The 57671-nt window shown below is 38.8% G+C and carries 58 protein-coding genes, 1 pseudogene and 3 riboswitches (2 of these 62 only partly in view); of the genes and pseudogenes, 43 read left to right on the top strand and 16 right to left on the bottom strand.

What is annotated here, in order from left to right:
* Window positions 1–962, bottom strand: partial view of a B12-binding domain-containing radical SAM protein gene (locus ACFX4E_RS07650; protein ID WP_050689442.1) — the 5' portion only. 808 nt of this gene lie to the left of the window's left edge; only the first 962 of its 1770 coding nucleotides appear in the window; it begins with the start codon at window positions 960–962; the stop codon falls past the left edge of the window.
* Window positions 963–1155: 193 nt separating this feature from the next.
* On the opposite strand from ACFX4E_RS07650, the gene ACFX4E_RS07645 reads away from it, so the two are divergent.
* The 8 genes from ACFX4E_RS07645 to ACFX4E_RS07610 all read left to right on the top strand — a co-directional run bounded on the left by ACFX4E_RS07645 (window position 1156) and on the right by ACFX4E_RS07610 (window position 10660).
* Window positions 1156–1875 (top strand): FadR/GntR family transcriptional regulator, encoded by a 720-nt coding sequence (locus tag ACFX4E_RS07645; RefSeq protein ID WP_013082207.1) that lies wholly within the window; start codon window positions 1156–1158, stop codon window positions 1873–1875.
* A 138-nt stretch (window positions 1876–2013) separates the two neighbouring features.
* Window positions 2014–3534: a nicotinate phosphoribosyltransferase gene (locus ACFX4E_RS07640; protein ID WP_028407879.1), complete on the top strand. Its 1521-nt coding sequence runs from the start codon at window positions 2014–2016 to the stop codon at window positions 3532–3534.
* 35 nt (window positions 3535–3569) lie between these two features.
* Entirely contained in the window at window positions 3570–4400 is an 831-nt protein-coding gene (nadE, locus tag ACFX4E_RS07635) for an ammonia-dependent NAD(+) synthetase (protein WP_013082209.1), read from the top strand.
* A 283-nt stretch (window positions 4401–4683) separates the two neighbouring features.
* The gene (locus ACFX4E_RS07630) at window positions 4684–5403 is read left to right on the top strand and encodes a (Fe-S)-binding protein (RefSeq protein ID WP_028407881.1); all 720 of its coding nucleotides are present in this window, start codon (window positions 4684–4686) and stop codon (window positions 5401–5403) included.
* 17 nt (window positions 5404–5420) lie between these two features.
* Window positions 5421–6860 carry a LutB/LldF family L-lactate oxidation iron-sulfur protein gene (locus tag ACFX4E_RS07625; protein WP_028407882.1) on the top strand — a complete coding sequence of 480 codons (1440 nt, stop codon included), beginning with the start codon at window positions 5421–5423 and terminating at the stop codon, window positions 6858–6860.
* Window positions 6838–7551 carry a LutC/YkgG family protein gene (locus tag ACFX4E_RS07620; RefSeq protein ID WP_377257914.1) on the top strand — a complete coding sequence of 238 codons (714 nt, stop codon included), beginning with the start codon at window positions 6838–6840 and terminating at the stop codon, window positions 7549–7551. Before ACFX4E_RS07625 ends, ACFX4E_RS07620 begins: the two co-directional genes overlap by 23 nt.
* 429 nt (window positions 7552–7980) lie before the next feature.
* Entirely contained in the window at window positions 7981–10137 is a 2157-nt protein-coding gene (locus tag ACFX4E_RS07615) for a PAS domain S-box protein (protein ID WP_255257919.1), read from the top strand.
* A gap of 19 nt (window positions 10138–10156) precedes the next feature.
* Entirely contained in the window at window positions 10157–10660 is a 504-nt protein-coding gene (locus ACFX4E_RS07610; RefSeq protein WP_060746707.1) for a methylated-DNA--[protein]-cysteine S-methyltransferase, read from the top strand.
* Here ACFX4E_RS07610 and ACFX4E_RS07605 read toward each other — a convergent pair whose 3' ends face one another.
* The 4 genes from ACFX4E_RS07605 to ACFX4E_RS07590 all read right to left on the bottom strand — a co-directional run bounded on the left by ACFX4E_RS07605 (window position 10661) and on the right by ACFX4E_RS07590 (window position 14387).
* Complete coding sequence (locus ACFX4E_RS07605) at window positions 10661–10825, bottom strand: hypothetical protein (RefSeq protein WP_013055953.1); 165 nt, start codon at window positions 10823–10825, stop codon at window positions 10661–10663.
* Window positions 10826–10960: 135 nt separating this feature from the next.
* The gene (mtnA, locus tag ACFX4E_RS07600) at window positions 10961–12019 is read right to left on the bottom strand and encodes an S-methyl-5-thioribose-1-phosphate isomerase (protein ID WP_221840259.1); all 1059 of its coding nucleotides are present in this window, start codon (window positions 12017–12019) and stop codon (window positions 10961–10963) included.
* 35 nt (window positions 12020–12054) lie between these two features.
* Window positions 12055–13227 (bottom strand): S-methyl-5-thioribose kinase, encoded by a 1173-nt coding sequence (gene mtnK, locus ACFX4E_RS07595; protein WP_377257911.1) that lies wholly within the window; start codon window positions 13225–13227, stop codon window positions 12055–12057.
* Between the two features lie 135 nt (window positions 13228–13362).
* A riboswitch (SAM riboswitch) is annotated at window positions 13363–13513 on the bottom strand.
* 91 nt (window positions 13514–13604) lie between these two features.
* Window positions 13605–14387: a carbon-nitrogen family hydrolase gene (locus tag ACFX4E_RS07590; protein WP_013055956.1), complete on the bottom strand. Its 783-nt coding sequence runs from the start codon at window positions 14385–14387 to the stop codon at window positions 13605–13607.
* Between the two features lie 112 nt (window positions 14388–14499).
* Here ACFX4E_RS07590 and ACFX4E_RS07585 point away from each other — a divergent pair, with 112 nt between their 5' ends.
* The 11 genes from ACFX4E_RS07585 (at window position 14500) to ACFX4E_RS07535 (ending at window position 25022) form a co-directional block, all read left to right on the top strand.
* A complete protein-coding gene (locus ACFX4E_RS07585) occupies window positions 14500–15672 on the top strand; it encodes a pyridoxal phosphate-dependent aminotransferase (RefSeq protein ID WP_098779205.1) in 1173 nt (390 codons plus the stop codon).
* Between the two features lie 130 nt (window positions 15673–15802).
* Window positions 15803–15909, top strand: a riboswitch (SAM riboswitch).
* 79 nt (window positions 15910–15988) lie between these two features.
* Entirely contained in the window at window positions 15989–17233 is a 1245-nt protein-coding gene (mtnW, locus tag ACFX4E_RS07580; RefSeq protein ID WP_060746711.1) for a 2,3-diketo-5-methylthiopentyl-1-phosphate enolase, read from the top strand.
* Entirely contained in the window at window positions 17230–17895 is a 666-nt protein-coding gene (locus ACFX4E_RS07575) for a 2-hydroxy-3-keto-5-methylthiopentenyl-1-phosphate phosphatase (protein ID WP_028407890.1), read from the top strand. Before mtnW ends, ACFX4E_RS07575 begins: the two co-directional genes overlap by 4 nt.
* The gene (locus ACFX4E_RS07570) at window positions 17892–18530 is read left to right on the top strand and encodes a methylthioribulose 1-phosphate dehydratase (protein ID WP_028407891.1); all 639 of its coding nucleotides are present in this window, start codon (window positions 17892–17894) and stop codon (window positions 18528–18530) included. Before ACFX4E_RS07575 ends, ACFX4E_RS07570 begins: the two co-directional genes overlap by 4 nt.
* A 15-nt stretch (window positions 18531–18545) precedes the next feature.
* Window positions 18546–19061, top strand: coding sequence for a 1,2-dihydroxy-3-keto-5-methylthiopentene dioxygenase (locus tag ACFX4E_RS07565; protein ID WP_013082223.1), 516 nt, complete (start codon window positions 18546–18548; stop codon window positions 19059–19061).
* 122 nt (window positions 19062–19183) lie between these two features.
* Window positions 19184–20260, top strand: a complete 1077-nt coding sequence (locus tag ACFX4E_RS07560; RefSeq protein WP_060746714.1) for a sugar ABC transporter substrate-binding protein — start codon at window positions 19184–19186, stop codon at window positions 20258–20260.
* Between the two features lie 16 nt (window positions 20261–20276).
* Window positions 20277–21782, top strand: coding sequence for a sugar ABC transporter ATP-binding protein (locus ACFX4E_RS07555; RefSeq protein WP_377257908.1), 1506 nt, complete (start codon window positions 20277–20279; stop codon window positions 21780–21782).
* Window positions 21779–22813: an ABC transporter permease gene (locus ACFX4E_RS07550; RefSeq protein WP_028407894.1), complete on the top strand. Its 1035-nt coding sequence runs from the start codon at window positions 21779–21781 to the stop codon at window positions 22811–22813. Before ACFX4E_RS07555 ends, ACFX4E_RS07550 begins: the two co-directional genes overlap by 4 nt.
* An 86-nt stretch (window positions 22814–22899) precedes the next feature.
* Entirely contained in the window at window positions 22900–24240 is a 1341-nt protein-coding gene (locus ACFX4E_RS07545) for a CoA-disulfide reductase (RefSeq protein ID WP_377257905.1), read from the top strand.
* Between the two features lie 127 nt (window positions 24241–24367).
* On the top strand, window positions 24368–24505 hold the full coding sequence (locus ACFX4E_RS07540; RefSeq protein ID WP_377258381.1) for a hypothetical protein: 138 nt from the start codon (window positions 24368–24370) through the stop codon (window positions 24503–24505).
* A gap of 277 nt (window positions 24506–24782) precedes the next feature.
* Window positions 24783–25022: an aspartyl-phosphate phosphatase Spo0E family protein gene (locus tag ACFX4E_RS07535; protein WP_013082228.1), complete on the top strand. Its 240-nt coding sequence runs from the start codon at window positions 24783–24785 to the stop codon at window positions 25020–25022.
* Between the two features lie 64 nt (window positions 25023–25086).
* Here ACFX4E_RS07535 and ACFX4E_RS07530 read toward each other — a convergent pair whose 3' ends face one another.
* On the bottom strand, window positions 25087–25818 hold the full coding sequence (locus ACFX4E_RS07530; RefSeq protein ID WP_016763389.1) for a ZIP family metal transporter: 732 nt from the start codon (window positions 25816–25818) through the stop codon (window positions 25087–25089).
* A 156-nt stretch (window positions 25819–25974) separates the two neighbouring features.
* Complete coding sequence (locus ACFX4E_RS07525) at window positions 25975–26742, bottom strand: DUF4931 domain-containing protein (RefSeq protein WP_028414160.1); 768 nt, start codon at window positions 26740–26742, stop codon at window positions 25975–25977.
* A gap of 199 nt (window positions 26743–26941) precedes the next feature.
* Between ACFX4E_RS07525 and ACFX4E_RS07520 the strand changes: the two genes are divergently transcribed.
* Together ACFX4E_RS07520 and ACFX4E_RS07515 are read left to right on the top strand one after the other, a co-directional pair.
* Entirely contained in the window at window positions 26942–27412 is a 471-nt protein-coding gene (locus ACFX4E_RS07520) for a MarR family winged helix-turn-helix transcriptional regulator (protein ID WP_153251898.1), read from the top strand.
* 170 nt (window positions 27413–27582) lie between these two features.
* Window positions 27583–29277, top strand: coding sequence for a M3 family oligoendopeptidase (locus ACFX4E_RS07515; RefSeq protein WP_377258365.1), 1695 nt, complete (start codon window positions 27583–27585; stop codon window positions 29275–29277).
* An 80-nt stretch (window positions 29278–29357) separates the two neighbouring features.
* Here the strand turns inward: ACFX4E_RS07515 and ACFX4E_RS07510 are convergent, their stop codons facing one another.
* Window positions 29358–29492: a hypothetical protein gene (locus ACFX4E_RS07510; RefSeq protein WP_377257902.1), complete on the bottom strand. Its 135-nt coding sequence runs from the start codon at window positions 29490–29492 to the stop codon at window positions 29358–29360.
* Window positions 29493–29624: 132 nt separating this feature from the next.
* Window positions 29625–31208 carry a PAS domain S-box protein gene (locus tag ACFX4E_RS07505; RefSeq protein ID WP_377257899.1) on the bottom strand — a complete coding sequence of 528 codons (1584 nt, stop codon included), beginning with the start codon at window positions 31206–31208 and terminating at the stop codon, window positions 29625–29627.
* Window positions 31209–31548: 340 nt separating this feature from the next.
* Here ACFX4E_RS07505 and ACFX4E_RS07500 point away from each other — a divergent pair, with 340 nt between their 5' ends.
* On the top strand, window positions 31549–31815 hold the full coding sequence (locus tag ACFX4E_RS07500; RefSeq protein ID WP_013055972.1) for a hypothetical protein: 267 nt from the start codon (window positions 31549–31551) through the stop codon (window positions 31813–31815).
* Between the two features lie 50 nt (window positions 31816–31865).
* On the opposite strand, the gene ACFX4E_RS07495 is transcribed toward ACFX4E_RS07500, so the two are convergent.
* Window positions 31866–33980 carry an ATP-dependent Clp protease ATP-binding subunit gene (locus ACFX4E_RS07495; RefSeq protein ID WP_377257896.1) on the bottom strand — a complete coding sequence of 705 codons (2115 nt, stop codon included), beginning with the start codon at window positions 33978–33980 and terminating at the stop codon, window positions 31866–31868.
* A gap of 419 nt (window positions 33981–34399) precedes the next feature.
* Here ACFX4E_RS07495 and nhaC point away from each other — a divergent pair, with 419 nt between their 5' ends.
* The 3 genes from nhaC to ACFX4E_RS07480 all read left to right on the top strand — a co-directional run bounded on the left by nhaC (window position 34400) and on the right by ACFX4E_RS07480 (window position 37168).
* Window positions 34400–35782: a Na+/H+ antiporter NhaC gene (nhaC, locus tag ACFX4E_RS07490; RefSeq protein WP_050689424.1), complete on the top strand. Its 1383-nt coding sequence runs from the start codon at window positions 34400–34402 to the stop codon at window positions 35780–35782.
* 291 nt (window positions 35783–36073) lie between these two features.
* Window positions 36074–36955, top strand: coding sequence for an alpha/beta hydrolase family protein (locus ACFX4E_RS07485; RefSeq protein WP_014461062.1), 882 nt, complete (start codon window positions 36074–36076; stop codon window positions 36953–36955).
* Window positions 36956–37042: 87 nt separating this feature from the next.
* Window positions 37043–37168, top strand: a complete 126-nt coding sequence (locus ACFX4E_RS07480) for a DUF6254 family protein (protein ID WP_013082238.1) — start codon at window positions 37043–37045, stop codon at window positions 37166–37168.
* A 65-nt stretch (window positions 37169–37233) separates the two neighbouring features.
* On the opposite strand, the gene ACFX4E_RS07475 is transcribed toward ACFX4E_RS07480, so the two are convergent.
* Entirely contained in the window at window positions 37234–37953 is a 720-nt protein-coding gene (locus tag ACFX4E_RS07475; protein WP_377257893.1) for a 3-ketoacyl-ACP reductase, read from the bottom strand.
* Window positions 37954–38160: 207 nt separating this feature from the next.
* On the opposite strand from ACFX4E_RS07475, the gene ACFX4E_RS07470 reads away from it, so the two are divergent.
* From ACFX4E_RS07470 to ACFX4E_RS07430, 9 genes are all read left to right on the top strand, one after another.
* The gene (locus ACFX4E_RS07470) at window positions 38161–39768 is read left to right on the top strand and encodes a spore germination protein (protein ID WP_377257890.1); all 1608 of its coding nucleotides are present in this window, start codon (window positions 38161–38163) and stop codon (window positions 39766–39768) included.
* Window positions 39769–39792: 24 nt separating this feature from the next.
* On the top strand, window positions 39793–40992 hold the full coding sequence (locus ACFX4E_RS07465) for a Ger(x)C family spore germination protein (protein WP_377257887.1): 1200 nt from the start codon (window positions 39793–39795) through the stop codon (window positions 40990–40992).
* A gap of 11 nt (window positions 40993–41003) precedes the next feature.
* Window positions 41004–41240 carry a hypothetical protein gene (locus tag ACFX4E_RS07460; RefSeq protein ID WP_013055980.1) on the top strand — a complete coding sequence of 79 codons (237 nt, stop codon included), beginning with the start codon at window positions 41004–41006 and terminating at the stop codon, window positions 41238–41240.
* A gap of 26 nt (window positions 41241–41266) precedes the next feature.
* On the top strand, window positions 41267–42388 hold the full coding sequence (locus tag ACFX4E_RS07455) for a GerAB/ArcD/ProY family transporter (protein WP_377257884.1): 1122 nt from the start codon (window positions 41267–41269) through the stop codon (window positions 42386–42388).
* Window positions 42389–42458: 70 nt separating this feature from the next.
* Window positions 42459–42502, top strand: a riboswitch (PreQ1 riboswitch).
* A 230-nt stretch (window positions 42503–42732) separates the two neighbouring features.
* Complete coding sequence (queC, locus tag ACFX4E_RS07450) at window positions 42733–43398, top strand: 7-cyano-7-deazaguanine synthase QueC (RefSeq protein ID WP_377257881.1); 666 nt, start codon at window positions 42733–42735, stop codon at window positions 43396–43398.
* Complete coding sequence (gene queD, locus ACFX4E_RS07445; RefSeq protein WP_013055983.1) at window positions 43398–43838, top strand: 6-carboxytetrahydropterin synthase QueD; 441 nt, start codon at window positions 43398–43400, stop codon at window positions 43836–43838. Before queC ends, queD begins: the two co-directional genes overlap by 1 nt.
* Window positions 43831–44562, top strand: coding sequence for a 7-carboxy-7-deazaguanine synthase QueE (gene queE / locus ACFX4E_RS07440; RefSeq protein WP_081085294.1), 732 nt, complete (start codon window positions 43831–43833; stop codon window positions 44560–44562). Before queD ends, queE begins: the two co-directional genes overlap by 8 nt.
* A 98-nt stretch (window positions 44563–44660) precedes the next feature.
* Window positions 44661–45158 carry a preQ(1) synthase gene (queF, locus tag ACFX4E_RS07435; protein WP_013082243.1) on the top strand — a complete coding sequence of 166 codons (498 nt, stop codon included), beginning with the start codon at window positions 44661–44663 and terminating at the stop codon, window positions 45156–45158.
* 68 nt (window positions 45159–45226) lie between these two features.
* On the top strand, window positions 45227–45928 hold the full coding sequence (locus ACFX4E_RS07430) for an NAD(P)H-binding protein (protein WP_013055986.1): 702 nt from the start codon (window positions 45227–45229) through the stop codon (window positions 45926–45928).
* 33 nt (window positions 45929–45961) lie between these two features.
* On the opposite strand, the gene ACFX4E_RS07425 is transcribed toward ACFX4E_RS07430, so the two are convergent.
* Together ACFX4E_RS07425 and ACFX4E_RS07420 are read right to left on the bottom strand one after the other, a co-directional pair.
* Window positions 45962–46195 (bottom strand): hypothetical protein, encoded by a 234-nt coding sequence (locus ACFX4E_RS07425; protein WP_028407907.1) that lies wholly within the window; start codon window positions 46193–46195, stop codon window positions 45962–45964.
* Window positions 46196–46511: 316 nt separating this feature from the next.
* A complete protein-coding gene (locus ACFX4E_RS07420) occupies window positions 46512–46697 on the bottom strand; it encodes a YkvS family protein (protein WP_013082245.1) in 186 nt (61 codons plus the stop codon).
* A gap of 307 nt (window positions 46698–47004) precedes the next feature.
* Between ACFX4E_RS07420 and ACFX4E_RS07415 the strand changes: the two genes are divergently transcribed.
* The 4 genes from ACFX4E_RS07415 to ACFX4E_RS07400 all read left to right on the top strand — a co-directional run bounded on the left by ACFX4E_RS07415 (window position 47005) and on the right by ACFX4E_RS07400 (window position 49574).
* Window positions 47005–47850 (top strand): patatin-like phospholipase family protein, encoded by an 846-nt coding sequence (locus tag ACFX4E_RS07415; RefSeq protein ID WP_013055989.1) that lies wholly within the window; start codon window positions 47005–47007, stop codon window positions 47848–47850.
* A 17-nt stretch (window positions 47851–47867) separates the two neighbouring features.
* Window positions 47868–48062 (top strand): hypothetical protein, encoded by a 195-nt coding sequence (locus tag ACFX4E_RS07410; RefSeq protein WP_013055990.1) that lies wholly within the window; start codon window positions 47868–47870, stop codon window positions 48060–48062.
* A 147-nt stretch (window positions 48063–48209) separates the two neighbouring features.
* Window positions 48210–48536 (top strand): hypothetical protein, encoded by a 327-nt coding sequence (locus ACFX4E_RS07405; RefSeq protein ID WP_013082248.1) that lies wholly within the window; start codon window positions 48210–48212, stop codon window positions 48534–48536.
* Between the two features lie 312 nt (window positions 48537–48848).
* Window positions 48849–49574, top strand: a complete 726-nt coding sequence (locus tag ACFX4E_RS07400) for a cell wall hydrolase (protein ID WP_050689417.1) — start codon at window positions 48849–48851, stop codon at window positions 49572–49574.
* 24 nt (window positions 49575–49598) lie between these two features.
* Here ACFX4E_RS07400 and ACFX4E_RS07395 read toward each other — a convergent pair whose 3' ends face one another.
* Window positions 49599–49958, bottom strand: coding sequence for a YueI family protein (locus ACFX4E_RS07395; RefSeq protein WP_028407910.1), 360 nt, complete (start codon window positions 49956–49958; stop codon window positions 49599–49601).
* Between the two features lie 675 nt (window positions 49959–50633).
* On the opposite strand from ACFX4E_RS07395, the gene ACFX4E_RS07390 reads away from it, so the two are divergent.
* From ACFX4E_RS07390 to ACFX4E_RS07370, 5 genes are all read left to right on the top strand, one after another.
* Window positions 50634–50921: a hypothetical protein gene (locus tag ACFX4E_RS07390; RefSeq protein WP_013055995.1), complete on the top strand. Its 288-nt coding sequence runs from the start codon at window positions 50634–50636 to the stop codon at window positions 50919–50921.
* Window positions 50922–51151: 230 nt separating this feature from the next.
* The gene (locus ACFX4E_RS07385; RefSeq protein ID WP_013055996.1) at window positions 51152–52450 is read left to right on the top strand and encodes an NCS2 family permease; all 1299 of its coding nucleotides are present in this window, start codon (window positions 51152–51154) and stop codon (window positions 52448–52450) included.
* Between the two features lie 175 nt (window positions 52451–52625).
* The gene (locus tag ACFX4E_RS07380) at window positions 52626–53000 is read left to right on the top strand and encodes a cbb3-type cytochrome c oxidase subunit I (protein WP_050689415.1); all 375 of its coding nucleotides are present in this window, start codon (window positions 52626–52628) and stop codon (window positions 52998–53000) included.
* Between the two features lie 204 nt (window positions 53001–53204).
* On the top strand, window positions 53205–53468 hold the full coding sequence (locus ACFX4E_RS07375; protein ID WP_013055998.1) for a hypothetical protein: 264 nt from the start codon (window positions 53205–53207) through the stop codon (window positions 53466–53468).
* A gap of 48 nt (window positions 53469–53516) precedes the next feature.
* Window positions 53517–53723: a hypothetical protein gene (locus ACFX4E_RS07370; RefSeq protein WP_013055999.1), complete on the top strand. Its 207-nt coding sequence runs from the start codon at window positions 53517–53519 to the stop codon at window positions 53721–53723.
* Between the two features lie 57 nt (window positions 53724–53780).
* On the opposite strand, the pseudogene ACFX4E_RS07365 reads toward ACFX4E_RS07370, so the two are convergent.
* Together ACFX4E_RS07365 and metH are read right to left on the bottom strand one after the other, a co-directional pair.
* A pseudogene (locus ACFX4E_RS07365) lies at window positions 53781–54578 on the bottom strand (HAD family hydrolase).
* Between the two features lie 378 nt (window positions 54579–54956).
* On the bottom strand, window positions 54957–57671 hold the 3' portion of the coding sequence (gene metH / locus ACFX4E_RS07360; RefSeq protein WP_377257875.1) for a methionine synthase. The gene runs 729 nt beyond the window's last position; only the last 2715 of its 3444 coding nucleotides appear in the window; its start codon lies beyond the right edge, outside the window; the stop codon is at window positions 54957–54959.

The raw sequence follows: 57671 nt of genomic DNA, 5'->3' as shown, positions 1-57671 counted from the left end.
TCGATCTTTCCGCCTTCTTTTACCATTGTTACGGTACGCGTTAATTTTTTAAAGTTTTGTTTGCGTTTGACTAGTTCATTGACAGCATCATTTGTAGATTGAACGCCAATTTCAAAGCGGAATAATCCTTTTGGCGCATGATCGTTTAAGAACTGAATAACTTCTGGGCGCATAATATCGGCAGTAATTTCAAATTGAAATACGGTGCCTTCACGGTGTTCATCAATTAAAAATTGGAACATTTCCATGGCGTAGCTGCGGCTGATGTTGAACGTGCGGTCTACGAACTTAATTGTGCGGGCTCCGTTATCCATTAAATAGCGAATATCCTCTTTTACCTTTTCTCTATCGAAATAACGAACGCCTACTTCAATAGAAGAGAGACAGAACTGACAGCTAAACGGACAGCCGCGGCTCGTTTCAATATACACAACGCGTTTTGAAAGTTCTTGGCGGTCTTCTTCAAAACGGAAAGGAGAAGGCATTTCGCGCAGATCAATTTTATTGCGCTGCGGGTTTACAACTGGTTTTCCTTCTTTTCGGAAAGCCACGCCGCTTACGTTTTCAAACTGACGCTCTCCGTGAAGTTCGTCCAACAGCTGCTTAAATGTTTCTTCGCCTTCACCGATCGCGATAAAGTCAGCTTCAGGAATACGCTCTAGCCAGTGAGTTACATCATAGGTTACTTCTGGTCCACCGAATATAATGATGAGCTCGGGATTGATCTTTTTAAGCATTTGTGCCACTTTAATCGTTTCTTCAATATTCCAAATGTAACAGCTGAAACCAATAATATCTGGGTTGCGTTTATATAAATCCGTGACAATGTTCATAGCAGGATCTTTAATCGTATATTCGGCCATATCCACTTTATAGTCAGGCTCTGCATAGGCTTTTAAACATCGAAGGGCTAAAGAAGTATGGATATACTTCGCATTCAATGTACTGACAACAATGTTCATTCAAAAAGCTCCTTTTAACTCGTAATATGAAATCAATTTACTATTTTAGCACACTTGAGAAATAAAGTATAAATACCTTGCCACTTTTGTTGTGGAGGGGAAAGGATTTCGGTAAAATGTAACAGAAACGTAAAAGAAGAAAGAGTCTCGGTTAATGTAAACCTTGGTGAACGAAAAAAATGAGGTGGAAAACGTGGAATATAAGCGAATTAAGCCAAAAAAAATATACGAAGAAGTAGCTGAAACGCTTCTTGAGAATATAAAAGAAGGCAGTTTAAAGCCTGGTGACCGTTTGGATTCAGTGCAGCAGCTGGCGGAAAACTTTCAGGTAGGGCGCTCAGCTATTCGTGAAGCTCTTAGCGCTTTGCGGGCGATGGGGCTGCTCGAGATGAAACAGGGAGAAGGCACATTTGTACGCGAATTTAACTCCGATATGCTGTCTTTGCCTGTAACTAGCGCTGTATTAATGAATAAAAATGATATTGAGCATTTGCTTGAAGTGAGAAAAGTATTAGAAATTGGGGCTGTTCGTGCTGCAGCTCAAAAGCGAACGGATGCGGATCTCAAGCAGCTGTCTGATAGTCTGGAACAAATGAAAGGAGCGTTTGGCAATGAAGAGCTGGGAGAGAAAGCAGATTTTGCTTTTCATTTAGCCATTGCCAAAGCCTCGCAAAACCCTCTTTTAGTGAAGCTTATGAATAACGTATCAGAAATGATGATTGAAACGATGAAGGAGACAAGACGCATCTGGCTTTATGCAGAAGAAAAAACGGCTGAACGAATTTATAAAGAGCATCAGCAAATTTATGAAGCTATTCTTTCTCAGCATGCAGAAGACGCTCAGCATTTTATGATGAGTCATCTTGATAATGTTGAACACGTATTAATGAAATACATACCGGAAGAAAAATAATGCCATTTCAGGTAGAAAAGTGTGCACCAAATAACAGAAAAACTAAAATTCAAGCACCTTCCGATAATTTATGCTTGCTCTATTGTGAAAAGATTTACATAATAGAAACTAGGATTGTCAAATGGAGGGTTACAAAGTATGAAAAAGCAATATAGAGATGATAGTTTAGCTTTGCATACAGATCTATATGAACTGAATATGGCGCATACGTATTTTAAAGACCACATTCATAAACGTCGTTCTGTATTTGAAGCTTACTTTCGTCGTATGCCGTTTGAAAGCGGTTATGCGGTGTTTGCCGGCTTAGAAAGAGTAATTGATTTTATTGCTAATTTCAGATTTAGCGAAACGGATTTAGATTATTTATATGAAGAATTGCATTATGAAGCGGAGTTTATTGACTATTTAAAGCAAGTTCGATTTAGCGGTAATATTCGTTCGGTCGTAGAAGGCGAAATGATTTTTGCTAATGAACCGATGCTGCAAATTGACGCTCCTTTAGCAGAAGCGCAGCTTATTGAAACGCCGCTTTTAAATATTTTAAATTTCCATCCGCTGATTGCGACAAAAGCATCGCGTATTCGCTTGGCGGCGGGAGAAGATAATTTATACGAGCATACGGGTACAAACCAACTTATGGAATTTGGCTCAAGAAGAGCACATGAGCTGGACGCTGCTTTTTACGGAGCAAGAGCTGCTTATATCGGAGGCTTTGACGCAACGAGTAATGTCAGAGCGGGAAAAGTATTTGGAATTCCTGTATCCGGCACTCACGCTCATGCGCTTGTTCAAGTCTATCGTGACGAATATAGTGCGTTTAAAAAGTATGCGGAATCACACCGTAACTGTATCTTTTTAGTAGACACATATAATACGTTAAAATCAGGTATTCCCAATGCTATTAAAGTAGCAAATGAAATGGGAGATCGCATTAATTTTATCGGTATTCGATTAGATAGCGGAAGACTTCCATATCTTTCTCAAGAGGCAAGAAAAATGCTTGATGAAGCTGGCTATCATGATGTGAAAATTTTTGCTTCGAATGATCTCGATGAGTACAGCATTCTAGATTTGAAAGCGCAAGGTGCCAAAATTGATGGATGGGGAGTTGGAACAAAGCTCATGACGTCCTTTGATCAGCCTGCGCTAGGAGCGGTGTACAAGCTGGTTTCGATTGAAGATGATCATGGAAACATGGTGGATACGATTAAACTGTCAGAAAATCCAGAGAAAATTTCCACTCCTGGTTTAAAAGAAGTATACCGAATTGTAAACCAAGTGAACCACAAATGGGAAGGCGATTATATTACGATGCAAGACGAAGTGCCGAACGAAGAGCAGCACTTAAAAATGTTTCATCCGATTCATACGCACGTCAGCAAGTTTGTCACGAACTTTAACGCACGTAAAATTCACCAGCCAATCTTTGCGCAGGGAAAGCTTGTGTACGAGCAGCCTACAATTGAAGAAATGAGAGCCTACTGCTTACAAAACTTAAAGCATCTATGGGATGACTACAAAGTCATTACAAAATCGAACGAAGATGTATTCCGTCCTACAGAGTATCCGGTAGACTTGAGTACAAACTGCTGGGATAACAAAATGCAAAATATTGAAGAGACTAGAAGCAAGTTACTATCTGATACCGTACTTGTGTAGATTCCGTCAGCTAGTAATGAGAGGAGAGTTTTTTTATGAAAGAGCTACAAAAGCAAATTATTGAAGAAATGCACGTCCAAAAAGAAATTAATCCCGTGGAAGAAATTCGCCGCAGCGTTGATTTTCTGAAATCCTACATGAACAAATATCCTTTTTTACGTTCGTTTGTACTAGGTATTTCCGGCGGCCAAGATTCTACGTTAACTGGAAAGCTGGCGCAGCTAGCGGTTAATGAGTTGAACGAAGAGGCCGGAGAAGAGCGCTATCAGTTTATTGCTGTTCGTCTTCCATACGGTGTGCAAGCAGATGAAGCAGACTGTCAAGATGCACTTGCTTTTATTCAACCAACAAAATCTATTTCTATTAACGTAAAACCAGCAGTAGATGCGATGCTTTCTGCTGTTGAAGAAGCGGCAGATGATAAAGTTTCCGACTTCAACAAAGGAAATGTAAAAGCACGTGAACGAATGATTGCGCAATATACGGTAGCGGGCATGTACAGTGGAGTCGTACTCGGAACGGATCACTCTGCTGAAGCTGTTACAGGATTTTATACAAAATTCGGTGACGGAGGAGCTGACTTAGTACCTATCTTCCGTCTGAACAAGCGACAAGGAAAACAAATGCTAAAAGAATTAGGCTGTCCCGAGCATCTATATATGAAAAAACCAACGGCTGATTTGGAAGAAGATCGTCCACAGCTTCCGGATGAAGAAGCGCTTGGCGTAACGTATGAGCAAATCGACGATTATTTAGAAGGCAAAGATGTAGGTGAACATGCAAGTAACGTCATTGAAGGTCACTTCTTAAAAACGCAGCATAAACGCCAATTGCCAATCACAGTATTTGATGATTTTTGGAAATAAATAAGTAAGAAGCTAAGACAAACGTAGTTTTTAGTTGAAGGAAGATCTGACCGGTGAAGATTCTTGATAGAGAATCTTCACCGGTCGGATTTTTTTAATGACATGGCAAACGTAGGTTTCACGTATCTCAATTTCTTATTTTCTATGAAAAAGATAGCAAACAAAGAAAGGTATTTTTGAAAAACTAGTGAAATTAGAAAAACATAGGAGTATAATAGCATTAAGTCATCTGATGACCTGTTAACTAAAAGAAGTAAAATGATCAGCTTGGAGGGAGCAAATGATGAAAGTATCTTTATTTGCCACATGTTTGATTGATATGTTTCAAACAAATGTAGGAAAAGCGACGGTAGAATTGTTAGAACGATTAGGATGCGAAGTGGATTTTCCAAAGAGTCAAGTTTGCTGCGGACAGCCTGCATATAACAGCGGTTATGTAAAAGAATCAAAAGAAGCGATGAAAAACATGATAAAAGCGTTTCAGCATGCAGAGTACGTTGTATCTCCGTCTGGCTCGTGTGTGACAATGTTCAAAGAGTATCCCCATCTTTTTGAAAGTGATGCTGCATGGCATGAATCTGCCGTGAAGCTTGCTGATAAAACGTATGAGCTAACGGATTTTATTGTAAACGTTTTAAAAGTGGAAGATGTAGGCGCCAGCTTAAATGGTAAAGCCACTTATCATTCTTCTTGTCATATGACGCGTTTGCTAAACGTAAAAAAAGAACCTTTTACACTATTAAACAATGTAAAGGGGCTTGAAATGGAAAACCTTGAAAACAGTCATAACTGCTGCGGATTCGGCGGAACGTTTTCGGTTAAAATGGGGCAAATCTCTGAACAAATGGTCGATGAAAAAGTGGGCTGTATAGCTAAGACAAACGCAGAGTACTTAATTGGAGCCGACTGCGGCTGTCTTATGAATATTGGAGGAAGAATTGAACGAAAAGGACAGCCTGTAAAAGTGATGCATATCGCTGAAGTATTAAATAGCAGAATGTAAAGAAGGGAGAATGCCGAATGTCTATGAAAATAGGAAACGACCAGTTTAAAAAACGTGTTGATGATGGAGTCAATAATGCGTTTATGCGCTTTGCGGTTTCAGGTGCTCAAGAGCGCTTAAGAAGCCGTAGATTAGATGCGGCAGAAGAGTTAGGAAACTGGGAAGAATGGCGAGCGCTTGGTGAAGAAATTCGTCAGCATACGCTTGAAAACTTAGATTACTATTTAGAACAGCTGACAGATAATGTAGCTAAACGCGGAGGCCACGTTTTTTTCGCTCAAACAGCTGAAGAAGCGAATGAGTACATAAAAAATGTAGCGAAGCAAAAGCAGGCAAAGAAAGTGGTTAAATCCAAGTCAATGGTTACAGAAGAAATTCATATGAACGCTGCTTTAGAAGAACTAGGCTGTGAAGTTATTGAAACGGACTTAGGAGAATATATCCTGCAAGTAGATGATCACGATCCGCCTTCTCATATCGTAGCTCCTGCACTTCATAAAAATAAAGAACAAATTAGAGATGTATTTCAGGAAAAGCTTTCGTATAAAAAAACAGAAAAACCTGAAGAACTAGCTCTTCATGCCCGGGAAATGCTGAGAAAAGAATTTTTATCAGCAGATATTGGCATCACGGGATGTAATTTTGCGATTGCAGAATCTGGATCTATTTCACTTGTAACCAATGAAGGAAATGCAAGGTTAACAACTGCCCTTCCTAAAACGCAAATTACGGTTATGGGAATGGAAAGAATTGTGCCAACGTTTGAAGAGTTTGAAGTGTTGGTAAGCCTGTTAACTAGAAGTGCAGTAGGTCAGCGGCTCACAAGTTACGTAACAGCGCTTACAGGGCCTAGACTTCCAGGGGAAGTAGACGGACCGGAAGAATTTCACCTAGTGATTGTAGATAACGGGCGATCTGCGATTTTAGGAACTGAGTTTCAATCTGTTTTACAGTGTATTCGCTGTGCGGCATGTGTGAATGTATGTCCCGTGTATCGCCATATTGGAGGGCATTCATATGGATCTATTTATTCAGGTCCGATTGGAGCTGTATTATCTCCTTTGCTTGGAGGCTATGAAGACTACAAAGAGCTTCCCTATGCATCAACGCTATGCGCAGCCTGTACAGATGCCTGTCCGGTCAAAATTCCGCTGCATGAGCTATTACACAAGCATCGTCAGCGAATTGTCGAAAAAGAAGGAAAAGCACCTATTTCGGAAAAGCTGGCGATGAAAGCATTTGGCTTGGGAGCAGCTTCTTCTTCTCTATATACAGTGGGCGCTAAAGTAGCACCGGCAGCTCTTACGCCTTTTATGTCAGGAAGCAGTATTTCCAAAGGACCTGGTCCATTAAAAGCGTGGACGGAAAGCAGAGAGTTTCCCGCACCTACAAAAGAGCGCTTACGAGATTGGTTTGATAAAAGGAGTGATGATGATGAACGGAAGCATTCAAAATAGAAACAGTTTTTTAGACAATATTGCTGCTAATCTTAAGAGAAGCAGGCGAACAGGCGGCGTAGTAAAGCCACAATGGAAGCACGCTCCTCAGCATGAGGTCTACCGCAGCTATTCGCCGGATCAATTAAAGAAAGAGCTTGAAAACCATTGCGAACGTATTCATACTCGCTATGTAGAAACATCATCACAACACTTGCCAGCTGTCCTTGAGGAAGCCGTAGCGAACTATGGAAATGGTCTTGTGAGCACGTGGGATGATCCTAGGTTTTCCGAATATGGATTAAATCTGCTGATGGAGAAATGGGAAACAAACCGTAACCTTCACGTATGGAATTCAGTTAAAGGTGATGAGAATATTACACTAGCTGAACAAGCAAACGTCGGCATCACGTTCAGTGATTTGACGCTAGCGGAATCTGGAACAGTTGTTTTGTTCAGCAGTGCTGAAAAAGGACGAGCTGTAAGCTTGCTGCCCGCCACTTATATTGCAATCATACCTCAAAGCTCAATTGTCCCTCGCATGACACAAGCCGCTGAAATGATTCATGAAAAGGTAGAACGAGGAGAAACGATTGCTTCTTGCATTAACTTTATTACGGGACCGAGCAATTCAGCCGATATTGAAATGAATTTAGTCGTTGGCGTGCATGGACCTATTCAAGCCACTTATATTGTAGTGAATGATCGATGAGGCTGGGACAAACGTATTTTAGGCGAAGTGAAAAACGAACCGTGAATCAACATGTTTGATTCACGGTTCGTTTTCTTTGTTATGTTGAGCATAGGTTTTAGCTGTTTCATTCCTTCTAGCAGTGGATTGGAGGGCAAGGCAAAGACTCCTGCGGAAAGCGAAGTCTTGCACGGAAACCAACTGCGGTGTCACAAGCGGTTCAGCTAGCTCATGCATCTCATTTGTTCGTCTTTAGATTGGATTCATTTTGTTATGTCTCAGCCTCTTTTATTCATGCTCCATTTCTAAATAGCGGGATAATGTGAAGAAATGTCGCATTTTGAATAAACGTGCCTAATTTTAAAAAGGTAAAAAGCAAATCTTGTAGAATATTAAGTCTATAGATAAAAGGTGGGGAAATGGGAAGTGCAAAAGAAAGGAGCAATGAGCATGTCACCACATAGAGAATTAACATCTGAAGCTGCGCAAAAGCAGCAAGATGAATTACAGCAGCTACGAGCTATTTTTAATGACGTATTAGATGCCATTGTCGTATTTGATGAGTATTTTCAAGTTATAAATGCAAATGAATCAGCCTGCGGGCTGTTTGAAAAAACAAAGGATGAGCTATTAACGTATCAAATGAAAGATTTTCTGATGTATTTTCCGTATGACATGATTGAAGCATATTATCCAGCACTTTTAGAAGAAAGCTATTTCAAATATGAAGGCGCGATGACGCTTCGAAGCGGCATGATGAAGCATGTTGAATTTACTTCACACAAACATAGTCACATGTCGGGCATTATTGTGTGTACATTTCGGGATATTACGCAGCACAAAATGATGGAAAATGAACGGTTTATTAGTCATCATATGTTTATGGATGTATTTAATGAAGCGGTAGACGGAATTGTCATTTTTGATCGAACGGGTCAGCTTATCGACGCGAACCCTTCATTTTGCGAACGATTAAATTATACAAGAGCACAGCTTCTAACCAAAACATTAGAAGAGCTTGTAGAACCTACTTATCATTATAAGGTGAAAAAATTATGGAGAACTCTGCATCAAGAAGGAAAGACAAGCGGCGAGCTACCGATCAGGCTCGAAAATGGAGACGTTACTTTTTTTGAATTTACCACAACGGCTAATATATACAGTCAATACTATATGTCCATTATGAGAGACGTGACGGAAAAACGGCTGATGGAGCAGCAGCTGTTGAGAAGCGAAAAAAATTTCAGGGCTATTTTTGAAAATGCGATTGAAGCGATCTTGATTTGGAGAGATGATGGTGAAATCTTGAACGCTAATCTTGCTTCTTCGCGTACGTTTGAGCTGCCGTTAAACAAATTAATTGGAAGCAATTTGTATACGTTTATCGATACAAAAAGCTTTAGTGCGTTAAAGGTGCTCCAAACGTTTCAAACAAAAGGAGAAATTCGTAATCAGCTTCCTTTTTACATGCCAAATGGAGAAATCAAGCAGTTGGAATTCACAGGGAAAAAAGGCATTATAGAAGGAGACCATTTAACGATTTTTCGAAACATCAGTGAACGTACAAAAATCGAACAGGAGCTTCGAAATAACGAAGAGAAATTCAGACAGATTTTTAATGGTTCGATCGATGGGTTAGTTTTATGGGACGGCAAGCGAAATATTATTGATGTAAATTCTTCTCTTTGTGATATTCTAGAACTCAGCAAAGAGGAGATTTGTGCGCACTCCATGGAGGATTTTATTTCTTCAGCGAATTTAGATGCGGTCATTGAGCATAAAGAAACGATTGAGCAAAAAGGGGAAGCTGAAGGAGAGATTACGTACGTTACGGGGAACGAAAAAGTTAAAAATATCGAATTTTCCACGAAAAAAGATATCTTGCCAGGTCTATATATGACGCTTTTACGAGACGTAACGGAACGAAATCAAATGCAGGAGCAGATTCGAAAATCGGATACGCTTCAAGTAGTCGGACAGTTAGCAGCTGGGATTGCGCATGAAATCCGCAACCCGATGACAGCTTTAAAAGGGTTTGTTCAGCTGTTAGAAAGCAGCATTCAAGAAGATCATTCTCTTTATTTTGATATTATTAAATCCGAATTAAAAAGAATTGAAACCATTATTACAGAGTTTCTAGTACTCGCTAAGCCACAGGCAGTAAAGTTTGAAAAGAAAAATTTAGGTGCGGTTGTTAAAGAAACGATCGATTTATTAAATGCTCAGGCGCTTTTAGAAAATATTCAGTTTGAACTAAGTGTGTCCCCTCAGCTGCCAATGGTATACTGCGAGCCGAACCAAATTAAGCAAGTACTAATAAATGTCATTAAAAATGCAATTGAAGTCACGTCAAACGGAGGAAAAATTTTTGTTGATGTCTCCTCTACAGAGCCGCACTACGTGACGGTCTCCATTCGAGATCAAGGAGACGGAATGCCCGAAGAGCGCATCAAGCGCTTAGGAGAACCATTTTATACGACAAAAGAAAAAGGAACGGGACTCGGTTTGATGGTCTCATATAAAATTATCGAAGAACATAAAGGGCGCATTGAAGTGGAAAGCAAAATAGGAGAAGGCACAGCTTTTCATGTTATTCTTCCAGCCTAAATAGAAAGGATAAGCAAGTATGTACTATGGAGAAATGAATTTATTTTCTGATTTGAAAATTTATATTGTAGCCTCGGAAAAAGGGGTTCAACATATTTGGTTTGATAGCGATGATCATAATGAGCAGCTTAAAAAACTTGTCCATGACGAGGATTATCACCATGTGAAAGAAGCGAAGCGACAGCTGCAGGATTATGCTGAAGGGCGCACGCTAACATTTGATTTGCCTTTGGATATAAAAGGAACAGACTTCCAAAAAGAAGTGTGGTTAACGCTTGAACATATACCTTATGGACAAACGTGGTCTTACAGTGAGGTAGCGGAGTCTGTTAATCGCTCTAAAGCCGTAAGAGCTGTGGGACAAGCGAATCGTCGAAATCCACTGCCTATTATTTTGCCTTGTCATCGTGTGATTGGCAAAAATGGAGCTTTAACAGGTTATGCAGGCTCGCAAACTCATATAAAAGAGAAGCTATTAATGCTTGAAAGAAATGTAGCAAAAGGTGCTCTGGAGTTAAAATAACTATTCACCGTCTAATTTCCAGCCTTCTCCTTGCACAAAAACACCGTCAATTTGCTGAGGAGAAGGGAGGGAATTTAGTTCTTCATCTTTGGATAAATCGAATAGCTGATATTGCTGCTTACGATTCAGCGCTTTGTTTTTATCCGTTTTTTGCTCTGAACTCATATTTACTCTCCCCCTTATTCAAAAGAAATCCCCTATAATATATGTAGAAAAGGAAGAGAGTACTGTTACAATTGTGTTACAAATGCAGGTGGAAATCAGTGCTCAATAAAAAAAGCCGCATAGCAGCGGCTTTTTTTATTGAGCAGATTGCAGCAAAACGTTTTGAATGGATTCAAAAGACGGGGCATGGATAATTCCATGCTCTGTAATAATGGCCGTAATCAGTTCGCTTGGCGTCACATCAAAAGCTGGATTGTACACAGAGATTCCGTCTGGAGCAATTTGCGTATCCCCAATGTGTGTGACTTCTTTAGGTGAACGTTCTTCAATAGGAATGCTGCTGCCGTCTTGAATAGATAAATCAAATGTGGACTGCGGCGCTGCTACGTAAAATGGAATACCGAATGCTTTCGCTAAAAGAGCAAGTCCATATGTTCCAATTTTGTTAGCCGTATCGCCATTTGCTGCAATGCGGTCAGCACCTACAATAATCCCATTAATTCCTTTTGTTTTAATGGTATGAGCGGCCATATTATCCGTAATCAGCGTAACGTCCACTCCCGACTGCTGAAGTTCCCATGCTGTTAAGCGAGAACCTTGAAGAACGGGTCTTGTTTCACAGGCAAATACTTCAAGCGGAATATCGCGCTGCTTAGACAAGTGAAAAGGTGCTAAGGCTGTTCCATAATAAGCTGTAGCAATTGAACCAGCATTACATATTGTCATGATTTTATCTTTCTTTTTAAATAAAGAAAGAGCATAATCTCCAATTCGGTAGCACGTTTCTTCATCTTCTACTTGAATTTGAATAGCTTCATGAACAACTTTTGTTTTAGCTTCATTAACGGACGAAGCGGATTCAGCGCTTTTCGCTACGCGCTCCAATGCCCAAAATAAATTGACGGCAGTAGGGCGTGAACTAGCTAAATACTGTTGATCAAGAGCTAGCTTTTTGTTAAATTCCTTGACTGAATCTGTGTCATAGCTAAGCACAGAAAGAGCAAGACCAAAAGCCGCCGTAATGCCAATTGCAGGGGCTCCGCGTACTTTCAAGGTAGTGATAGCATCCCATACGTCTTTAATGGTTTGCAGCTTAATATATTCAACTTTGCCAGGAAGCTGCTGCTGATCTAATAAAGTAATATATGATTCATTCCATTCCACTGAGCGCGGAAGTGATAGTGTATTTGTCATGCTGATACCGATCCTTTCATTGTGTACATTATTCGTTATCGAAGTAAATGTTCAAATTGATTTGGTGAAACGTCTTGTTGGTGCAGAAGCAAATAGCGTCCAATTTTTAACGCAGTACGTTTAGCGTTAATTTTTCTTTCCTCTGAAGAAATTTCGTCTAAGTCCGCCACGTGAGCTAAGCCAATCGTACGTCGAATGATTTCACATCCTGCATATCCAACAGCATCTTGCCACGTTTGCGTTAAAATTTCATGTAATAAGCGCTCATCTTTAGCGAAAGGTTCAGTGCTTTCAGAATGCCAAAGCGCAGTAAAGGTATCTTTGAATACGTTCCATGTGTTCGTAATGTGTGCAAATAACGGTTCGCGATTTGTTTCTCGAGAAAGAGCATTTAAAAATAAATTCGCAACAAATTGCCCTAAATCGAATCCAAACGGACCGTAGAAAGCAAACTCCGGATCAATCACTTTCGTTTCTTGACTGCTAGCAAAGATGCTGCCTGTATGTAAATCACCGTGGATTAGCGTTTGCGCATTTGTTAAAAATTTATATTTTAATTTTGCTGCTTGTAGCTTTACATCACTATCATTCCACAATTCTTCTACATCAGGACGCAGCGCTTTTTCAAATTCATTTGTATCAATATCAAAAAAAGGATCTGTAAAAACTAAATCTTCCGTAATATTGCATAAGTCGGGGTTGCTGTACTTAACAACTTCTTCTTTTTTATCCTGAGGCTTTAAGGCGAAATCAGACGTTTTGAACGCAATATGTCCTAAAAAAGAACCGATATGCTGTGAGAGCAGAGGATAACTTTCACCTTGAATAAGTCCGGCACGAGAAATCGTTAAATGAGACAGATCTTCCATGACCGTAACAGCAAGCGTTTCATCGTGGTAATAAACAGCGGGAACAAGTTCTGGCGTAAATGCACCGAATTGCTTGAGCGCATTGCTTTCAATTGTGGCACGGTTCAAGGATAGAGGCCAGCTTTCGCCTACAACTTTTGCATAGGGAAGTGCTTGTTTGACGATAATGGATTTATTCGTTTGATCATTTATGATGTGAAAGACGAGATTTAAGTTACCGTCACCAATTTCACGGGCAGTCAGTGCTTCTGTAGCATCAAAAAGACCTAGCTTTTTCACAAGTTTGATTGCTGAAATTTCTGTTAAAGGCTGATACTTCTCTGTTTTTGTTGTTGACATCGGAATCCCTCCATAGTTTATTAAACTGATTCGTTTACTAAGTTAATAGGTTTAAGAATATATGGAGGCTTTTATAATTTTAGAAAATATAAAAGCCTCTTTCGTTGGAAAGAGGCTTGATTGTAGTGTTCAAACCTCTTATCTGCCAGAAAAAATTACTTTCTGTTGGAATTAGCACCGTGCCTTTGTAAAACATGTTTTACGGGTGTGATCCATCTTAGGATGGAATGACGGTCGGTTGCTGGGCTTCACAGGGCCAAATCCCTCAGCCAACTCTTGATAAGAGTACGATTACTTATTCAATTTTGATTTGTTTGAATATTTTATGATATCTGGTGAAAATCGTATCATGCAAAAAAACGGCTGTCAATACATAATTAATAAAATTCTGTACGGCGATCTGTAAAGACAGGAATTTGTTTACGAATTTCTTTTACAAGTTCCAGGTTAACGTCAGCACTTAAAAGTTCTTCGCTATCGCCAGCTTCAGCGATTATTTCTCCCCACGGATCGATGACTAAGGAATGTCCGGCAAATGTGTTATTAGGATCTTGGCCTACACGATTACACGCGATTACATAGCATTGATTTTCGATTGCACGGCTAATGAGCAGGGCTTTCCAGTGGGCAAGTCTTGGAGCCGGCCACTGAGCGACAACAAACAAGACTTCTGCTCCGCTGCTAGTATGAACCCGTATCCATTCTGGAAAACGAATATCGTAACAAATAACTCCTGCGCACAGTGACTGTTCAAGTGTAAAAAGATTTTTTGCTGTTCCTGCTTCTAAATACAGGTGTTCATCCATTAATTTAAATAAGTGCAGTTTACTGTATTGTGATACTTCACGACCTTTTCGGTCAAAAATATACATCGTATTCGTGACACCTTGCTCTGTTTTTTTCGCAATCGAACCTGCCACAATATTTACTTCGTTTGTTTTAGCAAACTGAGAGATTAATTGCTTGGCTTGCTGCCCTTCATCATCTGCAATTTCGTCTAGCCGAGTCAAATCATAAGCTGTATCCCATAGCTCAGGAAGCACAAGGATATCAGGGTTTTCTTTCAGGGCTTCCGTCATTTTTTGTTCGATATATTTTCGGTTTTTAGTTGGGTTTCCAAACGCAATATCAAGCTGTAAACACGTAATTTTTACACTCACTTTATCATCCGTCCTTTTTTTAGTAGTTGAAAAAAATGACTTTACAAGTTGAGTATTACAATATATTATTTGTGACTAGAATTTCAAGAATTTTTTGAGAAGGTGTGCGATGATGAAACAATTTGAGCAATCGGAACTATTAAAAAGTTTACCAAAACAATTTTTTGCATCACTTGTAGGCAAGGTAGGAAAAGTAATGGCCCAAGGGCACGACGTTATTAACTTAGGGCAGGGAAATCCCGATCAGCCTACTCCTTCACATATTGTAGAAACACTGCAAAAAGCAAGTGCTAATCCTATGCATCATAAATATTCTCCATTTCGGGGGCACCAGTTTTTAAAAGAGGCCGTTGCGACTTTTTATAAACGAGAATATGGCGTTGATGTGGATCCCGAAAAAGAAGTAGCTATTTTGTTTGGCGGGAAAGGTGGACTTGTAGAAATCCCGCAGTGCTTATTAAACCCTGGAGATACGGTGCTGGTTCCCGATCCTGGATATCCTGATTACTGGTCTGGAGTAGAGCTTGCAAAGGCAAAGATGGAAGTGATGCCGCTCACGGCTGAAAATCATTTTCTACCCGTATACGAAGAGATAAGTGAACGTGCTAAAGAACAGGCAAAGCTCATGTTTTTAAACTATCCGAATAATCCTACTGGTGCAGTAGCAACGGCAGAATTTTTTGAAGACACCGTGGCGTTTGCTGCCAAGCACGATATTTGTGTGGTACACGACTTTGCCTACGGAGCAATTGGATTTGATGGTAAAAAGCCAATCAGTTTTTTACAGACTCCTGGTGCAAAAGAGACGGGAATTGAAATTTATACTCTTTCTAAAACGTATAACATGGCGGGATGGCGAGTTGGATTTGCTGTAGGAAATGCAAGTGTTGTAGAAGCTATTAATCTTCTTCAAGATCATATGTATGTCAGTCTCTTTGGGGCGGTTCAAGAGGCAGCAGCCGCAGCTCTGTTAGAATCTCAACAATGTGTGAATGATTTAGTTAAGCGCTATGAATCTAGACGCAATACCTTTATTCAAGGGCTTCGAGAAATTGGTTGGGATGTTACATCTCCAGCGGGCTCCTTTTTTGCATGGCTAAAAGTTCCTGAAGGATATACTTCTGAACAGTTTTCAGATTTACTTCTTGAAAAAGCTCACGTTGTAGTGGCGCCTGGAGTAGGCTTTGGAACATATGGTGAAGGCTATGTGCGCGTAGGACTGCTGACGGATGAAGAGCGTATGAGAGAAGCCGTATCTCGAATAAAAAAATTAAATTTATTTTAAAAACGCATTGACAATCCTTTTTGAGTTGGCTTAATATGTAAGAAGTTAACGAGATTAATAACCGATAAATCCTAGCGGTATTTTTTATTTAGTATATAATCTATGAATTTAATTTAAATAAATAGCAACTTTCTTATTAAGAGTAGGTGGAGGGACTAGCCCGATGAAGCCCGGCAACCGACTTAACGCATGTTAAGCACGGTGCTAATTCTTGCAGCAGCAGCTGAGAGATAAGAAGAGCAACGAAAGCCTCTTCTTAATCACAGAAGAGGCTTTTTTATTAACGATATTAAACAGCAAGGGAGTTTTTAGCATAATGAGTGAAATCGTTGCAAGCTACTTACTACATGATAATAAAGGAAATTTTTATAAAAAAGCGGAAGGAATTGCTTTAGGACTAACCGTCGGCTCATGGACAGATCTGCCGCTTTTAGATCAACAGCAGCTTCAAAAGCATAAAGGGCGCGTCGTGTCCGTAACTGAGCTTCAAGATTGCGAACGTGTAAACGGATATTTAGGCGGAGAAATTAAGCAGGCAATTGTCAAAATTGCTTATCCAACTGCCAACTTTTCAAGAGATTTACCGGCTATTTTAGTTACGGTTTTCGGAAAACTATCACTTGATGGAAAAGTGAAATTATTAGACTTGGATTTTCCTGATGAATTATTAGCTCAATTCCCAGGACCGCGCTTTGGAATAGAAGGTATCCGAGAGAAACTAGGCGTTTACGACCGTCCGCTTGTGATGAGTATTTTTAAAGGCGTGATTGGAAGAGATATGACGTACTTAACAACTCAGCTGCGTGAGCAAGCGCTTGGCGGAGTGGATTTGGTTAAAGACGATGAGATTTTGTTTGATAGTGAACGAACACCTTTTGAAGCTCGCGTTACAGAAGGGAAAAAAGTACTGAATGAAGTATACGAAAAAACGGGACACCGCACGCTGTATGCTGTTAATTTAACGGGTCGAACGTTTGAATTAAAAGAAAAAGCGAGAAAAGCAGCTGAGCTAGGAGCCGATGCTCTTTTATTCAATGTATTTGCTTACGGGTTAGACGTACTGCAGGCACTTCGAGAAGACGATGAAATTAACTTGCCGATTATGGCACACCCAGCTGTTAGCGGAGCGCTTACGCCATCAGAGTTTTACGGTTTTTCAAATTCATTACTGCTTGGAAAGCTATTGCGTTTAGCCGGAGCGGATTTCTCTCTGTTTCCATCACCATACGGAAGCGTAGCGCTTTCTCTTGAAGATACGACAGGCATTGCCTACGAATTAACGCGTCCTGTATACAAATATAAGCAGTCTTTCCCGGTTCCTTCAGCAGGAATTCATCCTGGAATGGTACCGCAGCTTGTGAAGGACTTTGGAATCGACAGCATTATTAATGCAGGAGGCGGAGTTCACGGTCATCCAGAGGGAGCTATCGGAGGAGGAAAAGCATTCCGTGCGGCGATAGATGCAGTACTCTCTCATCAAACATTAGCCGAAAAAGCTGAAGAATCAAAAGAGTTGCAAAAAGCTTTGCAACTATGGGGAACAGTAGAGGTGAAAGCATGACATCGTTAAAAATCTTTTGTGACTTTGATGGAACAATTACAAATAGCGATAACATTATTGCTATTATGAAACAATTTGCTCCTCCGGAGTGGGAAAGTATTAAAGACGACGTGTTGGCACAGCGCGTCTCCATTCAAGAAGGAGTAGGGCAAATGTTTGCCTTGCTCCCCGTGGAATTAAAAGAAGATATTATTTCTTATATTTTAGAGACGTCTGCTATTCGAGATGGATTTGATGATTTTATTGCCTATACAAAAGAGCACCATATTCCGCTTTATATTGTAAGCGGAGGAATTGACTTTTTTGTAAAACCACTTTTGGGAAATCGAGTTGCAGAGGAAATGCTCTACTGCAACGGATCTGATTTTTCCGGTGAGCATATTTCCATTACGTGGCCTCATACATGTGATAAACAGTGTACAAATGACTGCGGCTGCTGTAAGCCAACGATTATTCGCCATCTTGCAGATGAAAGAGATCATACGGTCGTTATTGGCGATTCCATTACGGATTTGCAGGCTGCCAAATTAGCTGATACGGTCATTGCACGTGACTTTTTAATTGAAAAATGTGAAGAGCTATCTCTACCGTATCGTCCTTTTTCTACTTTTTATGATGTAATTCATCATTTACAAGAATTAACAGAAGAGGTGAAAGCATGAGTATCATGGCTCAGCAAAGGTTGCATGAGCTTGCGGATATAAAAGATGAGCTGGCAGAGCGCGATTGGTTCTTCGGTACAAGCGGAAACTTAGCAATTAAAGTGGACCAAAATCCAACAACTTTCTTTGTATCAGCAAGTGGAAAAGATAAACGAAAACGTACAAATGAAGATTTTTTATTAGTTGATCAATACGGAAAGCCTGCAGAAGACACGCATTTAAAGCCTTCTGCTGAAACGCTTCTGCACGTTAAGATTTACAATTTAACGAATGCTGGGTGCAGCCTTCATGTACATACAATCGACAATAACGTGATCTCCGAACTGTACGGAGATGAAGGCGTTATTTCATTCAAAGGTCAAGAAATTATTAAGGCGCTAGGTATTTGGGAAGAAGATGCGGAAATTACTGTTCCGATTATTCCGAATTACGCAGATATTCCGACACTAGCAGAAGAGTTTTCTCATCATATAAAAGGCGATCAAGGCGCGATTTTGATTCGTAACCACGGGATTACGGTATGGGGGAAAAATGCATTTGAAACAAAAAAAGCGCTAGAAGCCTATGAATTTCTATTTAGCTACCACGTCAAATTACTGTCACTTAAAGGCATTAAGCCAAAGGTGCATTTATAAAAGGAGGAAACAACAATGGCGCACATTCGCTTACATGTAAACAATAAAAGAATTGAAACTCAAGAGGAAGTATCAGCTTTTCTGGCAAACAATGAAGTTATTTATGAAAACTGGGACATTACAAAACTTCCAGAAAATCTTCGTGAAAAATATGATTTAACTGATGAAGAAAAAACAGAAATTTTAAACGCTTTTGGTGAGGATATTAAAGATATTTCTGAACGCCGCGGCTATAAAGCTCAAGATGTTATCTCGTTATCGGAATCTACACCAAATATTGATGAATTGTTAAAAAACTTTCAGCGCAAGCATATTCACACAGATGACGAAGTTCGCTTTATTGTAAGCGGTCATGGAATCTTTGTTATCCAAGGAAAAGACGGCGAATTTTTTGATGTTGAATTAGAGCCGGGCGATTTAATTTCAGTACCAGAAAATATTCTTCATTACTTTACACTAATGGAAGATCGTAAAGTAGTCGCTGTCCGAATTTTCGTGACAACTGAAGGATGGGTACCTATTTACGCATAACAATTACTTGTAAAGCATAGGTCATCATCACCCCGCTTTTACATCTAAAAGCGGGGTATTCTTTGGATTATTATAAAACTAACTATTTTTATATGAATAATAAGTTTAATGGGAGGAACACCATGAAAAAGAGTAAAAAAATGCTGTGGCCACTTACTTTGCTCGTGCTTCTAGTCTTTGCGCTGGCTGCCTGCACGAAAGAACAGCCAAGTCTAAACGAGAAAGCACAGGCAGCTCCAGCGCAGCAAGCGGCTTCTGCTAAGCCTGTACAGCAAGAAGGAAAAAAGGTTACGAAAGATACAAAAATTGCGCTTATTTCTGAATTTACGTCAGGCACTCACGCTGCTCAGTACATAACAGGTGTGACAAAAGCGGCTAAAAAAGCAGGGGTACAGCTATCCGTTTCTGATTCAAACAATGATCAATCCAAAATGGCTGCTTATTTAGACACGGCTATTAACCAAAATGTTGACGGTATTATGATTGACCACGGCCGGGCTGAAACTCTTGAACCTGGCGTGAAACGCGCGATTGCAAAAGGAATTCCCGTTATTGCAACAGACGTAGAATTAAAAGTAGAAGGCGTTACAACAATTGACCAAGACGATTATATGCTTGCGCTGCAGGGTCTAAAACAAATGATGCAGGACATTAATGGAAAAGGAAACATTGTATATGCGTTTGTTGGAGGCTTTGCGCCGATGGAAAAGCGCGACAGCATTTATAAAATTATGATGAATCGCTACCCAGATGTAAAACAAATTGCTACGTTTGGAAGCGCAACGGACAACACCTCATTAGACACACAAAATAAAATGGCAGCTGTGTTGAAGCAGTATCCAAATAAAGGAGACATCGCGGCCGTTTGGGCACCTTGGGACGAATTTGCAAAAGGAGTAACAAGAGCGATTAAAGAAGCGGGACGAGACGAGATTAAAGTGTACGGAGTGGACTTATCTGATGAAGATCTGCAAATGATGCAGGCAAAAAACAGTCCGTGGAAAGCGTCAGCTGCCGTAAATCCAGCTTCAGTAGGAGAAAAGCAAGTTGATCTGCTTCTTAAAAAGATTTCCGGTCAAGAGATTCCTCGCTACTATTCATTTGATCCGGTTTTAGTCAAACAAACAGACTTGCCTAATCAAACGATTAATATGGATCAGCTTAGTCAGTACGTAAAAGAATGGGGCAATAAAGAATAGAAATGGAGGGACAGATATGACGAATGAGCTTTCAATGAAGAACATTACAAAAAACTTTGGTTCTTTTCAAGCGCTGAACAAAGTTGATTTTACTGTTCAAAAAGGGGAAATCCATGCTTTATTGGGAGCCAATGGTGCCGGTAAAAGTACGCTGATGAAAATATTGTGCGGAGCTTACGATGAGTACGAAGGAAACATATTCAAAAACGGAGAAGAAATCTCCATTTCTTCTCCTAAAGAAGCTAAGCGCCACGGCATCGGCATTGTACACCAAGAAGTCGATGTAGCGCTGATTCCTTCGCTATCAGTAGCTGAAAACATTGTGTTAGACGTGCAGACTTCTAATAAAAGTAAGACATTTGTAAACTGGAAATCTATTTATAAGAAAGCGGAAGAAGCTCTTTCTTTACTTGGCTCTTCTCTATCCGTTAAAAAAAATGTCGTTGACCTAACTCTATCAGAAAAACAGCAGGTGCTTATTGCACGTGCAATTGTACAGAATGTTGATTATTTAATTTTGGATGAACCAACTGCACCTCTTAGTGTGGAAGAGACGAAACAATTGTTTTCTGTGATGAGAGAGCTGAAGAAAAGCGGAGTAGGCATTATTTACATTTCACATCGCCTTCAAGAAGTGGTTGATATTTGCGACCGTTTAACCGTTTTAAAAGACGGACGCTATGTAGCTACAAAAGAAACTTCACATACATCGATTGAAGACGTGATTACGCTCATGTTAGGAACGTCTTCTGTAAAACAATGGGTCAAAAAATCAGTAGAAATTGGAAACGAACTGTTACATGTAGAAGCATTATCTCTTCCAGGGCGCCTTTCTAATATCTCTTTTCATGTAAAAGAAGGAGAAGTAGTCGGTATTGCAGGGCTTGTTGGAGCGGGGAAAACGGAGCTTTGCCGCAGTCTATTTGGTTTAGAACAATATGTGAGCGGCAACGTTCGATTAAAAGGCAAGAAATTAAAGTTGAATAAGCAGCCGTATTATTATATTGCACAAGGTCTTTCTCTTGTTCCTGAAGAACGAAGAAAAGAAGGAATTTTTGTTCATGAATCCATTGCCGATAACTTAGTTTTGCCAAGTCTGTCCCGCTTTACAAATTATTCATTTCTAAAGCGAGGAAAGATCAAAGAAAAAGCGCAGAAAACGACTGGGCAAGTTGGCGTAAAGTCTCATTCTATCGAGCAGTCAGTTGGAACGTTAAGCGGTGGAAATCAGCAGAAAGTAGCAATCGGAAAATGGCTTGTTACGGACTCTAGCGTGCTGTTGTTTGATGAACCAACTAAAGGGGTCGATGTGGGCTCCAAACGAGAAATATTCGACTTAATTACAAATCTTGTGTCACAGCAAAAAGGCGTTGTTTATGCAACCTGTGAATTCGAGGAACTGCTAGGGGTAGCGGATCGAATTTATGTTATGTACAACGGGAAAATCGTGAAAGAATTATCCAAAGAAGAAGCAACTAGTGAAAAATTATTTTATTATACAGCAGGAGGAGTAAAAGGATGAGTGCGGAGTATGTAACAGAACCTGTAGCGAAACCAAAGAGAAAAATAAGCGTTTTCGACTTTTTTTATAAATATGGGACAGTCTTAATGATTTTTGTTATTATGATTATTTTCTCCATTGCCACACCTAACTTTTTAACAGGAGAAAACATTAGTGATATCCTGCGCTCTATTTCCATTGTTACCTTAATAGCGCTTGGTGTAACGATATCGTTAACCGTCAACGGACTCGATTTATCTGTAGGGTCTACGGCTGGGTTAGCCACTATTTTATCAGCCTCTATGCTTGTTTTACACAGACAAGAAATTGCAGTCGCTATCATTGTTCCGATTATTGCATCGCTTCTTATCGGGTTAATAAATGCTTTTTTAGTAGTGAAAGTAAAGATTCCTGATATTTTAGCCACTCTTTCCATGATGTTCATCGTACAGGGGATTTTATTAACGTATACAAAAGGCTCAGCTATTTATACCAATATGCCTTTACCAAGCGGAGACAGAGCTCCGGGAATTTTTATTCCATCTTTCCTTGCGCTGGGGCAAGGTCACTTACTAGGTATTCCTGTTCCTGTTATCATTATGCTGCTGACTGTGCTGCTTGTTCATATCGTTTTTTCCTATACGAAGTTTGGGCGTTTTTTCTACGTAACAGGAGGGAACATAGAAGCAGCAAGACTTTCGGGCGTACCGGTTAATCGTTACCGTATGTATGCCTATATGTTTTCAGGTTTGCTTGCTGGAATTGGAGGAGTCGTTTTAGCTGCCCGTATTGGAGTAGGAGAAGTAAACGCGGGTTCACCATTTTTAATGGATGCCGTAGCTGCTACATACATTGGCTTTTCCGTATTTGGAGCAGGGAAACCGAATGTATTCGGGACACTGATTGGCTCTATTTTAATTGGTGTGCTGTTAAATGGGTTAACGATGCTAAATGTTCCGTATTATATGCAAGACATTATTAAAGGAGCTGTATTAGCAGGAGCCTTGGCTTTAACATATTACCGCTCGAAACAAACATCTACGGCTGTGTAAACAGCCGTTTTTTTTCGTTTGAAATCGGGAAGAATAAGGAAAAACAATAGTATAGCTTATTATTTATGTAGAAAGAGGGAGTATAGATGAAACGTGTCGTCATTATAGGAGGAGTAGCCGCCGGAATGAGCGCAGCTTCACAGCTTCGCCGGATGAAAGAAAAAGAAGAAGTGGAAATCCTTGTGTTTGAAAAAGGTGAAGATATCTCTTACAGCGCATGTGGCATGCCTTACTATCTGTCAGGAGTTGTAAAAGAAAAAGACGATTTGATTGCTCGGACGAAACAAGAATTTGAAGAGCGAAACATCTCCGTCCATCTTTTCCACGAAGTTAAAGAAGTAAATCATACAAAAAAATACATAGTAGTGCAAGATGTAAAGACGTCAACGGAAAAAGAGATAACATATGATGAACTCATCATTGCAACTGGAACAACGGCTGTTAAACCCAATTTTATGAGTGATCACATGCCGAATGTATGCACATTAAAGTCATTAGAAGACAGCGAAAGAATCTATACATATCTACAGGCTCACTCCGTAGAGAAAGTCACCATTATCGGCGGAGGATATGTCGGAATGGAAGTAGCTGAAGCAATGAAGGCTTTGGGAAAAGAAGTACGGGTTATTGAACAGGGAAAGCAGATTCTATCTATTTTAGATCAAGAAATGGCAGAGCATTTACAAAAGCAGCTAGATGACGATATTTTATTTCATTTCGAAGAAGAAGTGGAAGCATTGCTGCATTCAGATGGTTCCATCACTCACGTTCAAACAAACCGTCAAACGTATCAAACAGATTTAGTGATTGTAAATGTAGGAGTTCGTCCGAATACGCAATTCTTAGAAAGAAACGGACTAAGGATGCTTGAAAATGGAGCTATTTTAGTAAATGAGAAGTTGGAAACCAACGTGCCACATATCTACGCAGCAGGAGATTGTGCAACGAGCTATCACCGAGTATTAAAAAAAGATGTTCATATTGCTCTTGGAACCATTGCCAATAAGCAGGGAAGGGTTCTTGGTTACCGATTAGGGGGAGAAAGTCGAGAATTTCCCGGTGTTATAGGTACAAGTATTGTCAAAGTGATGGACTATGAAATCGGAAAAACCGGCATTTCAGAAAGAGAAGCAAGAGAAAATTCTCTTTTATACAAAGCCGTCACAGCCGAAGCTCCGAGTCATGCTTCTTACTATCCAGGAGCTGAAAAGATTGTGATAAAACTTGTTTATCATCCTGAAACAAAAGAGATTTTTGGGGTTCAAATGATTGGGAAAGAAGGAGTAGCAAAACGAATCGATGTATTTGCGACAGCTATTACTTGCCGCCTCACAACAGATGAAATAACCATGCTAGATCTTTCGTATGCTCCTCCTTTTGCTACGGTATGGGATGCTGTACAAATTGCTGCTCAGAAAGCTGAATAAAAAAGAGGTTGGGACAAAAGTAGTTGAGTCCAAGTAAAAAACGAACCATTCATCAACCTGTTTGATGAGTGGTTCGTTTTTTTTGTGATGGTGCACATCGTTTTATTTGTTTCGTTCCTTCTAGCAGTTGATTGGAGGGCAAGGCGAAGACTCCTGCGGGAAAAGCGGAACAGGTGAGACCCCGCAGGAGCGAAAGCGACGAGGAAACTCAGCGGCCGCCCGCGGAAAGCGAAGCCTTGCACGGAAATCAATTGCGGTGTCATAAGCAGTCCAGCTCATGTATCTCATTTGTTCGTCTTTCCATTAGATTTATTTCGTTATGTCTCAATCTTTTTTCGATTCGACAAGCAGCATCTTTTGTCGAAAAACAAGTTGTAAAAAAAAGATAAATGGTATTCCTATAGTAATGTAAGCGTTTGTAAATTCCGACAAAATAATTTTTTTGCAAAAAAAATGTCTATTATTGCGACTCTATTTACATATTTAGTAGAATTTGTAATAATGCGTTATAAGCTAATTTCTTTGTCATAGGAGAGGATTTTGTGTTTGGAGTGAGAAATAGAACGAAATCAGAGAGATTATTAGTAGAAATCGTCCAAAAAAGACAAAAGATGGTGCAGCTCGGAGAAGAAAAAGGTTTGACTAATGAAGAAACCGTTACCTGTAGTCAAGAGCTTGATCAGCTCTTACTCGTTTATCAAAAGCAGCGTTTAAAAGAAGAGGAAGAAAAGACATCGTTTGCCACACTGATTAGCCGCTTTTTATCTTTTTCAAAGCTGTAATGCAGGACAAGCATTCGGGATCGGGCAGTAAAACAATTATGCTGCCCGTGGCCTCTCTTCACTTTTAAAAAATGTTAATTAAAAAGATCATAAACAAAATACCAAAAATAAACGAATAAGTAGCAAATCTTTCGTTTCCATCGCCGTGACTTTCCGGAATCAACTCTTTATAAATAATAAAAAGCATGGCTCCAGCAGCAAAAGCTAATCCATATGAAACGAGAGAATCAACAAAATTAGTTAAATAAAACCCGAGTAAAGATGTTACAATCTCAACAGAGCCTGTAAGGGTAGCAATTAAAAATGCTTTTATTTTACTGATATTTTGCTGAGCTAAAAATAGCGCGACCAACAGTCCTTCAGGTGCATTTTGAAGACCGATTGCAAGGGCGATTAAGTTCCCTGTATTTTCAACATTTGAAGCGTAGCTAACACCAACAGACAGTCCTTCAGGAAGGTTATGCAAAGTAATAGCGGAAACAATTAAAAGTGCTTTTTCATCAAATTGAATGCCGGTTTTAGAATGTTCAAGGTCAATGTGAGGAATATTCTGCTCCAAGAGTGTTAATGTTACAACTCCAAGCAGTAAGCCAATTGCTAAGGAAAAAAATCCGCCGCTTTGAAGAGATTCTGGAATCAAGCTCATAGTAGAAGCAGCTGTCATAATACCTGCAGTGAGCGCAAGAAGTATATCTTTCCAGCGATGAGTGAGTTCTTGATTCAAAAACAGAATAGGCAAAGCGCCTACTCCAGTCGATAGCGCAGAAAGAATGCTTCCAATTAGTACCTCAGTCATAAACCGTCTCCTTTTACGTATTCTTCTTTTTATCCTCAATTCACATCGTTCTTTTAGTGTATGTTTTTTTGTTTTCTATGAGCATGACTATTTTAAAAATGAATAGCTTTATGCAATAACCTTACAAAAAAGTTGAACCAGTGAAGGTTCAACTTTTTAGGTAAAGTACAGCTCCTGAACTTGGTTAGCAATGTGCTCAAGCTTATTGGAAACTTGAGGAATGCCATATCCTACATACAAAGGAGATGTGGCAAAGCGAGGAATGATTTTCGCCGCAATTTTGCCGTTTTTAAGGTTATAAAAAAATAAGTTATAGCTCGTGCAGCTACGATGAAAATGATTTAATAAATAGTGAGCAGCCGTTTGAAGATAATCTGCAAATGTGTGCAGCTCTTTGTCAAGCTGATCCGTTATCACGTTAAATTCAAAAAAGCCCATTCTAGGTTTTACAGATAAATTAAATGTGACGTGTTCATTTTTGGCAATTGTGACTCCTTCAAACTGCTCGAGCTTAACATTTTCATTTACATCCATCTCATTTAAACCAATAATTTGCATATGAGGATGCCGTAACGATCCCCCAGACATAGGTCCATGGTTTTTGAAGAAAAGAACAGAAGCATATTCACCGCTGTTCATCATCGATATCCATCGTTCAGTAGCAAAGCTCAGCAAGGTGTACAGATGTTCTTTTGGATAAATAGACAGTTCTGAAGAACACTCATCGGTCTCAATAATAACCGTCTGATAAGCATCTTGCAGAACGGGAAATTTATTTTTCAGCCAAATGATAGGTCCTTGTTTTTCAATAATGCCAGTAAGAGATTCTACGTCGCAAAAGGGACAGGGGTTTTGCCGGTTAACGATTGTTTCAGGCTTTTGTGAACCAATCGCGGAATTAAATAATAAATGGGTTGGTTTCATAATCATTCACCTTTTTATGTAATGGTCATATGTTTATTGTATTAAAAGCATATGTATAAATCCACTTATATACATTTTTCATCGAAAAAATTGTACAAGCGGAGAGAATAACCGATGAAATAAGTCTGCTTTGATTGACTTTGAAGGGAAATTTTAGTATTATCTTGATATCAAGATAATATTAAAGGAACTGATTAAAATGACGAATGATGTAACTAGAGAAGAGTTAGACCAATCTCTTAAATTATTTATTGTACTATCTCGTGCCAATCGTTCAATTAATGATCATGTGCATAAATTTATTCAACAGCATGGAATGAATCCAACTGAATTTGCTGTCCTAGAGTTATTGTATCACAAAGGTCAACAGCCTCTGCAGCAAATTGGCGGAAAAATTTTACTCGCAAGCGGCAGTATTACGTATGTAGTAGACAAGCTTGAGAAAAAAGGCTTCTTAGAGCGCGTTGCTTGTCCGAACGATCGCCGTGTAACCTACGCAGCGATCACTCAGCAAGGCAAGGAAATGATTGAAAGTATGTTTCCGAGTCATGAAAAAAGAATTCATGATATTTTATCCGTCCTGTCTAGCGAAGAAAAGAAAGTTGCTATTTCGATGCTTAAGAAACTGGGGCACTATGCAGATGAATTTTTACCGGAATCGACTAATTAATTAAGGAAAGCTCGTTTGTTTCTGTTGAACAAACGAGTTTTTTCTATGACTTCTTTCATAACCAATCGACATAAAAAATAAAAAGTGACAAAAAATTGAAATTAACAGGAATACAGCTGGATAAAAACGAATTAGGTTACATACAGACAATAGAGGAAGGGGTACAAATGATGAAATTTGAGAATTATACATATACGCGACCTGATATGAATGAAATTGAAAAGCAGTTTGAAAAGGCCATTACACACTTTACGGAAGCAGCGTCAGTCAGTCAGCAAAACGAGGCAATTCGTCTAGCAAATGATGCGTATTCCCAGTACAGCACAATGGGGAACATCTGCTATATTCGTCATTCTATCGACACAGCGAATGAATTTTATAAGGAAGAACAAGACTATTTTGATGAAACACAGCCGCTTTTAGAAGGATGTGTAGAGAAATTTTACAAAGCGTTAATCTCTTCGCCTTTTAAACAGCAACTAGAAGAAAAGTGGGGCAAGCAGCTGTTCTCTCTTGCTGAAATGCAGTTAAAAACGTTCTCTCCGGAAATAGTAAAAGAGCTTCAGGAAGAAAATAAGCTATCGTCTCAATATACGAAACTAGTGGCGTCAGCTAAAATTTTATTTGAAGGCGAAGAAAGAACGTTAGCTCAGCTCGATCCGTTTATGGAGTCACCTGATCGAGAAATGAGAAAAAAAGCAGCAGAAGCGAAGTTTCAATTTTTCACCGATCATGAAGAGGAATTTGATGATATTTACGACAAACTTGTAAAAGTGCGGACCAAGCTTGCTGAAAAATTAGGCTATAAAAATTTCGTAGAAGTGGGCTATGCTCGTATGTCTAGAATAGGCTACGATGCTGAAATGGTTGCCGCTTTTCGAAAACAAGTAAAAGAGTATATTGTTCCCCTTACTGAAAAACTAAAAAAGCGTCAGCAGGAAAGAATTCAAGTAGAGAGCTTAACTTATTATGATGAACCGTTTCAGTTTGAAACAGGAAACGCAGTGCCAAAAGGTGATGAAAAGTGGATTATTGAAAATGGACGGATTATGTATAAGGAGCTTTCTAAAGAAACGGACGAATTTTTTTCCTTTATGCTTGAAAATAATTTGATGGATTTAGTCGCTAAAAAGGGCAAAGCAGGCGGAGGCTACTGTACGTTTATTGAAGAATACAAAGCGCCGTTTATTTTTTCAAATTTTAATGGAACATCAGGCGATATTGATGTGTTAACGCATGAAGCAGGGCATGCTTTTCAAGTGTATTCCAGCCGAGATATGGAAACCAATGAGTATCACTGGCCTACGCATGAAGGAGCTGAAATTCATTCGATGAGCATGGAGTATTTTACATGGCCTTGGATGGAGTTGTTCTTTAAAGAAGACAAAGATAAATACCAGTTTTCTCATTTAAGCTCAGGCTTAACTTTCTTGCCTTACGGGGTAGCGGTAGATGAATTTCAGCATGCTGTATACGAACGCCCTGAGATGACGCCTTCGGAACGAAAACAAACGTGGCGAGAAATTGAAAAGAAATATATGCCTTCTAAAAACTATGACGGCCATCACTATCTAGAAAGCGGGGGCTTCTGGCAGCGCCAGCTTCATATTTACACGTCTCCGTTTTATTATATTGATTACACGCTCGCTCAAATTTGTGCATTTCAATTTTGGAAAAAAGATCGAGAAAATCATGAACAAGCATGGCAAGATTACGTTCATTTGTGTAAGCTTGGCGGAAGTAAGCCGTTTTTAGAATTAGTGGAGGAAGCGAATTTGATCTCTCCATTCGAAGAGGGCTGCGTGCAGTCTGTAGTAGATGAAATTGAAAACTATTTAAATAGTATTGATGATAAAAAGCTATAAAAAAAGAGATTGAGACACAACAAAATCAATCCAATCTAAAGACGAACAAATGGGATAAACAATCTAGTATGAATCGCTTGTTACACCGCCGTTGATTTCCGTGCAAGGCTTCGCTTTCCGCGGGCGGCCGGTGAGCCTCCTTGGCGCTTATGCTCCTGCGGGGTCTCACCTATTCCTCTTTTCCCGCAGGAGTCTTCGCCTTGCCCTCCAATCAACAGCTAGAAGCACCTAGATTAAACCTATGCTCACCCTCATAATAAAAAATCCGAATGAGTTTGATTCTTAATCAAGAAACAAACTCGTTAGGATCTTTCTTCAACTAACATACTTTTGTTCCAGCCTCTTTTTTAATGATTAATTTCTTGTTCCCATAAAGGAATCGTAAGGGAAACGCTGGTTCCTTCGCCAACAGTGCTTTTAATCTCAAATGTTCCTTTATGCTGATACAAAATGTTTTTAATCACAACAAGTCCAAGACCGGTGCCTGAGGGCTTCGTAGTAAAAAAGGGCTTTTGAATATGCGTAAGCAAATTTGAGGGAATGCCGACTCCTGTATCTTTAATGAAAATAGTAAGATCTTTAGTATGCTGAGTAACGTTTAAATGAATTTCTCCTCCGCTAGGCATAGCTTCAAGCGCATTTTTTAATAAATTAATGAGTACTTGCTTAATTTGATTGGCATCACACCAGATGTATGTATGCGGGGCTTCCACCTGCGTTTTAACGACAACATTTTTTAATACACATTCTGATTCATACAGAAGAATAACGTCATTTAAAATAGTAGAGAATGCATGCTTTTTCATAACCGTATCATGAGGTTTAGCAAGCAATAAAAATTCTCCAACGATTGAGTTAATACGATTCAGTTCACTCAGCATGATGGTTGTATAAGAATGATAGCGGCTGCTGTCTTCATGAATAAGCTGAATAAATCCATTGAGAGAAGTAAGCGGATTTCGAATTTCATGAGCGATGCCCGCTGCCATTTCGCCGGCTAGAGATAACTTATCGGTTTGGCGAAGAAATTTTTCTGTTTCCTTTTCTTCGGTAAGATCGCGTGAAATACCAAAAAGCGCAACGACCTGTTTATCACGATTAAAAATAGGTGAAACAGTGCTTTCTACATCAATTATTTTTCCGTCTTTTCGCTTGTCCTGGGTTTCAAAGGCTACTAGCTTTTCTCCTTTTTTAACCCTTTCTAATCGGCTTTCAGCGTCGCCTTTTAAGCCGGCAGGAATAAATGGAATGGCTTTTCCCACAATTTCTTCAGCTTTCCATCCGTATATTTGCTCAAAAGCATTGTTTACTTTAATCACTTTACCGTCTAGACTGAACACGGCAATGGCGTCGCGATTGTATGTAAAAAAAGATTGTAAATACTCTTGAGCTGAATACAGTTCATCTTCGGTTTTGTTCATTTTGACCGTCGTAATAGCAATCAGTTTTTTAGAGAAATGAGCACAGTACAACAAAATAATCATTGTGATCAGCGTAAACAAAATGAAATAAACGATATCTAATTTCACGAAAGTCACAGATGTAAAAAGAGTGTTGCTTACATAAAAGTACAAAACAATTATTATGGACATTAATGTAGAAATTACAATAGCGACATAGCTATAATAAATAAAGCTAACAATAATTCCAAGAAACAAAAATAAATAATTAATAACAGCAGGTTCAATAGATGTCATGTACGCAATATAGGCATAATAGCATATAAAAAAAGAATACATAATGATAGCAGGATGAAAACGAAAGTAGTACATAGCCGTCACTATCAATAATAAAATTCCTCCGCTTATAAAAACAATCATATGAGGATCAGCTGCAATAAAGTGGTATAACACAATGTGGACAAAATATAGCAGCCAAAAAATAAGTAAAAGAATAAAATTCCGTTTTTTTATGAGGTTGTGTGATTCCATAAAAAATCCCTTTCTTAAATGGTGAATAATTTTATAGGAGAATAACTTTATAGTCAGCTAGTCGCACGATATAGTGATATATCACTCATATTAGCATAGTTACAACTGTGTGAATAGCTGAATTGAGCACTTAGACCAAGGAAGATAGATCTAGAATACAGCTAGTCATAAACTATTAAGGAAATATGAGGGGAATATGAACGAAATGAAGGGGATGTAAAGCTTTTGTGATAACCTTGTAAAAATGAACTTTTTTCTAATTGGATAGGCTATACTGCCAGTAGAGCCATATGAATGGTGACTACATAGAGGCTCAGATGATTCGAAGGGAGACGGTAAAATGAACAAAAGTTTATTAGTCAAGTTATTTGGATCACTTCTAGCAATTATGTTAATCACAGCATGCAACTCACAAACGGATGAAAAAGATGCCACAGAACAGCAAACAGAACAGTCGGATGATACTCAAGCGGAGGATACAACGACAGATGATTCACAGGAAACAATGAAGCAAGACGAAGCAGATGATTCATCTGGGGATGAAGCAGCTGATGATCAAGAAGAATCAACGGATAGTGCTGACGAAAAAACAGATGAAAGTAAATAAACGTAAGTATTTCTATAAAAAAAGCGACTCAAGTAGAGTCGCTTTTTCTATTAGTTTTGTACGGTGATTTCGCTTGCTTCATTTAACGTTACGTTCACTGTCGATACGTCTGCGTCATCTAAAAGTAAGTCTGTAATTCGATCTTCAAGCTGTTCTTGAATTGCTCGGCGGAGTGGTCTAGCACCGAATGCAGGATGATAGCCAAGTTCAGCCAGTTTTTCTTTTACTTCAGCTGCTACGCTCAGCGTGATGTTTTGTTCTTGTAATGTTTCTTTTAATTCAGCAAGCATAAGATCCACGATTTTAATCAAGTTGTCTTTTTCAAGATGATTAAATTCAATGATTGTATCAAATCGGTTTAAAAACTCTGGTTTGAAATAAGATGAAAGTGAATCTAAAACGGATGCCTGTTTAAGTGCGTCATTTTCTGCGTCAAACCCAACCGTAATTTTCTTTTCACCTACACCAGCGTTACTTGTCATAATGATAACTGTGTCTTTAAAGCTTACTGTGCGACCTTGACTATCTGTTAGACGTCCGTCTTCTAGAATTTGCAGAAACATATGCTGAACGTCTGGATGAGCTTTTTCAATTTCATCTAGTAAGATGATGGAATAAGGATTACGGCGTACTTTCTCTGTTAATTGTCCTGCCTCTTCGTGACCTACGTAGCCAGGAGGTGAACCGATTAATTTAGACACCGCGTGTTTTTCCATATATTCACTCATATCTAGACGAACCATAGCATCTTTTGAGCCGAATAGTTCTTCAGCTAATGTTTTGGTTAACTCTGTTTTACCGACACCTGTTGGGCCGACAAATAAGAATGAACCAATTGGGCGATGCTTCGCTTTCAATCCAGCGCGAGAACGTCGAATCGCTTTTGCTACTTTTTCTACAGCTTCCTGCTGTCCGATTACTTTTTGAGCTAAGTGCTCTGCTAAATGCTTCATTTTTGCTGATTCATTTTCTTGAAGTTTACCAACAGGGATACCCGTTTTCTTTTCAATAATTGCTTGAATGTCAGCGATATCCACATTCATTTTTTGCTGTTCTTCGTTTAGTTGTTTTTCAAGAGCAGCTTCTTCATCGCGCAGTTTTGCCGCTACTTCATATTTTTCATCCTTTAGCGCCTGCTCTTTTTCTTTTGTAATTTCTTTTAAGCGAGCGGCCGCGTCGTCTTTATTTGTAATGCCTGCCTGTAAGTTCATTTTTGAACCTGCTTCATCTAGCAAGTCAATTGCTTTATCAGGCAAGAAGCGATCTTGAATGTAGCGGTGTGATAAATTTACACAAGCGCGGATCGCTTCATCTGTATAGCTAACGCCGTGATAATCTTCATATTTACTTTGGATTCCTTTTAGAATTTCAACGGCTTCTTCTACAGACGGTTCGTGAACCATAACCGGCTGGAAGCGTCGTTCAAGAGCCGCATCTTTTTCAATGGAACGGTACTCTTTTAAAGTTGTAGCTCCGACTACTTGAAGTTCGCCTCGTGCAAGAGCTGGTTTTAAAATATTACTTGCGTCCATTGAACCTTCCGCTGAACCAGCTCCTACAAGAAGGTGAATTTCATCGATAAATAAAATCACGTTTTTTCGCTGTTGAAGCTCAGAAATTAACTGCTTCATGCGCTCTTCAAATTGACCGCGCACGCCGGTATTAGCTACGAGAGATGCTACATCTAACAGATATACATCTTTATTTAGCAGCTTGGCAGGAACTTTTCCTTCCGCAATTTTTAAAGCTAACCCTTCAACAACAGCTGTTTTACCAACACCAGGTTCTCCGATTAGCACCGGGTTGTTTTTGTTTCTTCTATTTAAAATTTCAATGACGCGCTCTACTTCTTCTTCGCGGCCAATAACAGGGTCAATCAATCCCGTTTTCGCAATTTGAGTTAAGTTTCGACCAAATTGATCTAAAAAGCCGCCGCCGCCATTTCCTTGCTGTGGCTGCTCCGGTGCAGCTTGTTCGTGCGCCATTTGCTTGAATAAATCATCGATGTTCATAAAGGCGCCACCTCCAAAACCTGATGGGATTTTATGTTCTTTCATAAGTGCTTGATAACATGTATGACATAAACGATATTGAGATTTTTGGTTATTTGTTTGTACATTTAATTGAATAGATGCTTCACGTTTATTACAGTTTTGACAAATCATTTAATTAGCCTCCCTAAATGATTTTAATCGAAGATCAGCAGGTGTTTGACCTTTCTTGACCTTTCGTAATTTTATTATACTTTGACCTTTTTTGACTTTCAAGTCTTTTGCTTAAAAAATTTTTGAAGGAAGTTCCTCGCTTATGTACAAAAGGCAGTACATTAAAAAAAGATGTGTTTTATGTGTACCCGTTCTATACATGTAAAAACATAAGAGACATTTTGTACAATGATCTGCTTGGAGAGGGAATTAATATTAATAAGAAGAAAAGTGGAAAGATGAGTGCAGAGCTTACCGTTGGATAAAATAAGTTATTGACAGCAAGAAGGATAAAAATTATACTCAAGAAGGTTTGCACTTAACTGCATAAAAGCATAAAAGCGTTTAAGTGAAAAAGAAAGATAGAAAGGGAATACCTCATGAAAAAAGAAATTTCATTTATACAATCAATAGCGGTGGTTTTGGTGCTATTAGCTATTATTTTTGTTTCATTATTTACGTTAAAGCTGCCGCCTCATATTCCGCTGATATTTGGTGTAGCATTTATTAGTGTGATTGGCTTTTTGTTGAAATATAAGTGGACAGAAATGGAGAAAGGGATTTTAGACGGTGTTAGACTGGGCATTAAGCCTATCCTTATTTTAATGCTGATCGGGATGCTTATTGCGATTTGGATGGTAGGAGGAACGATACCGACGATTTTATCCTACGGTTTCCACTGGATTTCACCGCAGTACTTTTTAATTAGCGCTTTGGTTATTACCGTATTAGTTTCAACATTCACGGGAAGTTCATTAACAACCGTCAGTACGGTAGGGGTCGCTTTATTTGGCGTAGGAACTGCTATTGGTGTACACCCAGGGCTAGCAGCGGGGATGATTGTTTCAGGAGCTGTGTTTGGAGATAAGATGTCTCCCTTGTCTGATACAACAAATTTTGCTTCTGGTATCGTTGGAGTGCCGCTTCCTAAACATATTCAGCACATTACGTGGACGACGGTTCCAAGTATTGTTATTACAGCAATCATTGCACTGGTAATTGGAATCAACGGAAATCAGGAAAGCGTCAATTACGGGGAAATTCAAGGAATTCAAGACGCATTAAAACATACGTTTAATTTACACGTGTTAACGTTGCTTTCTCCACTTTTAGTTCTTATTTTTTCGATGAGAAGAGTCGATGTACTGCCAACGTTAGTTTTAGGTATTGTAACGGCCATCATTACAGGAATGATCACACAGCATGAATTTACGCTGAGTCAATTGCTAGGCGTTCTTCAAAGCGGGCCGGCAGTAGAGTCAGGAAATAAAGTAGTGGATGCGATTGTGAATAAAGGGGGACTGCAGTCCATGATGTTTTCTATTTCCCTTATCATGATTGCCTTGTCGCTAGGTGGCTTGATGAGAGCCGTTGGAATTATTGATGCTTTGTTAGAAGGATTAGCAAAACAAATTCGCCGCAGCGGAGACGTTATTTTTGCTACGCTTCTATCTTCAATTGGAGTGAACGTTATTACAGGCGAACAGTATTTATCGATTCTCTTGCCTGGACAGACGTTTAAGCCGCTGTATGAAAAATGGAATTTAGATCCAAAAAACTTATCACGAACGCTTGAAGACGGCGGAACGGTTATTAATGCTATTATTCCGTGGGGTGTCAGCGGTGCTTTTATTTCAACTGCATTAAATATTCCCGCAGCTGACTATATTCCATTTACATTCTTTAGCATTCTCTGTCCGATCTTTTCAGTTATTTTAGCATATACAGGCATTGGCATTGCCAAGAAAAAAGCTCAGTCTTAACTGGGCTTTTTTTTTGGAAAAAGGACAGGTAAAAAACGACAAAAAAAGTATCATTCCACTTTTCAAATCTATAATTTAATAATACAATTTACTATACGTCTTTCTTGTTAATGTATTTGTATGAATTCTTATTTCTTTACAGATGAAGAAATTTGAGTTTTGCGGTATGATAAATAAGCTGTATTGGCGATGGGATGAATGCCCTTTTTAGCAAACATTTAAGAAGGGTAAAGCCAAATGAAAACACTCATTATAAAAGAGAAAAGATATTTATTGAGGAGAGGGTTTCTGTTGAAAAAATGGGGCATCATTGCATTAATCACTGTAGCTGTGCTCGGTGTGACAGCGGTTTTCAACCGAGCTGAAAGTGATGATGTAAATAAAGAAAAATTGAATTTATTATCGCCTTATTCAAATAAAGTAGATGTATATAGCATTACGTATCCTAGTGATAATTTAAAGATAAAAGGGTTTTTAGTACAGCCTAAAGACATTGCAGACAAACATTATCCGCTTTTAGTATATAATCGCGGAGGAAATCGCGAACATGGCATGATTCGCGCAAAAACACTGCAGTACTTATCATATTGGGCAAGTAAAGGCTACGTGGTGGTTGCGACTCAATACAGGGGAAATGGCGGAAGTGAAGGTACAGAGACGTACGGCGGTAAAGATATTGACGACGTGTTAAATCTTATTAAGTGGGGAGAACAGCTTCCTTATGTAAATCACCAGCAAAAGGTAGCGCTAGGATATTCACGCGGCGGCATGATGACGTATTTAACGATGAAAAACGGCGTTAAATTTGATGCAGTTGTCGTACAATCAGGTATTACAGACATGTTTCAATTCTATGATCAAAGAGGGCCTGAAATGAAACAAGTGCTGCGGACGATTGTAGGAGATCCGGCGCAGTATCCGGAGAGGTATAAAAGTCGTTCTGTTGTTTATTGGAGCGATAAAGTAAATTCACCTCTTTTGATTTTACAGGGTGATCATGATCGTAAAGTTCACCACACGCAGGCTGAAAAGCTTGTGAAACAATTAGATGAGCAGGGAAAAGAATACAAATATGTACTGTACAAAAACGGAGACCATCCGCTAACTGCTTATTATGATCAATATAACGCGGAAATTGATAAATGGTTTAAAATACATTTAGCTAAGCAGTAAAGAAATTGGAAGCAGTTTTGATGAATGGAAAAGAGCAGCTTGTTTGATCCTACTACATGTAAGCATATAAAAAGGGGATGAAGCAAAATGACTCAGTCTAAAAGTCAAAAAGAGCGTCAGTGGAATGTGCGAAAACAATCACAAAACCCATCGCATGGAAAAGTGAAATCTTTTGAAGAACTATCAGAAGAAATCACGCCTAAACGTAAATAAGGTAACCACCATATAAAGGAAGATACAAAAAAGGAGAGCTGAAGCTCTCCTTTTTCTATGTTTGTTTATGGATTTGTGGACCACATGCCCGCAGATTTGATAAAAATACGAGGATGCAATTTTAATTGTGCGACCATAATTTCTGCTAAGTCTTCAGACTGCATCACTTTATCAGGATTGCCATCCGTTAAGTTTTCTTTATACGCTAATTCCGTTGCTACTGTACTTGGTGTTAGAGCTGTTACACGAATATTGTGTTTGCGCACTTCTAACGCTAGAGATTCAGTTAAGCCGAGCACGCCAAATTTTGAAGCGCTGTAAGCACTTGTAACGGGAGCGCCTTTTTGACCAGCAGTGGATGAAATATTGATAATGTCTCCACCATTTTTTTCGATTAATTGAGGTAGAACGGCGCGCGTTACGTAGTAAACGCCCATTAAATTCACATCAATGATTTGTTTCCACTCAGCTGGGTCTAGCTCTAAAAAGCTTCCGAATTTACCGATTCCTGCATTGTTGATTAAGATATCCGTTGCCCCTAATTTTGTATGTAGATGCTCAACTGCTGCGTTTACTTCTTCCATAGAAGAAACATCTGCTGTTGCATAAGCAACTTGTACATCAAATGCTTCTAGTTCAGAAGCAACAGCCTTTAAATCTGCCTCTGTACGAGCAATTAAACCGATATTTACGCCTTCTTTTGCTAATTCAATCGCAGTTGAACGACCGATGCCTTTTCCTGCTCCTGTAATAAGAGCTACTTTGCCTTTAAGTGATTGTGCCATGTATAGACTCCTTTCAATGTTCCGCATAAACATTCTTCATAATAACAAAGAATTATCCATTACTATCCTATAGAAATGCACAAATGATGTCAAAAATAAAGATTATTAAAATGGCTTCAAGTATAAATTTCCTTTTCATACAAAAACTATAGAGACTAAAAAGAAGAAATTCCGTTTCTTTTCGTTCAATGTAGTGGAGGATGAACAATGCGTATAAAAAAACTATCTGAGTTAACGAATAAATCCAAACAGCGGAAAGAAAAAGCTGACGAATCGAAGGACTCTAAGGACACTAAGGATACTAGTGCTTCTTCTACACAGGAAGAGCAGAAATTATCTGAGAGGGCGGGAGATAATTTATCCCGCATGAAAAAAGCATTGGGACAGAGCACGGATTTAGTTGTGCGAGAGTTTCGAATTTCGATTGAAGAAAAATTTACTTTAGGTGTTGCTTACATCGACGGATTAGTAAATAAAGACGAAGTTGAACACTATGCGCTAGACTCCATTATGCACTATCACGATGAACATTTAACACATGATGATGGCATTGTTAATATGTACGAATTGATTAAAAGCTATAGTTTGGCAGCGGGTGAAATCATGGAAGCAAAGACATTGGATGATGCTCTTCTTCATGTGTTATCAGGAGATACCGTACTGTTTTTAGAAGGATATCAAACGTGTATTGTGGCAAGTACAAGAGGGTGGAGAGACAGGGCTGTTTCTGAACCACAGTCTCAAACCGTTGTAAGAGGGCCTCGAGACAGTTTTACAGAAACACTGCGAACCAATACCGCATTGATTCGGCGCCGAATAAAATCTCCAAAACTTTGGATTGAATCACAGCAAATAGGAGAGTTTACAAAAACGGATATTGCGCTCGTTTATATAGACGGCATTGCGGATGAACAGGTCATTCAAGAGGTAAATGAGCGTCTTTCCAAAATTGATATAGACGGTATTTTGGAGAGCGGATATATCGAAGAGTTGATTCAAGATGAAGATTATACACCTTTTCCTACTATGCATAACACGGAGCGTCCAGACTCGGTGGCAGCAGGTCTTTTAGAGGGGCGAATAGCCATTTTAGTAGACGGTACACCTTTTGTATTAATGGTTCCTGCCTTATTTATTCAATTTTTTCAAGCGGCCGAAGATTATTACCAGCGCGCAGATATTAGTACATTGATTCGCTTAATGCGCTACATGGCATTTTTCTTAGCTCTTTTAACACCTTCTGCTTACATTGCTTTAACTACTTTTCATCAAGAGATGCTTCCTTTTGCTTTGTTAATTAGTATTGCAGCTCAAAGGGAAGGTGTTCCGTTTCCTGCTATTATTGAAGCGTTTATTATGGAAATTACGTTTGAAATTTTGCGAGAAGCGGGAGTCCGATTGCCTCGAGCAGTAGGTTCAGCTATTTCGATTGTGGGAGCACTCGTTTTAGGAGAAGCCGCCGTACAAGCGGGATTAGTTTCACCTGCAATGGTTATCGTTGTATCCATCACCGCTATTAGTAACTTTGTGTCACCCGTGTATGATATGGCTATTGCAGTAAGGATGCTGCGCTTTATCTTAATGGTTTTAGCAGCTACTTTTGGCTTGTTCGGTATTATCCTGGGGCTAATTTTAATGATTTTACATTTATGCAGCTTAAGGTCATTTGGAGTCCCTTATATGACACCTATGGCTCCATTTGTGAAGCGTGATCAAAAGGATGTTCTGATTAGACGTTCGATTAAAAAAATGAAAACAAGGCCAAAGCTTATTAACGAGAAGAATATTTCACGTCAAAAGACGCAAAAAAACTAAACTGTGTAAAGGTGGCCGTTTACTATGAAAGCATTTCTAATGTTATGTATCTGTTCATTGCTATTAAGCGGCTGCTGGAGCAGTCGAGAGTTGAATGAGCTAGCCATTACGGTTGCCGTCGGAATTGATAAAGCAGAAGATGGCATCATTGTAACAGTTCAGCTGATTAACCCTGGTGATATTCAGGCCAAAACCCCTACAAACGGGCCTTCTGTTACCACATTTTCTATTAAGGCTTCGTCTGTAATGGAGGGGTTAAGAAAAATAACGACAAAATCTCCGCGGAAAATTTATCTTTCTCATTTACGAATGCTAGTGCTTAGCGAAAGCATGGCGGAAGACGGTATTGCTGAAGTGCTTGATTTCTTTGCTCGGGATCATGAAGTGCGTACCGATTATTTTGTTGTTGTGGCTAAAAACACGAAAGCATCGAGCGTTTTGAACGTATTAACAACAATCGAAAAAATACCAGCTAACCATATGTTTGCTTCATTAGACGTGTCACAGCGTATTTGGGCACCTACTAGAGGAGTAAAGTTAAATGAACTGATCAGTAACTTAACCAGCCAGGGAAAGCAGGCGGTATTATCAGGGGTATTGGTGAAAGGCAATGTGAAAAATGCAGGAGATATGTCCAGCATTTCTCGCACCAATCTTTCCACACTGCTCAATTTCAAAGGATTAGGTGTCTTTCAAAATGATAAGCTTATCGGCTGGTTCAATGAAGACGAAAGTAAAGGATATAACTATATTACAGGAAATGTAAAAAGTACGTTGATTGTTATTCCATGCGAAAAAAAAGAAAAACAGCATGATATCATTGGAGTAGAAATGCTTCGAACGAATGTCAAGGTGACAGCTACGATGAAAAATCATAAACCTCATATTCACGTTGATTTAAAAGGAGAAGCGAACGTGGCTGATGTAGAGTGTCAAGTGAATTTACAGGACCCAGCTGTAATCAATATGCTCGAACGAAAAACAGCAGCTGACGTGAAAGAAAAAATGAATGATGCAGTAGAAAAAGCTCAAAAAACCTATAAAAGCGATATCTTTGGTTTCGGCGAAGCGTTTTACAGACAAGATGTAAAGAGATGGTACAAAATGAAAAGAGACTGGAACAGAATTTACGCAGAGAATTTAACCGTCGATTTAGATGCAAAAGTTCAAATCCGTCGCTTAGGCACGTTAAATAACTCATATATGAAGCAAATGAAGCATTAAGGAGAAAGAAAATGGAGGGATTTATCGCCTTACTTGTACTGCTTGCTTATTTGACTAAAAAAATAATGATCAACTTCCGAAAGGAAAAGTATTATCGTGAGATAGTCGTCTACCTTTGTCTTATAGGTTTGGGTCTATTCTTTTGGGGAGCGATTACACTCCGTAAAGAAGTTCCTACGCCTCTGTACTTTTTAGAGGCACTAATTAAGCCTCTTACTAGAACCGTTCATCATTTGTTATTCACGTGAGCAAGCATGTAGGAGAGAAGGTGTGTATGATGCAAATAAAAGAATTTATTAGTCCGAAACAATTTCTTTTTCTCATTTATGTTTTTTGTATCGGAAGCGCCATCTTGGCAGTTCCCGCTACATTATTAGAGACGAATAGACAAAATGCGTGGTTTTGCGGTGTGCTTGCTATTGGCTTTGCACTTTTAATCGTTGCGGTGCTTTTATGGCTGATTCAGCGTTACCCTCAGCAAACATTCATTCAAATAGCTAAAAAGGCGCTAGGTCCTTATGCAGGAACGTGTATTTCTCTTATTTACATTTTCTTTATGTTCATTCAGTCTACGTTTTCGCTTCGAGATATCAGTACATTCATGACGACTCAAATTGTCCCTGAAACGCTGCCTACGTGGATTCATGCTCTTGTTCTTTTAGCTGTTATATACGGAGGGTATCTAGGTATTGAAGTGGTAGCAAGAACCGCGGAAATCTTTTTGCCTTGGATTGTAGTCCCCTTTTTATTGTTAATTGTTTTAAATATTCCTCAGATGAAAATTGATCGTCTTTATCCTTTTTTTGAATTTAGCATGGATGATTTAGTATTAGGGACCACTTATTTTTTAGGAAACCCGTTTATGGAATTGGTTTTTATTCTAATGATTACGCCTCATATAAAAGATGGAAAAAAGGTAAAAAGAATGTTTGTTATCGGCACTGGCGCATCGGGCTTGACGATTACGATTGCAGTTGCGGCTTGTATATTAGCTCTTGGCGCGAATATTGCATCGATGCACAGCTACCCAGTTTATTTATTAGGAAAAATGATTTCGTTAGGTGCAACGATTCAGCATGTTGAAGTATTAGTAGCTATTATTTGGATGTTATCTATCTTTTTTAAAGTTGTTATTGTGTTCTATGCTATTCAGTTAAGTATCGTCCAATTGTGTAATTTACGGGTGCGCAATTTTTTAAGCTTTCCTTTAGGTCTAATTATTACAGGCGTGGCGTATTACATTATTCCTAATACAGCGTACTTCAATTATTTTGAAAAATATTACTGGCCGTTTTATTTATTTGTACTAAGCGTCTGTTTTCCGGTGTTATTTATTGCGCTTTCTTATATAAAGAAACATAAGGCAGCTAAAGGCGATAGAAGCCAACAAACATAGCATTATTCATACGCATGTGGTATAATACGATGACAATTCAAGAAGAAACGCCGTACACGTTTGTATATGTACGGGAGAGGTTCGAAAACTCCCTCTATAAAAAACTAAGATCATCGTTGATGACAAAAGACACGGTTTTAGCGTGTCTTCTTTCACGTGCTTTTCTATCAACGCGTCTTTTTGACGTGTATGCTGGCGAGGACGTGTATCTTAGTTGCTTTTTAGGGAGATTGCTGGAAAAGAGCAGTCTCTTTTTTGTGTTATAAAATTAGTCACAAAGGGAACGAACGGTTCAATAAAGTTTCTTCTTCTTTTGATTTCAATCAAAAAGGAGACGAACAATAATGATGAAAAATGAAAAAGCTATTGTTGTATTTAGCGGAGGTCAAGATAGTACAACATGTCTATTTTGGGCTTTGAAAAACTTTAAAGAAGTAGAAACGGTTACTTTTCAATACGGTCAGCGTCATAGTCAAGAGATAGAGGTAGCAAAAGCTATCGCAGCTGATTTAGGTGTGAAGCATACCGTACTAGATATGTCACTTTTAAATCAATTAGCACCAAATGCCTTAACGCGAGATGATATTGAGATCGAGCAAAAAGAAGGAGAGTTGCCTACAACGTTTGTGGACGGCCGCAATCTGTTATTTTTATCATTTGCAGCCGTACTGGCTAAAAACAGCGGAGGCCGTCATATCGTAACAGGCGTTTGCGAAACTGATTTTTCAGGATATCCAGACTGTCGAGACATATTTGTGAAATCGTTAAACGTCACGCTTAATTTATCAATGGACTTTGAATTTGTGATTCATACGCCGCTTATGTGGATTGATAAAGCAGAAACGTGGGCGTTAGCCGATGAGCTAGGGGCGCTTGAGTATGTGCGTGAAAAAACATTAACGTGCTACAACGGTATTGTTGCTGACGGGTGCGGCGAATGTCCCGCATGTCAATTGCGAAAACGCGGGTTAGATCAATACCTGCAAACAAAAGAAGGAGGAGAGAAATAATGCTGCAACAAATGTATCCTCAAGTATTTCATGACTATGAATATGAACTGAACAAAGATATGCAGTTTGCTGCGGCACATTTTGTTCCTCACACAGAAGCAGGTAAATGCCGTCAAGTCCATGGACATACGTATTTTGTAAATCTAACTGTTGCCGGAGATACATTAGACGAAGCGGGCTTTTTAGTAAACTTTGCGCTATTGAAAAAAATTGTTTCTGGTCAATTTGATCATACATTATTGAACGATCATTCTATCTTTAACGAAGAAAATCCAAATGATTTTCCTACAACTGAAGTTGTTGCCCGTAAAATTTATGAGTTGGTTCAAGAATATCTAGACACACTACCAAATAAGCCTTCTTGCGTACAAGTATTCGTGCGGGAAACGCCGACAAGTTACGTAGTTTACCGCCCAAAGAAGGTGAAAAAACGTGGCTAATACAATTCCAGTACTTGAAATATTCGGACCAACGATTCAAGGGGAAGGAATGGTTGTAGGACGTAAGACGATGTTTGTTCGTACCGCAGGCTGTGATTATTCCTGCAGCTGGTGTGATTCAGCTTTTACGTGGGATGGATCAGCTAAAAACGATATTCGTCAGCTAACAGCAGAACAAATTTGGACGGAGCTAAAAGAAATTGGAGGAGATTGCTTTGATCACGTCACCATTTCTGGAGGAAACCCTGCGCTTATCAAGGCGATTGGTTCACTTGTAGAGCTTTTGCACAGTCAAGGGGTAAAAGCTGCTCTTGAAACACAGGGAAGCCGTTATCAGGATTGGTTCCTAAAGATCGATGATTTAACGATTTCTCCTAAGCCTCCAAGTTCATTAATGAAAACAAATTTCTCCGTATTAGACGATATTATAGAGACATTACTAAAGGAAAAACGCATGGCGCATATAAGCATAAAAGTCGTTGTATTTAATGATGAGGACTTTGAGTATGCAGCGTCTGTTCATGAACGTTATCCTGAGGTTCCATTTTTTGTTCAAGTAGGCAACGAGGACTTAACGACAATCGATAATGCGTCGTTAACACAAGAATTGCTTAAAAAGTATGAGTGGTTAATCGATAAGGCAGTGGCAGCTAAAAACATGAACGATGTAAGAGTTCTGCCGCAGGTTCACGCCCTTGTGTGGGGAAATAAACGAGGCGTGTAAGCGCATAGCAAAAAATTTACAAAGAAAAATAAAAACAGATATATACAAAATAAAAAAACGCTGTTAGAATGACAATCGTAGAAAGAGAGGAAATGCAAATGAGCGGTCGAAAAGATGAAGAATTAGAAGGTGTATCACTCCTTGGAAATCAAGGAACAAACTATTTGTTTGAATATGCACCAGAGATTCTAGAAGCATTTGATAACAAACATCCAAATCGTGATTATTTTGTGAAATTCAACTGTCCGGAATTTACGAGCTTATGTCCAAAAACAGGTCAGCCGGATTTCGCAACCATTTATATTAGTTACATTCCAGATGAAAAAATGGTAGAAAGCAAGTCGTTAAAGCTTTATTTGTTCAGCTTCCGTAACCATGGAGATTTCCATGAAGACTGTATGAACATTATTATGAATGACTTAATTAAACTGATGAATCCAAGATATATTGAAGTATGGGGAAAATTCACACCACGCGGCGGGATTTCAATTGATCCATATACAAACTATGGCCGTCCCGGTACGAAGTATGAAGAAATGGCTAATTATCGCCTGATGAATCATGATTTATACCCAGAAACAATTGATAATCGTTAATTCGAACAAACAGGTTGTGTATGCAACCTGTTTTCCATTGCAAAAACAACAGGTGAGAAGGTGAAAGAATGTCACAGAGATCAGCATTAGTATTAGGTGCAAGCGGACTTGTTGGTCAAGAACTTTTAAAAATGTTATTAAGCAACAGCTTATATAACCATGTGACAGTGTTTGTTCGAAAAAAGCTACCAATCGAACACACAAAGCTACGTCAGCTTGAAATTGATTTTTCAGAGCTTGATAAGCACGAAGAATGCTTTGCAGTTGATGATGTATATTGCTGTTTAGGCACGACAATGAAAAAAGCAAAAACAAAAGCGAAATTCATTAAAGTGGACTACGAATTTCCTTTAAAAGCGGCTAAATGTGCAGAAAAATATCGCTGCAAAAACTTTTTAACGATCACAGCAATTGGTGCTGATCTTCGTTCGCCATTCTTTTACAGTAAAGTAAAGGGGCAAGTAGAAGAAGATATCGCAAGCTTGTATATCCGTTCTACTCACTTTTTCCGCCCATCCTTATTATTAGGGAAGCGTCAAGAGTTTCGCCTATTTGAAAAGATTGGGGGATACACGTTAAAGTCGTGTTCATTTTGCCTTGTAGGAAAGTGGAGAAAGTATCGTCCAATTAAAGCGTATAACGTAGCCAAATCGATGATGAAAGCTGCTCTTGAAGATAAATGTGGCGTTCATGTACATGAAAGCCAAGACATTTATACAGGTGAATGCTATTATTCGTTTACCAACGGCAAGCGAGTATTATCAAAATAAAGAAAAGCCTCTTCATAAGAAGGGGCTTTTTTTCTATCTTCCGTCACCATCCGCATCTCCATCTCCACCGCTATCTCCATCTCCATCATGATCGTGGTTAGAAGCAGATTCACTCCAGCTTGTGTAGGAGTTAGAATCTTCTTCGGCATAATTCATGGGTTCAACGGATGTTTTTTTATTTGAAGTTTGTTTGCGTTTAAAAACGAACTGCACGATGAAAAAAAGAATGACAATAAGAGCAACGATAAACAATACAGTATCAAACATGCTAGTAATTCCTTTCGGTAAGAAGATAGTAGTAGCTTGTTCTTATTGTCACACGAAAATAAGCCCCTTTCAAGAAAAAATGGGGCCTGTTTTTGTTTCTTTAAGGAAACTTTTTTTATCTCAGCCATATATTATTGTATAAAGAAACATTTTAGAAAAGAGGGAGTACAGTGAAAAAAAATTCGAAGGATGTTAAGGTGCAACAGTATATTTACCTCATGTATAAGCTGGGGATTATTACAGAAGAACAAAAGAATCAATTCTTTCAAAACCAATAAAAAAGCAACCGCTTTTGCTTTCCGGCTGCTTTTTTCCTTTACATAGCTGGATTAATGATGATGTAGTTTTTGTGGTTGACAACAGTTCGCTGTTCTAAGTCTAAATCGCGGTAGTTTGTCATGTAAGTCAAATCTACAATCACGGAGTTTTCATTTACTTTTTCAACAATGCCCTGTAAGCCATTTTTAAATTCTATCAAGTTTCCTACCTCTGCTATTTTCATGATTTATCGCTCCTTTGTTTTAAATTAGTTCATTATAAATTTTTTAAATAATTTTAATTTTAAAAATAGTAAAACTAGTTAGCGTTTTCTTTTTTACAATTTTGCCTTAAAACTGGGAATTAGTAAAGAGTTTTTTGAAAAAATATAAAATAAAATTGAAAAAATAAGTAAAATGTGCTGAGAAATAAAAGGAATTGGTAGCTTTAATGAAAGAGAGAAGCAGGACAGTTCCATCTTTGTGCATCTTTCGTTATAATAAACGAGGTATAAACTTGTCATAAATTATAAGAATTAGAAGGTGTAGAAATTGAAAGATACTGGACTCGTGCTCGAAGGAGGCGGTATGAGAGGCCTTTATACAACTGGAGTTTTAGATTACTTTATGGAAAGAAATCTGTACCTTCCGTATGTAATTGGCGTTTCAGCCGGCGCTTGTCATGCCACTTCTTATTTATCTAGACAAATAGGAAGAAGTCGCAAAGCTAATTTAGATTTTTTAGAAGATCCTCGCTACTTGTCGTGGAAAAATTATTTTAAAACAAAAGAGATATTTGGAATGGATTTCGTTTTTGATGAAATTCCTAATCAGCTTCTTCCATTTGACTTTGAGGCATTTGCTGAGCGTACAGAGAAGCTTGTAGTAGGAGCAACGGACTGTGTGACTGGAGAACCCGTTTATTTTGATGAGTATGACCGGGACATTTTGACAGCGGTTCGCGCTTCTAGTTCCCTTCCATTTTTAGCACCTGTCGTTACATATAAAGGAAAAGAGCTGTTAGACGGAGGAATCAGTGATCCGATTCCAATCAAAAAAGCAGTGCAGGATGGATATAGAAAAAATATTGTTGTGCTAACGCGAAACGAAGGATATCGAAAAAAGAAATCAAATATGCTTTGGTTATTGAAGCGCAAATATCGTCATTATGATGGGCTGACTCGTGCGCTTGAGAACCGCTATAAATTGTATAATGAAACATTGTCATATATTGAAGAACAGGAAAGACAGGGGAATATCTTTGTGATTCGTCCGCAAACCCCTCTTGTAGTAGGGCGAATTGAGAAGAATCGTGAGCGTCTCGACGCTCTTTACAACCAAGGATATAAAGAAGCTGAAGCTCAATTTGCATCTCTGCAAAATTGGCTGAACAGTTAAAAGCGAGGTGAAACTGAATGGATGAACAAACAGCCATAAACATGTTGAATGAGTTAAGTGAAGGAAAAGTAACCGAAATTAAAGTTAAAAAAGAAGACTTTCTTGCTTTTCGTCCTTTTTTAGTAAATCGCCCTGATTTCAAACATTTTCGTGGAATAGCTGGACGCGGTGGGGATTTTACCTATACGTATCTAGAAATTCCTAGGAGCTAAACGAAATGATGGCATTATTTGATTATGCCTTATATAATGGATGTATGAGCCTGTACAGTAGAGAATATACTGTTACAAGTGCTTGTGCGTTTATTTAGTAACGTACGGTAAGAGCGAATAAACGTGTTTAGTTATAGGAGGGATATTATGGATGAGTTTCGAAAAAGTACAGCACCTTTTTATTTTGCAGATCATATATGGAAAGATAAAAATGGAATGACGACTTATGGGATGCTGTTAACGAACCGGCCCGAAGATGACGGGGACTATGACCTCCATTCGTTATTAGAAGAAGCATATGTAGATCATAAAAAAATTCTAATTACTACTGTTTACGACAACAGTGAACAGCAGTTGACTGGATACGTGATACATTTATCAGATGATCAAGACGTCTTTACGTTTATGGATGATACGGGTGCTAAGCTAGTGATTGATTTCTATGATGTTGTAGAAATTGAGATCGAAGATTAAAAAGAGCTGAATGTTGATTACAACATTCAGCTCTTTTGTGTAAAAGTAGATGAATTTAAATGTTTATCATAAGAGTTATAAGGGAAAGACAAATGAAGAAATTTCTGATTAAACTGAAATAAACCGGGAAAATATACCTGTATTTCAGAAAAATTACCGTGATTATGACAAAAAACAAGGTACAATGTCATAATTGTGTTCCGAACGTAATTTTGTTCATCAAACTTAAAGAAATGTAATTGAATCGTTCGGTGAAACCCCTATATAGCTATGATAGAGTAATACCATACGAAATTTCAGGAGGTATTACCTATGAAACATAGTTATATGAAATCAATGGTAGTAGCTTGTTTAGCTACTCTTTCATTTATAGGTTTTAATGCAACAGCTACGGCTGCAACTAATTATAAAGTAGTCAAAGGCGATAGTCTTTGGAAGTTAGGTAAAAGATATAGTGTAACAATTGACGATATTAAAAAATTAAACAATCGTCAAGGAGATATGATTTATATTGGTGAAACATTAGCGATTCCGAGTAAGACAAAAGTGCTGGCTGCTGAAACAACGGAACCTTCAACGGCAGCACCGGCTAATACAGCCAAGTCAGAACCAAAACCGGAACCGAAACCAGAAGCGAAACCGACGGAACAGCAAACACCTGCAGTTTCGATTTCAGCAAGTGAAAAAGATTTATTAGCGCGCTTAGTAGAAGCTGAAGCAAAAGGCGAATCATATGAAGGAAAAGTAGGGGTAGCAACAGTGGTGTTAAACCGTGTAGATTCTCCGAAGTTTCCAGATACGGTAACAGGAGTTATTAAACAAGTTGTCGGAAAAGCATACGCTTTTTCACCGGTCCAAAACGGATCAATTAACAAACCTGCTTCAGAAGATTCGAAAAAAGCAGTAGAGCAAGCATTGACTAGAAAAGATCGTTTAGACGATTCCATTTACTTTTATAATCCAAAAACAGCTACCGATAACTGGATTCGTTCACGTGCTGTAATTAAAACAATTGATCATCATGTATTTGCTAAATAAAAAAGAGCCGTTATGGCTCTTTTTTTAGTCTAAAAAAATATCTCGTTCCAAACTGCCTTCAGAACCTGTTAAAACCAGACCAATATCGGTATCAGCTTCTAAGTTCTGAACGATAGTAAAAGGCACTTTATGTTCGTTAGCCGCTTGAATATAGGGGGAGAGGTATGAGTAAGACAAGGAGCCATTTAAAAACAAATGACCGTCTTTCACTTTTTTTAAAAGAGGCTTTATTTTTACTGCATCTTTTTTCATGACTTGCCCTTTTTTTAGCGCAAGTTCAATATTCTCACGTAGAGCAGTTAAGAAATATCTTCTTTCGTCTCTTTTTGTTTCCTTTGCTCCGTACATTCCTCGTTCTAAGTATTCTTCTAGTTGATCAGACATTGCGTCACTTCCTTTCGTTATAAACTATAAACGATTATGGCTATAAGTAAAAGGGAGAGGAAAAAAGGAAAATCACTGTGCTATATCACCTGTTTTTTTGCTGAGTACAAAGAAAAACAAAAAATGTGTTGAAATTTAGCCTAAAATATTGTTTAATGTAAATAGATAGAAAATCATATCGGTTTTTTATTAAAGGTTTGTAAGCGATTACAGATATACATACATAGCAGCGTTTGGGGAGACGCTCCTATGATTTTATGTTCAAAGCGCATTGTATAAAAAGGGGATTATATAGCTTTAGGGCATATACGGTCAAGCAAAGGGTCAGATAAATTAATAAAAAATCGCTATGTATTTTCATAAGAAGAACGGTCAACATTTTTGTTGAGCGTTCTTTTTATGCGTTCATATTATGTTTATTCCTTATTGCAGCAGGTGCTGGAAATTACAAAGGTCCATTCCTCGTTTCATCTCTCTTATTTTACATAAGTTACATGTAGTATGTTTCAAAGCCTTAAAAAATATATGTCTCTACGCTTGTTTAACCCTAACGAGGTGGTAGAAAAGGAATATTTTTTAAGAAATCACAAAAAAAGAGGCGATTGCCTATGCAAGAAGTAGGTGAATAACATATGTAATAAAGAGAATGAAATATAATTTGAGGAGGCATGTATCATGCAAGAATTTGATATTAATGACATAAGAAGACCATTCGGTGGTTTTGGAGGCTTTGGTCGTCCAGGATTCGGTTTCGGTCGCCCAGGTTTTGGTTTCGGTCGTCCTGGTTTTGGCTTCGGCCGTCCGGGGTTCGGCTTTGGCTTTGGTCGCCCGTGGGGTTGGGGCTTTGGAGCTCCATTTCTTGGAGGATTAGTTCTTGGAAGTGCATTAGGAGGTCCAGGTTATTACGGTTATCCAGCACCATATTATCCGCCGTACCCACCATATTATCCTTATTATTATTAAAACAATGAGCGCTGATAAAGCGCTCTTTTATTATGTCCAGTCCAAGATATATATAGAATGAATGCAAGACGTTACGTTTAGAAAATGATAACAGTTTTAAATAAGGAATGAACGCTTAAGCTAAAGGAGACAAGTTTTCCTTGCAACAATTGTTGATTTTGCTATAATAACTTCGGTGGCATTTTTGGCCACTGGGTGGGCGAGGGATAGATGAAAAGAAGGAAATTAGATTGAACGCATTATTTGAAAAGTTGTTTCGTTTAAACGACCACCAAACAACTGTTGGAAAAGAAAGCTTAGCTGGGGTCATTTCATTTCTTTCCATCGTGTATATTATTGCTGTTAATTCAACCATTTTGTCTGATGCCGGTATTCCGCTTGAAGCAGGAATATTCGCAACAGTAGCTTCGGCTTTTGTAGGCTGTGTTATTATGGCTTTTTGGGCAAATGCGCCTCTTATTCTGGTGCCAGGTATGGGGATTAATGCATTGTTTACGTATACGATGGTTCAATCAATGGGGTTATCTTGGCAAGAAGGGTTATTAGCAGTAGTGATATCCGGCTTTCTTTTTATAGCATTAGCTTTTTCACGATTGTCTGCCAAAATTGTCTCTTCGATTCCGCATTCGCTAAAAGAAGCGATAACAGTCGGTGTTGGCTTATTTTTAACATTTATCGGTTTGCAAAAAGGGAAGCTTGTAGTTCCAAGCGAAAACACTTTTGTAGCACTTGGAGACTTGTCAGATCCGTTTGTGATCAGTACGCTGTTGACGTTAATTATCACAATCGTACTGTTTATCCGAAATGTGAAAGGTAACTTTTTGTTAAGCATGATTGCCGGATCAGTCCTTGCCTTCTTACTTGGTGTAAGAAGCGGTGCAGAAAAAGGACAGTCCGCTGGGAGCGTGAACGACTTCTTTAGCAGCTTTGGCACATTGTCTTTTGGAGCTATTGGAGACGTTGCGTTTTGGGCAGCTGTCTTTTCATTAACAATGGTATTGATTTTTGAAAATATCGGTTTGCTGCATGGTCAGCTAGGTATGATGAATCAAGATAGTAAATTTCCGCGGGCCTTTCAAGCAACAGCCGCCTCAGCTTTGCTAAGCGGCGTGTTTGGAACAAGTCCAACGGTGTCTTCTGTAGAAGGAGCATCTGGTATTGCAGCAGGAGGGCGAACGGGTTTAACATCGCTGATTACAGGAGTTTTATTTTTAAGTTCACTTCTGTTTATTCCATTTATCAAGCTGGTTCCAGATAGTGCTATTGCACCTATTCTCATTGTTATTGGAGCATTGATGATTCAAAATATCAAAAACATCAATTTACAGGACTTAACAGAAGGTTTCCCTGCATTTTTAATTATTGCGCTTATTCCTCTTACGTACAGCATTGCTGATGGAATTGCATTTGGGTTCATTGCGTATCCACTGCTTAAATTATTCCTTGGTAAAATGCGTGAAGTATCGATGTTTATGTATGTAAGCGCGCTGTTGTTTTTCTTGAATTTTGTGCTGCATTATATTGCTTAAAATAGACAGCTGAGTATTTTTTCTCAGCTGTTTTTTGTGTTTGCGGTAAAGAATCCTCTTTTTAGATATCATACTCCGTATTTCGTGTCCTTTGGCTAATCTGCCGCTTCTAAAATGACGTTTCCTGCGTAAAGTAGTACAGAAGTCGGAGGGGAATATAAGGGGGGAGAAAATGATGGGAATTAAATTAATTAAAATATCAGCCGTTTATTTTGGAATTGGCATCATATTGGGGTATTATATGTCAATTGTTCACAGCTACGCTTTGACACCTGTTCACGTGCACATCAATTTATTAGGATGGACATCCCTTACGTTAGCGGGACTTATTTATTATTTATTTCCTGCGTTTAGCGAAAGTAAATTAGCCAAACTGCACGTATGGTTGCATAATATAGGATTACCGGTCATGATGATTGGTTTATTTTTCATGATTGTACTAGAAAACCAAGCTTTTACACCCGTAGTGGCAGCAGGAGCAACACTTACGGCTATTGGCGTTTTAATTTTCGTATATCACATCCTTAAAAATTTGAAATCTGAACGATAAACGAAGAAGGTCGGTGACGCCGGCTGCTAATTTCAAAAGGAAAAAGAACCAGCTATAGCGAATATACATGTAAACAAGGTGAAAGAGTGATTTACATAAAGGTGTGCTAGGCATCTTTATAAGGAGGGGTAAGCTGCAGGGATTTCTAGCTCTTATAAAAGCCAATAAAAGGGCTGATTATAAGTTTCTTGCGGCGGAGATACTATGGGAGAACATCAACAATTAGTGCGTGTTAGGGAGCTAGCAAATGAAATTATTCGACTTCGTCTTCAAGACCGTACAACTTATGACGAATTAGAGTTGCAAAATAATGTAGAGTTGTTGTCTCGTTCTGTGGTTGACTTAGTAAACATTATGTTAGCCGAAGATGTGGATTCTTCTACGTCTTTAAAAGCTACAGCTTCTAAAATGAAAATGGTGTATAATAACATGCATCAAGCTGAGAAAAAAGATTATTTGCATTTCTAATTGCTAGGCTCCTTTTCGCCACAAACGAAATGGAGGTGTACGAGGCAGATGCTATCGTCACTAACGACTTCTGAAGCTATTGTAGCATCCGTTCTTGCACTGGTTGTCATTGCCGTTTCCATTATCTTTTTTGCCACTCTTATTATGGTTGTTGTTCGACGAGAAAGAATTAGCAGCTTGGTTAATCACGGAGAGCATGCAGATGGAAAGCAAAAAAGCTTAGGTGAATTTTTTCGTTCTTTACGGAAAAAATAACTACCGTTTTCTTATTAAATGGATAAAAGCGGTCAATTTAAACGTTGACCGCTTTTTTTAGATGGTTTGCTTATTTTTTTCTAAAACAATACCCGCTGCTTCACTAACAGATGACACAACAGCAGAGGCATGGCGCTGAACAGCTTCAGGAGCTGTAGCCATAGCGAAACTGTTCGGCGTTAATTGAAACATAGGAATATCATTAAATGAATCCCCCACACATGCAATTTCCTCTGGTTTTAGCTGAAGATGATTTAATAAAATTTCAATGGCATTTCCTTTGCTGATATGTTTAGGCATAATATCCAAACACTGCTTGGCAGAAATATATGTATCAATATAATCACCAAACTCTTCGTTCACTTCTTTTTGCAGAGCTACCATTTCATCATGATCTCCAAGAACCGTGATTTTAGATGGAGAAAGAGCGTGACCAAATGAATCCGTCATTTTAATTTGTTCTTCGATAGGGAAAAACATGTGAGTTTCAATCGCTTCAATAATTTCATTTCGCTGCTCTACATAATTCGTGTCGTTTGAACAGACAAGTGTAATACGGTTAGGATCTATCGTTTTTTAATAAAGTTGAGCCGCTAAATCATCTTCAAACACTTTTCCATGAAGTTCTTGATTTTCTTTAGTCCACACAAATCCTCCGTTTTGGCTTATGCGATGAAATGTATTATTAATATCAGTCGAAATCTTTAAAATTTCTGCATCCATTCGTCCCGAAGCAAGACAAACCTCTACTCCTTGGCGCTGAAGTTCACTAAGTGCGTCTGCATTATGCTGTTCTACGTATTTTTCTTCGTGTAAAAGAGTGCCATCTAAATCGCTTACAAATAACTTAATCATTTCTTGAAAATTCCTTTCCCTAAAAAATTTGCTGTGATAAGAGCGTTACAAATTTATTACATTCCTTATTCTATCAGTGTTTCCCAAGAAACTCATAAAAAAAGCTCAAACCGGCGGTGAATTCAAAGAGATTAAGACATAACTACATCAATTTTTTCCGCAGGAGTCTTCGCTTTACCCTTCAAACAGCTAGAAACAGCTACATGAAATCCAGTTCACGATCACAATGAAAAAAATCCGAACGCAGTTGATTCTCAATTAAGAATCTGGATTTATCGTTCGGATCTTTCTTCAGCTACAATCCATTTGTCGCAGCCTTTTTTTCAGGTTTGTTCACTGTAAAAAAACAGCCGCGGTCTAAAAGACCGCGGCCATATTTTACAATACGTTAAAATATTTCGCTTCAGGATGTGCAAAAACAAGGGCTGTAACAGAAGCTTCTGGTTCCATCATGAAACCGTCTGTTAACTGAATGCCGATGTCTTCAGGTTTAAGTAATTTAAACAGTTTTGCTTGGTCTTCAAGGTCTGGACATGCAGGATATCCAAATGAAAAACGCTGACCTTGGTATTTGGCTGAAAAACGCTCCGCCATTGTAAAGTCAGGCGAATCAGGGAATCCCCAGCGGTCACGAATTTGCTGATGAACACGTTCTGCTAATCCTTCAGCTAGTTCAAGCGCAAGAGCTTGGAATACGTGACTCTTTAAAAACTCGCCGTTTTCTTTGAATTTCGCCGCGCGTTCGCGAATGCCTGTTCCTGCTGTTACAGAGAAGAAACATACATAGTCCATCTCTTTTTCTTTAGGCTTTGCAAAATCAGATAAGCACAGGAACTGTCCTTTTGCTTGCCGAGGGAAGGTAAAGCGTTCAATTTCTGTTTTCTCATCAGCAGGATCATAAATAATTAAATCATTTCCGTCTGCTTGAGCAGGGAAGAACTGATAAATAACCGCTGGCTTAATTAAGTTTTCTTTTAGTGCCAGTTCGAGCAGGTCATCAACGGTTTCTTTTAATTGAACAGCACGCTCGTCTTTTTCAGCAAGCAGCTTATTCACTTTTCCTTTTAGTCCTAAGTGATGGCCTAAAAGCATCTGCCAGTTAATATACGGAAGAACCTGTGCCAAATCGTAGTGTTTGACAACGTGCCGCTTTAAATCAGCCGGTACAAAAACAGGAGCGTCCGTTGAAATGGCGGATCTTTCTAAAACAGCGGTAGCTGCTTGAGCGGTTTGAGGCTGGCGTTCTCGAACTGTTACTTTCTTTTCTTGCCGCGTTTTTAAATCTGCTAAAAGCTGAATAACTTCTTCTTTGTTCTGCAGCTTATTTGCTAACGCTAATCCGTCCATCGCATCTTTGGCGTAGAGGACCGCACCTTCATATTCCGGGGCAATTTTAAAGTCAGTAAATTTACGGGAAAGGGCAGCGCCTCCTACCATAATTGGAACATCAATGCTTGATTGTGTTAAATCTTGGGCAGTTAAAACCATTTGCTGAGCTGACTTTACTAGAAGACCTGACAGGCCAATGATGTCTGGCTTTTCTTCTTTTACTGCTTCAATCAGCTGCTGTGGCGTTACTTTAATCCCTAAATCAATTACTTTAAAACCATTGTTGCTTAAAATGATGTCTACTAAGTTTTTACCGATATCGTGCACGTCGCCTTTAACCGTTGCAAGAATCACTTTACCTTTTCCAGAATCATTTTCAGTTGCCTCCATATGAGGTTCTAAAAAGGCAACGGATGCTTTCATAACTTCCGCACTTTGAAGCACTTCTGCTACAATCAGCTGGTTGTCATTAAACAAACGTCCAACTTCCGCCATCCCCTTCATAAGCGGTCCGTTAATAATATCTAACGGATCATCATATTGAGCTAAAGCTTGTTCTAAATCAGGAAGCAATCCTTCTTTTGTCCCTTCAACAATATACATTGCCAATCGTTCTTCGAGTGTTAGCGTAGAAATTTCTACTTTTGCTTCTTTCTTTTTATCACGATAAAAGTCGGTAAACGTGCTTAACGTTTCATCAGTTGTGTTAAATAATAACGCATTAGCAAGCTCAATTTCAGCTTCTGGAATAGAAGCATAGCGTTCTAATTTTTCTGTATTAACAATGGCATAATCCAGTCCAGCCTGCGTACAGTGATAAAGGTAAACCGCATTTAGTACTTCACGTCCGACTGGAGGAAGACCGAATGACACGTTACTTACGCCAAGAATGGTCAGGCAATCAGGCAGGGCTTCTTTAATCATTTTAATTCCCTTAACTGTTTCTTCAGCAGAACCAATATATTGTTCATCACCAGTCCCTACAGGAAACACAAGAGGGTCAAAAATAATATCTTTTGGATTAAAGCCATGTTTTTCAACAAGTAAATCATGTGAGCGTTTGGCAATCTCTACTTTTCGTTCTGCAGTAACGGCCATGCCTGTTTCATCGATTGTACCGACAACCAGAGCTGCACCGAATTTTTTTACTAGCGGTAAGATTGCATCAAAACGCTCTTCACCATCTTCTAAGTTAATGGAGTTAATAATGACCTTACCTTGCGAGTACGTTAAAGCTTTTTCAATAACTTTCTCGTCGGTTGAATCGATTACAAGAGGAACCTTCACTTTTTTTACAACTTCTTGAATAAACTCCTCCATGTCTTCCATTTCTTCACGGTCCGGATCTGCTAAGCAAATATCAATAACGTGAGCACCATTTTTAACTTGAGCACGCGCAATTTCAGATGCTTCTTCAATTTTTCCTTCCGCAATCAGACGCTTGAATTTGCGAGAACCGATTACATTCGTACGTTCTCCCACAAAAAGAGGGCGCATAGAATCGTCATATACAAGTGGTTCAATACCGGTTACAGCATGGTTATGCTCGGAGCGATCAAGCGAACGAGGAGCAACCTCTTTTACCGCTTCAGCCAGTGCTTTAATATGAGCAGGCGTTGTACCGCAGCATCCGCCTACAAAGTTCAGCCAGCCTTTATCAGCAAACCCTTTAATTTTTTGAGCAAGCAGATCAGGAGATTCATGATAATTGCCTTCTTCATCCGGAAGTCCAGCGTTTGGATAACAGCTAACTGCTGAAGTGGC

This window comes from Priestia sp. YIM B13491 (genome assembly GCF_042787605.1).
Taxonomy (GTDB): Bacteria; Bacillota; Bacilli; order Bacillales; family Bacillaceae_H; genus Priestia; species Priestia megaterium_E.
The sequence above is the reverse complement of the archived record's forward strand: the minus strand, read 5'-3'. Positions and strand labels throughout refer to the sequence as shown.

Bases quoted from the DNA above. Each gene is read 5' to 3' on its own strand.
- ACFX4E_RS07505 (WP_377257899.1), bottom strand. From the start codon at position 31,208: ATGGAATCACACAACCTCATAAAAAAACGGAATTTTATTCTTTTACTT.
- queF (WP_013082243.1), top strand. From the start codon at position 44,661: ATGAGCGGTCGAAAAGATGAAGAATTAGAAGGTGTATCACTCCTTGGA.
- ACFX4E_RS07610 (WP_060746707.1), top strand. From the start codon at position 10,157: ATGTACTATGGAGAAATGAATTTATTTTCTGATTTGAAAATTTATATT.
- ACFX4E_RS07615 (WP_255257919.1), top strand. From the start codon at position 7,981: ATGTCACCACATAGAGAATTAACATCTGAAGCTGCGCAAAAGCAGCAA.
- ACFX4E_RS07430 (WP_013055986.1), top strand. From the start codon at position 45,227: ATGTCACAGAGATCAGCATTAGTATTAGGTGCAAGCGGACTTGTTGGT.
- ACFX4E_RS07480 (WP_013082238.1), top strand. From the start codon at position 37,043: ATGACTCAGTCTAAAAGTCAAAAAGAGCGTCAGTGGAATGTGCGAAAA.
- queC (WP_377257881.1), top strand. From the start codon at position 42,733: ATGATGAAAAATGAAAAAGCTATTGTTGTATTTAGCGGAGGTCAAGAT.
- ACFX4E_RS07465 (WP_377257887.1), top strand. From the start codon at position 39,793: ATGAAAGCATTTCTAATGTTATGTATCTGTTCATTGCTATTAAGCGGC.
- ACFX4E_RS07575 (WP_028407890.1), top strand. From the start codon at position 17,230: ATGACATCGTTAAAAATCTTTTGTGACTTTGATGGAACAATTACAAAT.
- ACFX4E_RS07460 (WP_013055980.1), top strand. From the start codon at position 41,004: ATGGAGGGATTTATCGCCTTACTTGTACTGCTTGCTTATTTGACTAAA.
- ACFX4E_RS07515 (WP_377258365.1), top strand. From the start codon at position 27,583: ATGAAATTTGAGAATTATACATATACGCGACCTGATATGAATGAAATT.
- mtnW (WP_060746711.1), top strand. From the start codon at position 15,989: ATGAGTGAAATCGTTGCAAGCTACTTACTACATGATAATAAAGGAAAT.
- ACFX4E_RS07565 (WP_013082223.1), top strand. From the start codon at position 18,546: ATGGCGCACATTCGCTTACATGTAAACAATAAAAGAATTGAAACTCAA.
- ACFX4E_RS07625 (WP_028407882.1), top strand. From the start codon at position 5,421: ATGTCTATGAAAATAGGAAACGACCAGTTTAAAAAACGTGTTGATGAT.
- ACFX4E_RS07475 (WP_377257893.1), bottom strand. From the start codon at position 37,953: ATGGCACAATCACTTAAAGGCAAAGTAGCTCTTATTACAGGAGCAGGA.
- ACFX4E_RS07550 (WP_028407894.1), top strand. From the start codon at position 21,779: ATGAGTGCGGAGTATGTAACAGAACCTGTAGCGAAACCAAAGAGAAAA.
- mtnK (WP_377257911.1), bottom strand. From the start codon at position 13,227: ATGTCAACAACAAAAACAGAGAAGTATCAGCCTTTAACAGAAATTTCA.
- ACFX4E_RS07410 (WP_013055990.1), top strand. From the start codon at position 47,868: ATGGATGAACAAACAGCCATAAACATGTTGAATGAGTTAAGTGAAGGA.
- ACFX4E_RS07500 (WP_013055972.1), top strand. From the start codon at position 31,549: ATGAACAAAAGTTTATTAGTCAAGTTATTTGGATCACTTCTAGCAATT.
- ACFX4E_RS07375 (WP_013055998.1), top strand. From the start codon at position 53,205: ATGGGAGAACATCAACAATTAGTGCGTGTTAGGGAGCTAGCAAATGAA.
- ACFX4E_RS07555 (WP_377257908.1), top strand. From the start codon at position 20,277: ATGACGAATGAGCTTTCAATGAAGAACATTACAAAAAACTTTGGTTCT.
- ACFX4E_RS07545 (WP_377257905.1), top strand. From the start codon at position 22,900: ATGAAACGTGTCGTCATTATAGGAGGAGTAGCCGCCGGAATGAGCGCA.
- ACFX4E_RS07495 (WP_377257896.1), bottom strand. From the start codon at position 33,980: ATGATTTGTCAAAACTGTAATAAACGTGAAGCATCTATTCAATTAAAT.
- nadE (WP_013082209.1), top strand. From the start codon at position 3,570: ATGAAAGAGCTACAAAAGCAAATTATTGAAGAAATGCACGTCCAAAAA.
- ACFX4E_RS07400 (WP_050689417.1), top strand. From the start codon at position 48,849: ATGAAACATAGTTATATGAAATCAATGGTAGTAGCTTGTTTAGCTACT.
- queD (WP_013055983.1), top strand. From the start codon at position 43,398: ATGCTGCAACAAATGTATCCTCAAGTATTTCATGACTATGAATATGAA.
- ACFX4E_RS07425 (WP_028407907.1), bottom strand. From the start codon at position 46,195: ATGTTTGATACTGTATTGTTTATCGTTGCTCTTATTGTCATTCTTTTT.
- ACFX4E_RS07405 (WP_013082248.1), top strand. From the start codon at position 48,210: ATGGATGAGTTTCGAAAAAGTACAGCACCTTTTTATTTTGCAGATCAT.
- ACFX4E_RS07390 (WP_013055995.1), top strand. From the start codon at position 50,634: ATGCAAGAATTTGATATTAATGACATAAGAAGACCATTCGGTGGTTTT.
- ACFX4E_RS07605 (WP_013055953.1), bottom strand. From the start codon at position 10,825: ATGAGTTCAGAGCAAAAAACGGATAAAAACAAAGCGCTGAATCGTAAG.
- ACFX4E_RS07455 (WP_377257884.1), top strand. From the start codon at position 41,267: ATGATGCAAATAAAAGAATTTATTAGTCCGAAACAATTTCTTTTTCTC.
- ACFX4E_RS07520 (WP_153251898.1), top strand. From the start codon at position 26,942: ATGACGAATGATGTAACTAGAGAAGAGTTAGACCAATCTCTTAAATTA.
- ACFX4E_RS07630 (WP_028407881.1), top strand. From the start codon at position 4,684: ATGAAAGTATCTTTATTTGCCACATGTTTGATTGATATGTTTCAAACA.
- ACFX4E_RS07370 (WP_013055999.1), top strand. From the start codon at position 53,517: ATGCTATCGTCACTAACGACTTCTGAAGCTATTGTAGCATCCGTTCTT.
- mtnA (WP_221840259.1), bottom strand. From the start codon at position 12,019: ATGACAAATACACTATCACTTCCGCGCTCAGTGGAATGGAATGAATCA.
- ACFX4E_RS07420 (WP_013082245.1), bottom strand. From the start codon at position 46,697: ATGAAAATAGCAGAGGTAGGAAACTTGATAGAATTTAAAAATGGCTTA.
- ACFX4E_RS07640 (WP_028407879.1), top strand. From the start codon at position 2,014: ATGAAAAAGCAATATAGAGATGATAGTTTAGCTTTGCATACAGATCTA.
- ACFX4E_RS07395 (WP_028407910.1), bottom strand. From the start codon at position 49,958: ATGTCTGATCAACTAGAAGAATACTTAGAACGAGGAATGTACGGAGCA.
- ACFX4E_RS07570 (WP_028407891.1), top strand. From the start codon at position 17,892: ATGAGTATCATGGCTCAGCAAAGGTTGCATGAGCTTGCGGATATAAAA.
- ACFX4E_RS07380 (WP_050689415.1), top strand. From the start codon at position 52,626: ATGGGAATTAAATTAATTAAAATATCAGCCGTTTATTTTGGAATTGGC.
- nhaC (WP_050689424.1), top strand. From the start codon at position 34,400: ATGAAAAAAGAAATTTCATTTATACAATCAATAGCGGTGGTTTTGGTG.
- ACFX4E_RS07525 (WP_028414160.1), bottom strand. From the start codon at position 26,742: ATGAAACCAACCCATTTATTATTTAATTCCGCGATTGGTTCACAAAAG.
- ACFX4E_RS07470 (WP_377257890.1), top strand. From the start codon at position 38,161: ATGCGTATAAAAAAACTATCTGAGTTAACGAATAAATCCAAACAGCGG.
- ACFX4E_RS07560 (WP_060746714.1), top strand. From the start codon at position 19,184: ATGAAAAAGAGTAAAAAAATGCTGTGGCCACTTACTTTGCTCGTGCTT.
- ACFX4E_RS07585 (WP_098779205.1), top strand. From the start codon at position 14,500: ATGAAACAATTTGAGCAATCGGAACTATTAAAAAGTTTACCAAAACAA.
- ACFX4E_RS07620 (WP_377257914.1), top strand. From the start codon at position 6,838: ATGAACGGAAGCATTCAAAATAGAAACAGTTTTTTAGACAATATTGCT.
- ACFX4E_RS07530 (WP_016763389.1), bottom strand. From the start codon at position 25,818: ATGACTGAGGTACTAATTGGAAGCATTCTTTCTGCGCTATCGACTGGA.